This window comes from Enterococcus devriesei (genome assembly GCF_001885905.1).
Taxonomy (GTDB): domain Bacteria; phylum Bacillota; class Bacilli; order Lactobacillales; family Enterococcaceae; genus Enterococcus_A; species Enterococcus_A devriesei.
Map to the genome: position 1 here is coordinate 57,672 of NZ_JXKM01000001.1, position 57,671 is coordinate 115,342.

The following is a 57,671-nucleotide window of genomic DNA, read 5'->3' on the forward strand; positions in this document are numbered from 1 at the left end:
TCGTAAGCGGATCAGTCAATTGTTGCGGGAGAAGACCACAAAGCAAAATCTATTGTTGCTGTCTGATTTAGAGACGGGAATTGTTTATTTTGTAACGGCCTCTCGTCAAAATGTTTTGTTAGTGCAGCAAATCAAAAGTCATGGCATTTATCGTCGTTTAAGTGATTCGGAGAAGGAAAGCTTGGATGATGTTTTGATCGAAGCCAAGCAATTGGTGGAGATGACGCAGCTTTCTTCCCAGATTTTGCAGCAGCTTTCAGGCACCTATAACAATGTCTTGAATAATAATCTGAATGATACGATGCGGATCTTGACAGTGTTGTCGGTACTGTTGACGATTCCTACCATCGTCTCCGGTTTCTTCGGAATGAATATGCCGTTGCCGCTGGAACACGATGCCTTTGGCTGGGTGATCACTATCATTGTCAGTCTGATTTTGTGGTTTGCTTTGTCAGGTATTTTACGGCGCTTGATGAAATAATCAAATTAATAAAGGATCGAAAAGGAGTTGATTTGCTGACTTGCTTTCGATCTTTTTTGTTTAGAGTGTTTTGATAAATGTAAAAAGATAGGCAAGATCAATGATATACAATTATTTAGGAATATTTAGTATGGGAATGCTGCTGTTTAGAAATGTTATCAGTGTAAGTGAGCAACTTCTGCATATCGTCGTTAATTGTGTTCATTATAAATTATCAAAACTAAATATTAGCCATTCCCTAATAGTGGATACAATCACAAATATATGCTATTTTGGAATAGAGATTGGAAAAAATACAAAAGTAAAAATTGAATGTTGACTTGTTAAGCTCAAAGAACAAATGAAAACTAGCAGTCTCAAAGAATTGGTTTAAGTAGAAAAAAGTTTGACAGTAGTCAAAAAATGATGTAAGTTAAGAAATAATTAGAAAGAGCTATATTTTTTTACGGCCATTTGTGAAATTATTCACTTTAAACTAGATTGAAAGGTATTGGAGGAATTGAAATGGTTGAAACATTTGTATTTTCAAGTGAAAGTGTCTTTCTTAATGAGGAAAGTCAAACAACAGCAGCGCAATTTTTAGACTATCTAAAGCGGCGTAAGCAGCGGATCGGTATGGTATTTACTGATCAGCAGTCAATGAATCAAATTTTATTGGCGCATGATTTGGCAGAGTACTTTGATTTTTCGATCAATGGTGAAGCCGGTCGACAAGTGGCACATGGCTTATTAGATTTTTTGAAAGACGAATTGCAGCAAGGCAAGGTCTATTTCATCTCCGATTCATTGCCTCAGTTGCAAGAAGCCGAATCATTAGGCTTTGTGCCAATCTATGTAAATGATGATTGCTACAAAGAGGGCGTTCCGTGTCGTGCTTATGAAGATTATAAACAGCTGCATCTGGCGATAATCGCCGATCGTTTTGAAGAATTAATTTAAATTTTTACTGAAAAAGGTTGAAGCTTGGGCTGTTTTCTTAATTGAAGGGGAACAGTCTTTTTTTGTTGCACTCAAAGTAAAAATTAAATATGAAAAAAGGAAGGCTAATAATTAAAAGGTGAATACTTATAAAAATAGTTTTTCTTCAGTTAAATTAATAACTCACTGATAGGAATATGATAAACTATTGATGATAGATAATGGATATGTAACGTTTCCTGGATTATTAGATGAAAATCATTAGATAGAAGGTGTTGAATGTGGGAAGACATACCGACCCAAACGAAAAATCAAAAGGCAAATATGTCGCCATTGGGCTATTAGCAGTCGCTTTGTCAGGAGCACTATTTTTTGGCGTGCGAACCGTGCTGAATTATGATAGCGAAAAGCAAGAAGTCGTTCAGCCGGAAAAAAAGGCCAAGGCTAAAACAGCTGCTAGTTCAACCAAACCTTCAGAAAAAACAGTCGCAACGAAAAAAACGAGTGAAGCAAAAGCGACAAAAGAAACAAGCAAGGCTACAAAGAACAGCTCCAAGAAAAGTTCTAAGAAAAAGACGGCGACAACGAAAAGCACAAAAAAGGAAAGTCAGACGAAGGAATCTTCCACTACCAAACAAGCAGCGCTGCCTAAGCTGGATAGCACTAAGTTGACGGCAAGTGCCGGCAAAGTGTATTATGGCGTACATTATTTCAAGAGTGGCCGGGACTATTCTAGTAAAAATTCGGAAGCGACCGTTGCCGCGAATGTGATCAAGGTTTTCATTATGGATTACGCGCTGGCGCAAAAGAATGACCAGCAAATTGATGGTAAGAATTTGAGGGAATGGTTGGAGCCGATGATCCAAAAAAATGACGATGACGCGACGAATGTGTTAATCGATCATTATGGCATCGATCAAATGAATGCGTATTTCAAAGAACAAGGGTATCAAGATACGAAGATCGAACGACGAATGCTGGATATCAATGTAAAAAGTGATAAAGACAATTACACCTCCTTGAATGATTGTCTGAAGCTCTTGGAAAAGCTCTATGATCAAAAAGAGCAAGAGCCGCAAAAAACCATGATCGCTATCATGGAAGGGCAAAAGATTCGGACGAAGATCCCCCATAAATTACCGAAGGATCTCAAAGTAGCTAATATTACCGGTGAACAAGATCAGGTCGAAAATGATATTGGGATCGTTTTTGCTAAGGATGATCCGTATGCGATCGTCGTATTAACGAAAGAAGTGCCGGATATCGTCAAAACTAGAGAAGCAATCGCGGAGTATAGTTTGGCTGCCAGCAAGTTAAAATAAAAAACGATCTTCACACAAGTTCGACCGTGTGAAGACCGTTTTTTTCTATACAGGAAGATGCAGGCGTGATACGCTTTTGAATAGAAAATAACTTTAAGGAAGTGGGAAAATGACAAAAGAAGAATTTTTAGCTAGGATCGCTGGTGGCTTGATCGTATCGTGTCAGGCATTGCCGGGAGAGCCTTTATATACTGAAAGTGGTGGAGTAATGCCGTTATTGGCATTGGCGGCAAAAGAAGGCGGTGCTGTTGGACTTCGAGCCAATTCAGTGCGAGACATTCAGCAAATCAAAGCGTTGGTCGATCTGCCTGTGATTGGGATCATTAAGAAGCAGTATCCGCCGGAAGAACCATTTATTACTGCAAGTATGCGGGAAGTCGATGAACTGGCGGCGATCGGTGTCGAAGTGATCGCTCTTGATTGTACTTTGCGCAAACGCCATGATGGCCTGACGATTCAGCAGTTTGTAAAACAAATCAAAGAAAAATATCCGGATCAATTATTGATGGCGGACATCGCGACTATTGAAGAAGGCTTGAACGCTTTTGAAGCGGGCGTTGATTTTGTCGGGACGACGTTAAGTGGGTATACAGCGGAAAGCGCGGCGCGAGAAGGTGCCGGTCCAGATTATGAATTGATGAAACAGCTGGTGGAAAAAGGTGTGGACGTGATCGCTGAGGGTCAGATTCAGACACCTGAACAAGCGCAAAAGGTGCAGGCAATCGGGGTAGCAGGCATCGTCGTTGGCGGTGCAATCACGCGACCAAAGGAAATCACGGGACGGTTTGTAGAAGCGTTGGGGATAATAGAAAAGGACACCTTTGAGCAAGGGGAGTCGACTCAGTGACAGCTATTCGCCAAATCAAACAACTTAAGAAGAATGAACTAGCTGTGATGCTGAACATTTGGGAGCGTTCAGTAACTGCAACCCATATTTTTTTAGCTAAAAAGGAGATTGAAGCATTAAAGCCAGAAGTTTTAAATGCATTGCAAACGATTGATCAATTGTATGGTTATTATGATGATGAAATCCTTGGATTCATGGGTGTCGAAGGTGAAAAAATTGAGTTGCTTTTTGTTGACGCAAAGGTACGAGGACAAGGTGTCGGAAAAAAACTTTTGCTGTATGGAATCAAACAATTGAAAATTAAATATGTGGACGTCAATGAGGAAAATCAACAGGGTTTCGGTTTTTATCAGCATCTTGGATTTGAAATCATGGGTCGTTCAGAATTTGATGAACAAGGAAAGCCATTTCCGATTCTACAGCTAAAAAGGGAGGCCCATGGTGAAAATTAAAGAAATTACGACCAATAAGAAAGCTTATATCGAGCTGCTACTTTTAGCCGATGAACAAGAGGATATGATCGATCGCTATCTTGAGGCGGGCCGCATGTTTGTGTTAGAGGACGATGGGCTTAAAAGTGAAGCGGTGGTGGTAGCATTAAATGAACGTGACTGCGAATTGAAAAGCCTCGCCACTTACCCGTCGGCACAAGGAAAAGGCTACGGCAAAGCGCTGGTCAAGTTTCTCTTGGCGGAATTTTTAGGCGAGTATCAAACGATGTACGTTGGAACAGGGGATGTTCCAAAAACGTTGAATTTTTATAAAAGTTGTGGCTTCCGAGAGTCGCATCGAAAGCAGAATTTTTTTACTGACAATTACGCTGAACCTATTATCGAGGATGGCATTCAGTTGGTAGATATGGTTTATTTACGAAAAGATGCGGAGGACGCTTCAACTGAAGCTTGATCCCAAGTTCTTACAAAAAAGAAAAGTTTCTGATAGGTATCATTCTATTCCCATGCACTTTTTGAAAAAAAGTAGTATCTTAGATAAGTTGAATAGGAGCGTGGAAACAAATGATTGAAATATTATCGAAGATTCTTTCGATTATTGTATTGAATTTGGTGTTAAGTGGCGACAACGCAGTGGTGATCGCATTGGCGACGCGAAAACTACCAAGTGACTCGCAGAAAAAGGCAATCGTGATTGGAACAAGTGGTGCCGTGGTTTTACGAATCATCTTGATGCTGATCGCGGTAGAATTATTGATGATTCCTTATGTAAAAATTGTTGGCAGTATCCTACTTTTTTATATCGCCTATGACTTGTTAAAATCAAATGGCGAAGAAGCCGACATCAAAAGCGAAACGACTTTTTTCTCGGCAGTGCGGACGATTATTATCGCAGATTTAGTGATGAGTTTAGACAATGTGTTGGCGATCGCTGGAGTAGCCGATGGGCATTTTGTTTTAGCGATTTTAGGTTTAGTGATCAGTATTCCAATCGTTATTTTCGGTAGTCAGATGATTTTGAAATTAATGGATCGCTTCCCGTGGTTGATTTGGATCGGAGCGCTATTGATCGCCTACACCGCTGGAACGATGCTGGTAGAAGATGATTTTATTCACCATTTGTTCCGCGGACTAGCTAGTGGGCATATCGTTTCCTTGGCTGCTTGTCTTTTATTGGCGGGAATTTATTTCTTGTTTAATCGAAAAGAATCATAATTGAAAAGATGCGGACGTGACAGAAGCTACTTTTGGAACGCTGTTTATCCAAGAATAGAACCTGTGACGAGGCTTTTGTCACAGGTTCTATTCTTTTGGTTATGAAAAAGACCAGAGTGAGAACGATTCTCTTTAAGAAGCCTTGTGGAGAAAAATTTGCTTCGTTATACTAGTAATTGTAAACCTTTACACAAACTTTGGCGATGTCAAAAAGACATCATGGTGATACTGGGAAAAGAGATCAGGAGGTGGAAAGTATGTTTGGCCGATGACTATGAGCTGCTCAACACTTAGAGGTTCTAAGGGCGTTAACTAAATCTTTTTCCTCCTGGGGTAAAACCAAATAAATTTATCCGGGAGCAGGCCTTTTTGGTGTGCTCTTTTTGGGAGGAAATCGATACAAAAAAGTGGATTCTCAAAAAGGAAGGAATGGATAATGTGGAATTAAAAACAAGTTTACCGGAGATTTTTGACGATTTTGGTGAAGCCAGAAGACAAGGCTTTTTAACAGTGAAGGAAATCAAAGAGAAGGGCCAGCCGGTAGTGGGGGTCTATTGTACCTTTATGCCGGAAGAATTGGTGTTAGCCAGCGGGGCGATCCAAATCAGTCTGTGTTCCACCTCGGATGAAACGATCCCCGATGCTGAAGAAGATTTGCCGCGAAACCTCTGTCCCTTGATCAAGTCTAGTTACGGTTTCGGTAAAACAGATAAATGTCCGTATTTTTATTTTTCTGATTTGGTAGTCGGTGAGACGACTTGTGACGGCAAAAAGAAAATGTATGAATACATGGAGGAATTCAAGGATACGTATTTGATGCACCTGCCCCATAATCGTGACAGCGAAGCCAGCAAACAACTTTGGTACAGTGAGATGGTGCGCTTTAAAGAAAAATTAGAAGACTTTTTAGGAGTAGAGATTACCGAAGAAAAAATTCGTGAGGCAATCCTGCTGAAAAATCGCGAGCGGCAAGCTAAACAGAATTTTTACCGATTAGGCCAACTGAATCCGCCGGCGATCAGTGGACAAGAAATTTTTAAAGTAATGTACGGCTCGCAATATAAATTTGATAAAGAAGAAGTCATCCAAATGCTGGAGGAAACCACTGCGAAGATCAAGGAACATTATGCGGCGGGGCAGTATTTAGACAGAAAGCCGCGAATTTTAGTGACCGGCTCACCAATGGGGGGCGTCACAGAAAAAGTCATTCGAGCGATTGAAGAAAATGGCGGAATCGTCGTGGCTTACGAAAATTGTACCGTCGCTAAAGCGGTGGAACGTTTGGTAGACGAGACGGAAGCAGATGTTTATCAAGCATTAACAGACAAATACATCAATATCGGCTGTGCTTGCATGTCTAACAATCAGCCCAGAAAAGAATTATTGAGTCAGATGATCGATGACTATCAAGTCGATGGTGTGATTGACATGGTTTTACAAAATTGTATTCCGTTTTCAGTGGAATCCTTAAAAATCAAACGTTTCTTGAAGGAAGAAAAGGACACTCCGTATATGTATTTAGAGACGGACTATTCGACTTCAGATATCGAACAAATCAATACCCGTGTGACTGCATTTATTGAAATGCTTGAGGAAGAGGTTGTATGTATATAATCGGTTTAGATTCAGGTTCAACTACGACGAAAGGTGTGCTTTTTTCGGATAGCGAGCTGATTCGTAAATATTTAATTCCCACTGCTGGAAACCCCAAAGGCGCGATGGAACAAGTCGTTGAACAATTAAGTGCTCCCCAACAGGTGAAGAACCCCAAATTAATCACCACCGGTTATGGTAGAAAACTAGTTCCGGCGGATTTGGCTGTGACAGAAATTACTTGTCATGGAAAAGGCGCGGAATATTTAACCCCTGGAGTGAAACAAGTAATCGATATCGGTGGACAAGATTGTAAGACGATCCAGCTAAACGGTAATGGCAATGTCGTCGAATTCAGCATGAATGATCGCTGTGCCGCAGGAACGGGGCGGTTTGTAGAAGTTATGATGCGCACACTTGGCGAAGATATTTCTGACTTAGATAGCTTTGTGGCAGAAGCTACGCCGGTGACAATCAACAGTATGTGCACGGTCTTCGCAGAATCAGAAGTCATCAGTTTGATTTCAAAAGGAGAGAAACGAGAGGATATTGCGTTAGGCGTGCTACATTCCATCGCGAAACGGATCAGCAGTCAATATTCCAAATTGCGACCGAAGCGAGGAGAAGCGGTCTTGTTTACCGGCGGACTTTCAAAGAGTCAAACGTTTTCTGACGTGTTGGCTCAGTATGTGAATGCCCCAGTCCAGACCGATGAGCTATCGCAATATGCCGGTGCGATTGGAGCAGCCCAAATTGGAATGAAAAAATTGAATTAGCCAGTAAAAAGGAGCTAGGACTATAATAATGTCCTAGCTCCTTTAAGTTGTTTCACAGCTACGGTAAAGGCGGGTAAGTATAAAAAGAACAGTGAGACTCGCTGCCACAGTCCCCGCGTTGAGGAAAGTTTGGCACCTACGATGGGTAAATAATAGGCCGCGAATAGCAGCAATGCAATAATCGATAACACTAAACAGCTGAGATAGAAAATCACCACGAGTTTTTCATTTTTATTTGCTGCTCGATAAGCTAACGAAAGTGGGACAAACATCATGGCGACCATTGCAATCCCGGAAAAAGCCGCGTGTAAAAAATAGGCGGGGCTGAAAAAGCTGGCGGATTTGCTGATATGGACCAGCCCTGTCAGCAAACAATCACCAAAGCCGTATAAAGCGATCGCACCGGCTAAGATTTGCGCCAAACGCTTTGACTCAGATCTGAAAAAAAGATAGACACCGATACTGGATAGCATGAATAAACTGCCGGTCACGATGGAACCACGATTGAAGGCTTGTTGGACTGGACTGCCATCCTCACCTAATTGGCTGATAATCATGGTAGCTTGGTCGAAGCCGGGGTAAAAACGCCCTAGAATATAAGGCAATGAAAAATCGCCTACTACTGCTAGAATCAGCAGCCACGGAGAAATTTTTTTGATGAACGTCATAAGAGCTCCTTGTGAAAAGTTTTGTCTCTTTAACTGTACTTTATTTTAAAAAATATTTCGAGGATTAACCAATGAAGCGGGCTTTTAGAATTATTTTGCGAAAAGACTTGATTGACTGCAAAGTCATTGACTAGAAAGTCAAAAGAGAGTATCCTCAAATTATAAAAAGAAATACGAGCAACGGCTCATCGGTTAAGGGGAAAAATAAGTTTGGAGTGAGGACGATGGAAAAAGAAATCGTGGTATTAAATAAGCTGAAAAAAAAGTTTGGTAAGTTTCAAGCGTTAAAGGACGTGACCTTTTCAGTTAATAAAGGGGAAGTTTTAGGCTTTATCGGACCAAATGGCGCCGGCAAGTCAACGACGATCCGAGTCTTGTTAGGTATGCTGAAAAAGTCCGGCGGTGAAGCGACGATTTTTGGCAAAGATGTTTGGAAAGAGGATACGGCGATCCACAAACAAATTGCCTATATTCCCGGTGATGTTTATTTGTGGCCTAATTTGACTGGCGGAGAAATTATTGACTTATTGCTGCGTTTAAACGGGCAAGAGCGGACAACAAAAACCGAAGAGCTGATTCAAAAATTTCAACTAGATCCCAAGAAAAGGGCCCGCACTTATTCAAAAGGCAATCGGCAAAAGATTGCTTTAATCGCTGCCTTATCCCAAGAAGCGGAGTTGTATATTTTCGACGAGCCGACTTCAGGGCTTGATCCTTTGAATGAAAAAACCTTCCAAGAAGAAGTATTGAAATTAAAAGAAGCCGGTAAAAGTATCTTACTGTCCAGTCATATTTTGTCGGAAGTGGAAAAAATGTGTGATCGGATCGCCATTATTCGTGACGGCGTAATCATCGAGACGGGAGATCTCGCTTCGATGCGCCACTTGACTCGGATGGAAATGACGGTAGAAACTGCCTCATCAATGGCAGGTGTCGAGGAGTTAGCGGGCGTCCACAAGGCCACGTTTACGGATGAAGCAAAACGCCAAGCGGCGCTCTCCGTGGACCGGGAACAAATGGAGCAGATCATGCAATTTTTAGCGGACAAGAAAATCGTGAATCTGATCTCGACACCGCCGACTTTAGAAGATTTATTTATGCGCTATTACGAGCAACAAGGAGATGATTCTCATGGGGCATAGTGGGATAAAAACAGGCTATCTGCTACGGACCAATCTGAAGCAAAACCGGCTGAAGCACCTTGTCTGGATCGCGATTTTAGTGGGACTATTTGCTTCGGCGGCAACGAAATTCAATGTCCTTTTCGGTACGCAAACCGACATCAATGCGATCGTTGAAACCTTGAAGACACCAGCGATGGTCTCACTATTTGGCGAATTTTCCGCAACGAAACCCTATACGACCGCGAATGTTTTTGCTTCAGAGATGTTGGTTTTTATGGGGATGTTCATGGTCTTTATGAATATTTCACTAGCAATCGGCAATACGCGCGCGCAGGAAGATTCGGGTTTGGTTGAGATGATTCGTTCACGGACGGTTGGCCGGCTGGCCTCAACCTACGCGACTGCGCTGGAAATTTTATTGATCAATGGCTTGATGGGGATTTTATATGTCGTCAGTCTGTTCGTTGCTAATTTGAATGGAGCGACGATGGAAGGCGATCTATTGATGGGAATTAGCATCGCTTCAATCGGGATTATGTTTGGTTTCATTAGCTTATTACTCGCGCAACTAGCGAATAATGCCCGGAGTGCCAATTTTATGAGCTATGGCTTATACGGGATTTTCTATTTGATGCGGATGATGACGGACGTTAGCGCACCAAAGTGGACTTGGCTATCACCGGTTGGCTGGATTCAAAAGACGGCGATTTATACAGACAACCGATGGTTGCCGATTCTTTTGACCTTAGGGTTAGGCTTGATTTCTTTCGTTGCGGCGATCAAAATCGTTGAGACTCGTGATATTGGCAGTGGTGTACTGACAGAACGAAGTGGAAAAGATCAAGCTGGAAAATTGCTATCTTCGCCCCTTGGTTTGGTATTAACGGTGGAGCGTAACAGTATTATTGGCTGGCTGATTGGCGGTATCGTTTTAGGAGCAGCTTATGGTTCTATTTTTAGTACGATCGGCGATATTATCGGCACCAATCCTACTTATAAAAAAATCTTAGGTGTCACCCAGATCCATGCGGCAAATCGTGAATTGATCTTGAATTTTTTGAATATGCTGGGACTGTTTTTTGTGGCTATTGCGGCGATCAGTGGGATTTTGATTATTTTTCGTTTGAAGTCAGATGACAAAAAAGGCTACTTAGAAATCATCCATTCCAAGAGTATCACGAAGACTCGTTTAGCTTTGAGTTATTTTTCTGTCGGGATCATAACTAGCTGTCTTGTCTTTGTCGCTACGTTAGCGGGAGCTTTCTTTGTTGGAAATGCGTCGATGGAACACCCTTTAGCAATCAAGTATTTTTGGGAAACGCTCGGCGGCTTTTTACCAGCAACGCTGTTTTTTGTCGGAATCGCTAGTTTATTGACTGGCGCCTTGCCTAAATTAACCAATCTTTTATGGGCGTATTTAGCCGGCAGTGTCCTGATCAAAATGTTCGGACCGTTGTTGAATCTATCGGAGGAAACCGCCAATATCTCGCCCCTCGGCTGGGTGGGAAAGGTGCCGACCGAAGCATTGAACCAATCGTTGGCGCTTGTTTTAGTCGCGATCTTTCTTGGTTTGACGATACTGGGGATCATCGGCTACAATAAGCGGGACTTGGAGTGAGACGATGAAAGAAGTAGTAAAAGATCCACAAAAAGAAAAAAATATTTTAACCACCAGCGCTCAATTATTTGCTAAAAATGGTTATCGTGAAACGAAGACGGATGAAATCGCGAATCAGGCAGGGGTTTCGAAGGGTTTATTGTTCCATTACTATGGGAATAAAAGTGGACTCTATGAAGCAACCTATGAATATGCAGCGGATTTTTTCTATCAGCGGATCGATTATTCCGTTTGGACGCAAGCTTCTGATTTACTGGAAATGGTCGTTGAGGCGACAAAGTATAAAATTCAGCTACAGTTGACCTATCCAAATGAATTTGATTTTTTAATGAAGGCTTATACAGAGATGCCAATGTTGCCAGAGCCTTTGCGGCAACGAATGACGGAAAAGCTCAATCAGGATTTTAGTAAAAATATTACGCTGACGGATCAGGTGATCGGCAAATTGCCTTTGCGAAAAGAGGTAGAGGAAAAAGAAGTACTGGAGATCATCTATGCTGTTTTAAATAGCGAGACAACGAAAATTCAACAAGAATTAACGCAGCATCCAGAATGGCAGACGATCGAAGATTTAATGCCAGCGATTGAACGCTTGAAACGAAAATTAAAAATTCTTGAATATGGTTTTATTGAAAAGGATTAGCAAAAAAAGGCTGCGCCAGTTAACTGGTTCAGCCTTTTTAAATGTGTCGTTAAGCAAAAATCGTCATTAGTAAGAATCCTTCTTCAGCCAGCGCGCCGAAAAATAAAATTAAGCTATCAACAAACAATACACTCATATTTGCGCCGAACATGACTGCCAGTTTCTCCAAATGATCTTTGATTTTTTTTTCTTTGAAATAGACAGAAAAAAGATAGAAATTAACTAAGAAAAACAGAATAGTTGAGAGAATCATTGCCATTTTCATAAGTGTACCCCTTCACTTGAATAAAAGTAATCGTTTTTACACGTTCATTATACTCTTGTTCAGAAAGAATAAAAGCGTATCTCAGTAAAATATACTTTTTCTCGGCAAAGCTTTTTAAAATAGTCTAAAGGTAAGAGTCAAATGATTCTTTATGAACAAAACAGACTGACATCTATTCTTCGCTCCGTTATACTAAGAACAAATAAATATTCGAAAGGAGGAAAAGAGATGAATGTTGCAGCAGCGGATTTTGACTATTACGAGCGGACGATTCGAATTATGTACCAAAAATATTATCGAAAGCGGCTCACTTTTTGCGGGGTAGCACTAGTTATTATTTTGGCTTACACTATGATCATTGGCGATACGATTTTGTTAAATAGTCTATTAATGATCCTACTCGCCGCGGCGATGATCTACCTTTATTTGCAACAGCAAAAATTTGTGTCGATCTATCAAGGCTTCCTAGCTGAGAATCAACCGGAATTACGGATTCATCAGATTCAGGAAGAGGAATACAGCTACAATGTGATGGATGACGAACATGTGCGAATCAATAAAAAGAATGTTCGCAATCTGCCGTCTAACAATAAGCAGTACACGCTGATGGTAGGTTTTTCGAAGGCCTTTTTCTCACGGGAGCCTTTGCAGATCGTTTATTACGATATGCTAGACTTGACCTACGAGGAAAAATTCCGATTGAAACGTAATGGATACAGCTCGATGCCGCGCTTTTTACGGCGCTTCACGTTGAGTAACTTGCGAGCCAGCGCCGGCAATGCCGCCAGTTTCATTTTTGGGAATTTGTTTCTCTTGTTTATTTTATATCGCTTGCTTCGCTATTTATGGTCCTTTTTACGAATGTTTTTCTAAACGCTCAAGAAATAATTCTTGGGTGTTTTTTCGTGTTAAACTAAATTGAAAACGGTTTAAAGAAAGGCGGTAGCTTATGATCAAAACGATTGTGGTAGGACCATTGGGGAAAATGGGGCGCTTGATTACTCAAGTCGCGGCTGAAAGCGCTGAATTAGAATTAGTAGCGGGGGTAGGCCCGCAAGGACGAACGTACATCGGTGGGGATCTTGGACAAATGACCTTTGGACGGACATTAGCTGTGCCAATCGTGGATGATTTGGCTGAAGTAATTGATTCCTGTGACGTGATCATTGATTTTTCAACGAAGGAAATGGGCTTAGACGTCTTACGTTTAGCGCAGGCTCACCATAAAGCACTGGTTTGCGGAACGACTGGCTTTACACCGGAGGAAAAAGCCTTGTTCAGAGAGGCTAGTGAGAATATCCCTGTTTTATACGCCGCCAACACTTCAAAATTAGTCAATGTCATGAATAAATTATTGCAGCTAACAACGGCGGTAATTGGTGAAGAGACCGATATCGAGATTGTTGAAATGCATGATCGTTGGAAAAAGGATGCACCTAGTGGGACAGCGAAGGAAATGGGTGAAGTGATCGCTCACGAATTAGGTGGTGAGCTGACAAATCTTGCTGTTTACGGACGTGAAGGAGTTGGGGGACGAACGCCGGGTACGATTGGGTACCATTCTTTGCGGATGGGGGATACTCCAAGCAGTCATACTGTTTTCTTTGGCGGCTTTGGAGAACGCTTGGAGATTAGTCATCATTCCACTGACTGGCGGGGCTTTGCCAAAGGTGCCTGTGATTGTGCCATTTTTTTGGCGCAGCAAGAACCGGGATATTATTCGGTAACGGATGTGTTGCAACTTTAAAAAATATTTCGTTATTAAATTTAGGGATATTGTGGGTTAAAAATGTTTTCAACAAAGATTGTGGAAAATTGAGGCGTTTTTGGAAATAGTTATTTTAAAAAATATTTGAGAAGCTAATGATTGACTTCTCATTTTGGAAATGCTAAATTGAGTGCAATCATTTTAAGGAGGTCAGGACACATGACAAACAACATGGCGAAACAAAATCTTCAAACAGTTCAATCAGCTTGTTGTTGTATGGTGCAAAAAAGCAGCATACTGATTTGTCATGTCTATTAACTGTTCTGAACTCGTTTGAAAAAGAAGAAAACTTCTAATTTTGGCGATTCTAAGAGGTGCAGCTTTAATAGCTTGCACCTCTTTTTTGCGATCTTTTTCAGATTTTGCAAGTTTTTCTTTGTGCTTTGCGAGTTTTTCTTTATGCTTTAGCATATTTAGAAAAATCGTATGTCATCGAAGACAATGCTAAATTCTGCGTGGAATTTAGCTACATCACAAAAGATGACTAGCATAATAAAAAAATTGTATTAAGTACGAAAATAATAGCTTTTTTCAAATTTTGAAAAAGCCTACCCCAGCTGGAGCAAGGTTTGTGTCTCAGCAGAATAAAAAGGATAAACATAAGATTGGAGGAACTACCATGTGTTGTTGCTTAAAAGATAAAGGCTAAAAAAAACAAACAATCAGGAGGAAAAAACATGCATTTATCAACCAAGATGATCCACGGAGGAATTAGTGAAGATCCATTGACGGGAGCCGTTAGTGTGCCGATTTATCAAACCTCGACCTATCGGCAAAAAAAATTAGGACAGCCAGGAGATTTTGAGTATTCTCGTTCAGGTAATCCCACTCGCTTGGCGTTAGAAGAATTGATTGCTGAGCTTGAAGGCGGTGTGCAAGGCTTCGCTTTTGCTTCGGGACTGGCAGCCATTCATGCGACCTTATCCTTATTTCAACCAGGCGATCATTTGATTTTAGGCGACGATGTTTATGGTGGGACTTTCCGTTTACTGGAAAAGGTTTTTGCGCCATTAGGGTTAAGCTACACAATGGTGGATGCGCAGGATTCAGCACAGCTTGAAGCGGCGTTAACGGAGAATACCAAGGCTCTTTATTTAGAATCACCTAGCAATCCTTTATTAAAAATTATCGATCTAGAAAAAAGTGCCGCTTGGGCCAAAAGCCATGAGCTATTGACGATCGTCGACAATACTTTCGCAACGCCTTATTTACAGCAGCCGTTAGCGCTAGGTGCGGATATTGTTTTGCATAGCGGGACCAAATATTTAGGTGGACACAGTGACTTAGTCGCAGGACTGGCGACCACGAATGATGAAGCCTTAGCAGAAAAAATTGGTTTTTATCAAAATTCTATCGGTGGTGTTTTAGGTCCGCAAGACAGTTGGCTATTGCAGCGAGGAATCAAAACGTTAGCCGTACGAATGGAAGCCCATCAAAAGAATGCGACAGCGGTGGCGGAATTTTTGACCAAGCATCCAGCCGTCGCAACCGTCTATTATCCCGGTTTAGCAGATCATCCAGGGCACGCGATTGCTGCCAAGCAAATGAAGGGCTTCGGGGGAATGGTCGCCTTTGAATTGGTAGATGAAAGTAAAGTAGCGAATTTTGTTGAATCCTTGCAGATCATCACGTTAGCGGAAAGTTTAGGTGGCGTTGAAAGTTTGATTGAAGTACCAGCCGTTATGACTCATGCGTCGATTCCTAAGGAGCAACGAACAGCTGCGGGTATCAAAGACGGCTTGATTCGCTTGTCAGTGGGAATCGAAGAATTAACGGACTTACAAAATGATTTGGACCATGCATTGGAGGAAAAATAAAATGAAAAAATCAATTATTGCCGTTGCTAGCTTGTTAGTCGTGGGCGTCCTATTTCTAGCCGGTTGCCAGTCAAAAGACAGCGGAGCCGCCAGCTCAAGCGCTGAAAAGGTCTTACGGGTCGGGACAGAAGGAACCTATTCACCATTTTCTTTTCGTGATGAGAATGACAAATTAACCGGCTATGATGTTGACGTGGCCAAAGCGGTCGCGAAAAAAATAGATTATAAAGTAAAATTTGTTGAAGCGCCATGGGATTCGATGTTAGCCGCCTTTGACGCGAAAAAGACGGATGTGGTATTTAACCAAGTAGCGATCACCCCTGAACGTAAGGAGAAATATTTGTTCAGTACCCCCTATTCAGTCTCGCATCCTGCGTTGATCGTTAATAAGGACAACGACAGTATCAAGGATTTCTCAGATTTGAAGGGCAAGACTGCGGCACAGTCATTGACTAGTAACTATGCGGAAATGGCGGAAGGCTTAGGAGCGGAGATTTCTAGCGTCGACGGCTTCAGTAAAGCGGTGGAATTAGTCAGCGACAAGCGCGCGGATGCTACCTTGAACGATGACGTGACGTATTACGATTATTTGAATCAAAAGCCTGATGCTCCAATCAAAATCGTCAAGGCTTCTAATGAAGCGACCGAAGTTGCAGCGATGTTTCATAAAGGCGATGAAAAATTAGCCGAAAAAGTGGATAAAGCTATCAAAGAATTAGAAGCAGACGGCACCTTGACAAAGCTGTCAGAAAAGTACTTTAAGAAAGATATTTCTAAATAGAGATTGAAGGAGTAATTAATATGGAACGAATGCTAGATATTATTCAAAGCTCAGCGCTGCCGTTGTTTTGGGCATTGCTAAAAATGACGATTCCTTTGACCTTGATCTCTTTTGCTTTAGGGATGGTCTTAGCGTTGATCACCGCTTTAGCTCGGATTTCAAAAAATCGCCTACTCAACGGATTTTTCTTTTTATATGTGTGGATCTTTCGCGGAACGCCGTTACTAGTTCAACTGTTTATCGTTTTCTTTGGACTGCCGTCAGTCGGTATCCAAATGGATGCGTGGGCAGCCGCGATTTTGACCTTTTCATTAAATACCGGCGCTTATGCTTCTGAAAATATTCGTTCCGCTTTATTAGCTATCCCTCAAGGGCAATACGAATCGGCGGCATCATTAGGGATGAGTCGTTGGCAGATTTTGTATCGGATCATCGCACCACAAGCTTTTAAAATCGCCTTGCCACCGTTGTCGAATAACTTTGTTAGTCTCGTTAAGGACACCTCGTTAGCTGCTAGTATCACGATTGTGGAGATTTTCATGACGGCTCAGCGAATCGCCGCACGGACCTATGAGCCATTGCTGCTTTACAGCATGGTGGCAGTCTATTATTTAGTTTTTTGTACCTTCTTGAATTATTTGCAGTCCGTGCTTGAAAAACGGATGGTCTATTAGGAGGAAGTTCAATGTTAACAATTGAAAAATTAAACAAAAGCTTTGATGGCAATCAAGTCTTAAAAGAGATTAATTTGATTTTCCAACCGGGGGAGACAACGGTTATTCTAGGACCATCTGGGTCAGGTAAAAGCACCTTGTTGCGGTCGATCGATTTATTAGAGACACCAGACAGTGGCACGATTGAAATCGATCAGGACAAACTGACCTTTCCGCAAAACCTTGCGTTTCGCCAATTAAAGGACTACCGCGGTCATTTTAGTATCGTTTTTCAGGCGTACAACCTTTTTCCCCACTTGACGGTGATTCAAAACGTCATGGAAGGTCCAATACAGGTGAAGAAAATAGCGAAAGCACAAGCACGGGAGCAAGCAGAGAAGTTGTTGGCTAAGGTTGGATTGTTAGATAAAGCCGCAGAATATCCAAAACAATTATCCGGCGGGCAGATGCAGCGGGTGGCGATCGCAAGAGCATTAGCGATGGAACCGCAGTTCATGTTGTATGATGAGCCAACGAGTGCTTTAGACCCAGAGCTAGCTCAAGAAGTACTGCAGGTGATCAAAGATTTGGCGGAATCCGGTAATGGACAAATCGTAGTGACCCATCACTTAGAGTTTGCTCGTAAAGTCGCGGATCGGATTGTTTTTCTAGAAGATGGACAGGTGACCTTTGATGGCAGCAGTCAGTCTTTCTTCGCCAGTGAGAATCCTCGAATCCAACGCTATTTGCAACAATTTTTATAAAAAAAAAGGCAGCGCCGATTAATCCGGCGCTGCCTTTTAGTATGTTGCTTAGTTTTTATTTAATTCTGCTTTTGTTTTTGGTTCTTGAACTTTAACTAAAATCAATTTAGTAATCTCCATCAATAGAACCGCCGTAGCTGCTAAGGCTAACGCTAAACCAATGTCCTTTAAAGCAAAGGCAGCGGGAATTGCAAAGACTTCACGCAATCCTGGTAACAGTGTCAAGCTGAATAGTCCGCCACAAACCACGATCGCCAATAAGACCATCTTATTGCTAAAGAGCCCTGCTTGGATCGAGGTTTGAGTATTCGAACGAGCCGCAAATGTTTGTAGAGTTCGGCTTAAAATCAAGGTAGTGAAAGCCATCGCGACACCAATTTCAGCAGATTGTTGATTGCCTAGCCATTGAGCGACAATCACGGCTAACGCGATCAAGATCCCCCGGTAGGTCACCGAAATCAACGTTTTACCAGTGAAGATACCACTATCGGGATCACGAGGCTGACGCTGCATGATCGTTGGCTCGGCTTTTTCCATTCCTAATGCGATGGCTGGCAGCGAGTCGTTGACTAAGTTGATAAAGAGTAATTGTAAAGCCGTGAAGGGGTTCGCCCAACCAATCGCTAAGGCGAAGATGATAGCAATGATGGCCCCTAAGTTACCAGCAAACAGATAGGCAACCGCCTTTTTGATATTGTCAAAAACATTTCGTCCGACTTCGACAGCTTTGATGATCGAAGCAAAGTTATCATCGGTTAAAACCATCGCTGCCGCATCTTTGGCAACATCGGTTCCGGTTCCCATCGCAATCCCAATATCCGCCTGTTTCAAAGCTGGCGCATCATTGACACCATCTCCCGTCATGGCAGAAATCTTTCCTTTGTCTTGCCACGCGCGAACGATTCGGATTTTATTCTCTGGCGAAACGCGAGCATAAACCGTAATTTGTTCTAATTGCTCAGTCAGTTCAGTTTCGCTTAATTGATCCAATTCAGCACCTGTCAATGCCATGTCGCCCTTTTCAAAAATACCGATTTCTTGAGCGATCGCCACAGCAGTCGTCTTGTGGTCACCGGTGATCATAACCGTTTGGATACCGGCTGATTTGGCATCAGCAACCGCTTGGAAAACCTCTTCCCGCGGCGGATCGATCATAGCCAATAGGCCGACTAAAACTAGCTCATTTTCATCTTCTAACGTTAACTCATTCGCAGTTACTTCCTTATAAGCAAACGCTAATACTCGCAGTGCTCGTTTAGAAAAATCTTCATTTTGCTTTTGGAAACGAGTCTTCAGTTCTGGAGTGAATTCAACAACCGCACCATCTAATAAAACTTTCGAGCTACGTTCAAAGACGATATCTGGACCGCCTTTAGTAACCATGGTTCGTTTTTGATCAATGGTATGGAGCGTCGACATCAATTTGCGATCAGAATCAAAAGGCAGTTCCGCTTCCCGCGGCGATCTTTTGCGCAATTCACGATAAGATTGATTTTGCTTTTCGCTATAGTCGATCAAAGCAATCTCGGTAGGGTCGCCTAATTTTGTTCCATCTTCACTGATTGTGGCGTCATTAGCCAAAACGCTGATCTCAATCAAACGTTGTTCATCAGCTTCCCAGTTTTTCGGATCTTTTGAAAATTCGCCGCTTTGACCATCCGCTAAGAAATGATCGACTACGGTCATTTTATTTTGAGTCAATGTACCGGTCTTGTCGGTACAGATAATACTGGTGGAGCCCAGTGTTTCAACGGCTGGTAGCTTACGAATGATCGCATGTTGCTTTGCCATTTTTTTGGTACCTAATGAAAGGACGATGGTCACGATTGATTGCAATGCTTCAGGAATCGCTGCAACTGCCACCGCTACGGCAAACATAAAGGCATTAACGATGTCTTGGGTCATATCCGCCGAACCTTCTAAAAAGACCCGCAGTAGTTGAACGCCTAAAATCACAATCGATAAAATCAAGATCGCGATACTTAATTTCTTACTGAACCGATCCAAGCCGCGTTGCAGTGGTGTTTTTTGTTCAGTGGTTGATTCCAATAAGCCGGCGACTTGACCGATCTCAGTTTCAGCCCCAGTCGCAGTCACTAAAAATCTTCCACGACCATATGTGACGATCGTTCCACTGAAAACCATGTTAAGTCGATCACCAACAGGAACGTCAGAAGTCAAGATTGTGATCTCTTTTTCTGCCGGTGTTGATTCACCAGTCAGCATGCCTTCGTCAACTTTCAGCGAACCTTCTTCAAGTAAGCGACCGTCCGCCGGGACATAATCGCCAGCCTCTAAAATGACGATGTCACCAGTTACGATTTCTTTAGCTGGGATACTTTGCTCTTGCCCGCCGCGTAAAACACTGGCGTCTGGGGCAGAAAGCTTTTTCAAAGCGTCTAATGAACCCTCCGCTTTTTTTGTTTGAATCACACTAACGACTGAGTTCAGTAACAAGACGGCGAAAATCACGATGGATTCAACGTGAGCCCCCATCACCATTTGGACAACCGCAACGATCAACAGGACGACGACCATTGCGTCTTTGAAGGTTTCCAAAAATAAACTCAGTGTTGTTTTTTTCTTTGCTTCTTTTAATTGATTTGGGCCATTTTCTTGCAGGCGTTGTTGCGCTTCGGCTTGGCTTAAGCCTTCTGGTGCAGCCTTGAGGTCCTTTATTAATTCCTCTATTTCTTGTTGGTAAACTTGTTTTGTCAATTTATATCCTCCAATTTTTTTGATTTAACCTCGTACGCCTACGATTCTACTAATCTTGCTAATACAAGAAGTAGAACTCGCAGCTAACTCATGGCTTAGGAACTCATTTTTTCAAATGACGAAAAATGAGTTTATTTTCGTACGTCTATCATTCAACTAAACATAACGTTTAATATTTTAGTTTAATAAAGCAAAACTTGATTCGTAATTTATTAAACTGCGAAAAGTTGAACTGACAAAAAGAGACCTAAGGCAAGTGTTTAAACTTGTCTTAGGTCTCACCATTTCATACGATACCAGAAAACCATTGCTGGTTGACTTACTGTTGATATCACAACAACATTGTTGCCGGTTACTCCCCTAAGGAGTTATTAATATGTTTAAATCCTAACGGAAATAACTTTTGATTGCAAGAAAAATGTTTACTAAAAAGAATATTATTATTAAATAAGTTAGTAAAAGCTTGATAATCATCACTTTAGCAAATCATTTAATTTTTATTAAGCAATTATTTTCCGGCGATAATTGTTTTGATGGTACTTTCGTCTAACCCTTTCAATACTTGGATCAGCATTTCTCGTGCGGCATCAAAGTCGGCGATGCTGAACATCGTTTGATGGGTATGGATATAACGTCCGCACACACCGATTACCGTACTTGGAACGCCTTCGTTTGCAGTATGAGCGGCGCCAGCGTCTGTACCGCCTTTTGAAACAAAGTATTGATAAGGAATATTATGGGTTTCCGCCGTGTCTAATAAATATTCCCGCAGACGTGGTAAAAGAATCATACCGGGATCTTGGATTCGTAAGAGGGTGCCTTCGCCTAAATGTCCAAAGGTGCCATTAGTAGTCACTAGATCATCAGCGGCGGAGCAATCTACCGCAAAGAATAAATCAGGCTGGAATTTTGTTACGGCAGGTTTGGCGCCTCGCAGACCGACTTCTTCTTGCACGTTGGCACCAGCGATTAGCGTATAATCTAATGTTTCTTTTTGCAGGGCTTCTAAGGCTTCCAAGACAACGGTGCAGCCGTAGCGATTGTCCCAGGCTTTACTGATAATATTTTTGCCATTGGCGGTTTTTACAGTCTCTGTTTGTGGAACAATCGTATCACCGGGTAAAACGCCAAAGGCTAATGCTTCTTCTTTTGATTCAAAGCCAGCATCGAATAAAATATCTTCCACTTTAACTTGACCTTGTCCACTAGTTCCGCGTAATAGATGAGGCGGTACGGAAGAGGAGATACAAGGATAATTGCCTTTGCCGGTTTTTAAAGTAAAGCGTTGCGCTGAAACAACGTAAGGATTCCAACCACCTAAAGGTACGACTTTGAATAAGCCTCGCGGAGTAATTTCTGTCAGCATAAAGCCGACTTCATCCATATGGGCTGCGACCATCACACGTGGTTTGTCCTCCGATGCATTTTTCAAGCCAAAAATCCCACCAAGCCCGTCTTGTTGGACTTCGTCAACTAATGGAGTCATCGCGCTTCGCATATAAGTCCGAATATCTTCCTCAAAGCCGCTGGTTCCTTGCAGCTGGGTTAATTCTTTGATTCGTTGAAATGTTTTTTCTTCCATCATTCTTCCCCCATATTGTTATAAGACGCTCTCATTATAAGCCTTTGGGACTTGAAAATAAATCAATTCAAAAGTAAGCCGGCTTTCATTATTTTTTTGCGGTGTGTCACCAAAAGTCTTTTCGATCATCATAGCCAGCTCTGCCGCAGGAAAATCATCTTCGAAATAGGCTTGGAAAAATTCACGATTCACTTCTTCGCTTTTTTTGTAGGAAAATTGTTTAATTTTGTAGGGAATCTTTTCAGCCTGCAAAAATGTTTTATATTGCTGATTCAATAACAAATCAGGATTTGTTGCTTCGTAAGGTGAGAAGAGTGTGTCTTCCTCTTGGATCGTACGAAAAAGCAGGCACCAATTCCGACTGATACGCTGCAAAGCAGTCAAGTCACGACTTGTTTTCAAAGCGGGATTCATCGCCGAAAAGACGACGTCAAATCGGGTATTGCTTTGAGTTAAAAAAGCTTCTTGCGACTGTTTGATTAACAAAACATTTTCTGCCGCCTTATTTTTCGCATAGTGCAACATCTGCTCCGAAATATCGACCAGGGTATAATTTTCAACCTGCTGTTGAAAACTAGATAAATAACGGCCAGTACCGCCAGCTAAGTCTAAAAAAGTCTGACAGGGAAAGATTTTTTCGCTGATCAAAAAAGCTGTTAGATCTTCTGCTATGGGAAAACTAGATTCTTGTTGAATTTGTTCATAATCTTCCGCAAAATCATCCCAAAACTCCCTTAACTCATCAAGGTGTTCGTTCATCAAAAAAATCCTTTCGTCTAATCCTTTGCTCTTAAGTATACACAAAGAAAAAAGAAATCGTTACTCCAACGAAATCGCCAAAAAGATTCAGAAAAATGAATGAAAGTCAAAAAATAAGCTTTACTTAATGGATAACGTGTGTAATAATTCGTAGATAATTGAGAACGGTTATCAATTAGATAGGAAAGAGGAGGAGCTTATGGAAAAGACGAGTGTTAGCTATTTGTTTCGTTTGGCGGGAAAATCGAGTTTGTTGTTAGCAGCTTCCGCTTTTTTTAGTATTATTTCCGGCATTATGGATTTTGTTCCTTTAGTGATGCTGTATCGCGTCTTATTATTTTTATTCGGTGAACAGCCTAATATGGATCTGGCGATGCGTTATGCGACCTATGCGGGAATTGCGATCGTTATAAAATTCGTCATGATGTTATTAAGCGGAAGTTTGTCACACATTGGTGCTTTTAATACGTTGTATGAGATTCGCAGTCGTTTAAGTGCTCATATCGCAACGTTGCATTTAGGTTTTTTTACAAAGACAACTTCGGGGAAATTGAAAAAGACGATCATCGAGGACACCGAACGAATTGAAACAATGCTGGCCCACCAAGTCCCAGATTTAGCCAAAGCAATTACGGTTCCGTTATTAATGTTTGGTTATCTTTGTACGCTGAGTGTTCCATTAGCCTTGTGTTTATTGCTACCGATTGTGATCGGTGCAGCTATTTTAATGATCGGTATGCGCAGCAGTAGCCAATACATGAGCTGGTATCATAAATTAGTCGGACAACTGAATTCTTCTATCATGCAATTTATCAATGGGATGAATGTCATGAAGTCATTTAATGTTACAGCAAAAGGCTTCAAACAATATTCTTCGACTGTCGAGGAATACCACGAAATGTGGACGGAATGTACCAAGGCACAGGCTTGGCCTTACGGGATGTTTATGATTTTGATCGAGTCGGGCTTGTTATTTAGTTTTCCGGCAGGTGGTTGGTTGTATTTACGAGGTGCAGTGGATTTGCCGACGTTTTTATTTTTCTTAGTAATGAGCATCGTGTTCCTTTCTTCTTTGAAAAGCTTAAGCGGATTTGCGATGGCGATTTCTCAAATTTTAACAGGAACAGAGAAAATCAAAAGTATTATGGATCTGCCGCAGCAAACCTTCGGATCTACGGTGGATAAGCTGGCTGACGTGGCGATTCGTTTTGATCACGTGCATTTTTCTTATGAAGAGGATGAAGTGCTGCATGATGTTTCGCTAGAGGTGCCAGCCAACAGTTTGACTGCCTTTGTCGGAGTCTCTGGCTCAGGAAAATCTACCACAGCTCAGCTAGTGCCACGTTTTTGGGATATTCAACAAGGAAAAATTTTGTTGAATAATCAACCGGTTGAAAATTTTAGCGAAGCTGCTTTGATGCAAGCCATGAGTTTTGTTTTTCAAGATGCCTTTATGCTAAGCGATACGATCCGTATGAATATCGCGGTAGGCAAGGACCAAGCGACAGAAGCCGAAATTCACGCGGCAGCTAAGGCCGCTCAAATTCACGAATTTATCATGAGTCTGCCAGCGGGCTACGACACGGTGATGGGTGAATCCGGTGTCAAAATGTCTGGCGGCGAAAAACAACGAATTTGTATTGCTCGTGCGATCTTGAAAGATGCGCCGATGGTGATTTTTGATGAGGCGACGAGCTTTACGGATATTGAAAATGAACGCAAGATTCAATTGGCACTAAATGAATTGCTGCAAAATAAAACGACGATCATGATCGCACATCGTTTGAATACGATCAAACATGCGGATCAGATTTGTGTCTTTGATCAAGGGCGGATCGTTGAGCGGGGAACCCATGAGGAGCTGGTGCGGAGAAACGGTACTTACAGCAAATTATGGAAAATCTATGCAGAAGAGTAAGGAACGTTTTGTGGGAAATGAAGAAGGAGGAAGCTTATGACGAGTGTGATTCGAAATATCCAAGCAGTGGTTGGGACGAAGATCAAACTGCTTTATTTACCGATTTTACTAGCAATTTTAGATGCGTTTTTAAATATGATTTTTTATTCCGTCATGATTATGAGTATCGTTACCTTGATCCGAAATGAATTTACGGAGCGCTTCTTTTTTATCGGACTGGCAATTTTAGCCGTGGTTTTTGTGATTCGTTCTTTGTTAGCCCGTTACAGTTTCCGTTCGTTGCAGCTGAATGGCTCAGTGATCGCGACGGACCTGCGTCTTCGGTTAGCGGAACATGTTCGCGGACTGAATTCTGGTTACTTTAATCAAAATAGTGTCGGGAAATTAACGAGCTATTTTTCAACGGATATTGCGGATTTTGAACAGGTGTTGACGCACCACTTAACCGATTTCGTTAAGGCCTTGTTTAGTGTTGCGGTGTGTATGTTGGCGGCGTTAGTGATTGATTTTCGGTTTGCCGGCGTGATGGTGGTAATGATTTTAGTGGCGTTACCTTTAATGATCAAAGGCGGCTCTGTTGGCCACAAGATCGCACCAGAGCATCGAGTGAAAATGAACGCAGTCATCTCACGTGTGGTGGAATACATCAACGGCATCAAAACCTTTCGACTTTATCAATTGACGGGGACAAAATTTGAGCGTTTGGATCGCTCGTTCCATGAATTCAAAAAGTCATCGATCCGGGTAGAGCTTTCTATGATGCCCTATGTGATGGTCTTTTCAACGATTGTCTCCTTAATGATCCCGGTAGCGTTGATTTGGGGCACGAACCTGCTGATGCAAGGAAATTCTTCACCGGAGCAATATATCGCGGTGTTGATGCTAAGTGTCTCTACGTCGAGCCAGCTGATGACGATTGGGATGCTTTATCCTGAATTGAAATATTTATCCAAATCAGCAGACAATCTGCGCCAAATTTTTGCCACGCAGCCGCTGCCTTACAGTCAAGAACGTTTTAACGGCGGAGATCATGAAATTGCTTTTGAAGATGTTTCCTTTAGCTACGAAAACGATGTGCCGGTCTTGAAGAATCTTTCATTTACCGTGGCAGATGGAAAAACAACAGCGTTAGTTGGCCCCTCTGGTTCAGGAAAATCAACGGTGATCAGCTTGATCTCTCGTTTCTGGGATGTGACTCAAGGGCAGATCAAAATGGGTGGTAAAATGATCCGCGAGATTCGTCCAGATGGATTGACGGAAGAGATTACTTGTGTGTTCCAAGATGTGTATTTATTTAACGATACGATCTTAAATAATATTCGTTTAGCCAAGCCCAACGCATCGATGGAAGAAGTCGTCAAGGCTAGTCGCTTAGCCAACTGCCATGAGTTCATTATGCAAATGGAAAATGGCTACGACACCGTAGTGGGAGAAGGGGGCTCAACCCTTTCTGGCGGTGAGAAACAGCGGGTTTCGATTGCTCGCGCTTTATTAAAGGATGCACCGGTCGTTTTACTGGATGAATCGACTTCAAGCTTAGACGCGGACAATGAAAAAGAAATCAATCAAGCGTTGGATAAGTTGATGGAACATAAAACGGTCGTGGTAATCGCCCATCGTTTGAACACGATCATCAACGCGGATCAAATCATTGTTTTAGCTGATGGCGAGATCCGTGAAAAAGGTACTCATCAAGAATTGTGCCAGCAAAAGGGTTGGTACGCACAAATGATTGAAGAACAGCGTGTAGCGAAAACGTGGGTAATTGGCGATTCACCTCTAGCCCTTGAAAAAGCAAAATAAAAAGAGCAAACAGGTGCCCTTCACGAGAGGTCTAACGGACTTTCGTGAAGGGCACCTGTTTGCTCATTTTCAATTTAATTGCTGCTGCTCTTTTTTGGCGATCATCGGTAGAATCGTTCCTAGTAAAATCAAGATGATCGGTGTGGCGATATTCGAGATCAATTGGAAGAGCCATGAACTTGGATCGGCTGCGTAATTGATCTTAGGCAGCATGCCTAAAATACAAGCCAAGATAGTGAAGGCGAAACACCAGAAACCGACAGCGAACCCCAGCTTCGGATTTTTAATAAATTTGTATTCTGAATGAAATTTTTTGATTTGGAGATTCAGCATCATATAAGCAAAGAAGACCCAGATATAACGCATCGGCATGACGATCGAGTTTAGATTGGTCAGCCACTGCACGAGGATACTCATGCTTTTGATGCCGGCGATCGGTAAAATAATAATAATGCTGACTAAAATTCCTGTTAGTAAATAGCCGTTAACTAGTGTTCCCTTTCTGTTTCTTTTTCGCAGCCATTGCGGAACAAATTCTGGATCCGCGTCGGATAACAATATTTTTAACGGTGCATCGATGGAAAAGGCCAGAGCGGAGGATTGCACCACGGTTTGAGCTAAACCATAAACGATCATTAAGAAATTGCCCACGCCTAGATGATTGCCTAAAATTTGAAAGGCACTATAAGCTCCGTTTGCCATTAGATCCTCGGGAATATTGTTGCTGTTAAAGAGCATTCCCATTGCGACTGAGCCTAGCACAGCGCTGATGCCGATCATCGTAGCCATAAAGATCATGGCTTTAGGAAAATTTTTAGTTGGATGATCAATGGCGTTTACATAAGGTGAGATTTTTTCGGCACCGCCCACTGCGAAGACGAGCATCGAGATGGTAGCGAAATAACCAAGATCAAATTTGGGAATGTAGGTCTTTAGATTTCCCATGTCGGGTGTGGCCATTTTGAATGAAGGGTCCATCGTAGGAACAGCGACGGCTAAAATAATAAATAGGATCGACATGATCAACATACCGGAGCCAGCAACACTTCCAATGACTTTCAGAGTAGTTAACCCTTTGGTAGACAAAAAGAGAAAAAGCAAGAAGATAACTAGTGAGATAAGTGCGACGATTTGAACGCTCATGTTCGTAGCGACAGCGCCGTTGCCTCTGAAAACCCAGCCAAGAGCGATCAAAACAGATTGTGGTTTTTGCGCGAGATAGGTAATATGAACGACCCAATACGTCCAAGCTGCATAATAGGCGACTTTGCGTTTGCCAGTAGTTTCCTTGACCCACGAACTGACTCCGCCAGAGCTGTTTTTAAAAGTAGAACCTAGCTGACCGACGATCAAGGCATAAGGAATAAAATACAACAACATGATCAATATCCAAGAGACCACGACAGAGATTCCTTGCTGGGCGTAGTTGTTAACGACATTCCCAAAACCCCAAACCATACTAAAAGCGATCATTGAAACGGTGAACCAGCGGATCTTTTTGTCGGACATTTGTTACTCCCCCTTTTAAAGTTGAAGTCTCTCTTGCGAAAGCGGTTACATTTCCTGCTAATAAGTATAAATTAATTTAATAGCAAAAAAGCAACGTGATAGATTTCTCATAAATATTTTCTGACGTTTTCATTTAAATCACTTTTCAATGCAGAATTGTTTTAAAATAGTTATGAGGTGAGAAAAGTGGAAATTAAAAAAAGTGTGAAAGAGGAGTTAGTTCCTTTTCTAGATGACGTTTTTAAGCAGCAGCATGACGCAGAATTTTCTGATGGCTTAGCAGAATCAACAGAGCAGCCATTAGTTTTGGCTGCTTGGGTGGAGGATCAATTAGCTGGTGGGATCGTTGGCAGGTATCAATATGACACGCTGTACATTTCTTTATTAGGCGTGGATGCCCGCTTTCAAAAGCTGGGAATTGGATCGGAGTTGATGCGGGCCATCGAAAAGCAAGCAGTCGAAAAAGGATTGAAGACGATTACTTTGACTACCAAGGCGTATCAAGCGTTGGACTTTTATTTGAAGCAGGGCTATGAGGTCTTTGGTGAGATAGCAGATGTGCCGATGGTAGGAACGACAAAGTATTATTTAGCAAAAAGAATCAGCAAGTGAGTCAGAATCAACTCCCTTGCTGATTAAAAGTAAAAGTATTGGACTACCATGATGATGATTAAGACGAGAATCCCCGGCAAATAATTTGAGACGCGGATTTTCGTCAGCTTCATGACGTTCAATCCGATCGCTAAAATCATTAAACCGCCGATCGCACTGATCTCATTCATCAGGCTGTCTAATAATTCTGGGGGCAAATAACGAACGATGAAACTGGCGAAGATGGTGATCGCGCCTTGATAAATCAAAACTGGAAAAGCTGAAAAAAGTACGCCGATCCCTAATGAAGCTGTCAGCATGATAGACATGAAGCCATCCATCACCGCTTTAGTAAATAAAGTCTGATGATTGCCGCTCACGCCGCTTTCGATCGCCCCAATGATCCCCATCGAACCGATTACGTAGATCAACGTCGCGGTTACAAATCCTTCCGCAAAATTATTATTGCCACGGGCAAAGCGATTTTCCAAAAATAATCCTAAGCGTGTCATGGAGTCCTCGATCTTTAAAAACTCGCCAATCATCCCGCCTAAACAAATACTGATGATGATAATAATAAAGGAGCTGGCTTGCAGCGACATTTGAATCGCCAAAGCAATGACTCCTAAAGAAATCCCTTTTGTCACGGTATCTTTTGTTTGCTCCGTGATATTTCGCAAAACAATCCCTGAAAAACTTCCGGCGATGATCGCCAAACAGTTCACCGCTGACCCTAACAGCAACATAAGCTCACCCACTTCTATGAATTTGATTAAAAATAAATGAAATGTTATTTAGAATTCATCTTACCACGAGTTGAATTTTTTTTGAATAGTATTAAAAAAAGACTGTCCCCAACCTTCCTAATAGCGGCAGGCAGACAGTCTAAAAAATTAATTCATTTCTTTTTCACGTTCCCGTTTGGCTAACGTTGGCATCACAAAACCTAAGCCGATCAACACAACGATTCCGACAATGTTAATAATCAATTCATGCCAGAACAAGCTGGAGCCATAAGCGGCGTCTTGTGGTAAAATCCCGAACAAGGTTGCGATAACCGTTACTGCGAGACACCAGCCGCCGACAAAGACCGCCATCCGATCATTTTTGATAAAGACATACTCGGATTGAAATTTCCGACTGTCTAAGCGAATCCGAATGAAGGCGTAAAAAATCCAGCAAGTCACACCTGGTGAAATAATGCCGTTAAGATTCAATAACCAGTTAAAGATATCATTCATCTCTGGCAAGAAAACACCTAATAATAAAATGAAGGCACTTAAAGCGGTAGTTAAAATGTAGCCGTTGATCGGTAAACCTTCCGCGTTTAGTTTGGTTAATTTCTTCGGCATAAATTGTTTCCCGGTATCAGAGATCAGCATCCGGGTCATGGCATCTAATAAGACCGCCAACAGCGCGCACATATAAATGATTTGGGTCACGGCGAAAACATACATCAAACTATTCCCAAGATGGAAAAATTCACCGAGTCGTTGGAAAGCATAATACGACCCGTTCATTTTCAAATTATTTGGTAGGTGATGGGCATTGAAAAAGACGCCTAGTGAGAATGAACCAAAGACCGTCAAGAAGATTGTCATCACGGTCAGCATGATCATTGCTTTAGGAAAATCTTTTTGCGGCTTACGCATCCGAGTGACAAAGGGCGCGACGAGTTCCGCACCATTGATGGCATAGATTAACAAGCCAATCGTGGTTAAATAATGCAGATTGAATTTGGGTACGATGGCACCTAGATTCATTGGCTGTGTTTCGATATGACCGTTTGGCATAAACAAGGAAGCGAAGGTCATAAAGACAAACAGCAAGGCCATGATGAACATCGCGCCGCCACCTAAAGTACTCAAGACTTCCAATGATTTTTTAAAATGCCGTTGCAAGAAAATAAAGGCTAAGAAAACACAGAAGGTTAATAAGGCAAACATTGAGTTAGACATTTTATCTTCCATTGAATCATTGCCGTTGACTAGCCAGCCGAAGCCGACGACAACCGCGTTAGCTGTATCGACGACATAAGGGATCGATGCCGCCCAATAGGTCCAAGCGGTAAAATAACCTAGTCGATCGCCGCTGGTTCCTCGTACCCACGAGGTCAAGCCGCCGCCTTCATGATTGAACACCGAACCTAGTTGACCAACCATCAAAGAATAAGGAATCACATATAATAGCAGTAAAATTATCCAAGAAGTAATAACACCTAAGCCTTGGTTGGCAAAGTTATAAATAATATCATCAAAACCAATGACAGTAACAAACGACATCATGGCTAAGACTGGCCATGAGATAAAACTTTTCTTTTCCTCGATCATGTAAATTGCTCCTTCAGTAAAATAATAGAAATCAGATTAGTTTAACGAGCAGATGACGGAGGCTTGTTTCGATAAGCCACGAAGATCCCCTTCCTTTTTTACAAATACGATCTATCATCCCATAAAAAAATAAATAGTGCCAATAAAAATGAATACTTTGCTAAATTTCAAAAATTTTTGCCAAAGCTCAACAGGAATCAACAGTCTTTTGGTTAGTTTACCACAGCTTTTCTTCACTTTAGCAAGTCAGCTAGTCAGAGGCTCTTTCTGTTCATTCTAATTTTTTTTGGCTATACTAATAGTGAAGTCTTAGAAAACGAGGAGGAATTTTTTATGAATCATCTTTTTGCAGAAGGCGACACACCAAAACCAGAAGAACAAAATCCAATGCTCTTAAAATTATTGAAGCAACGGACAATTTTGATTTATGGTGAGATTACACAAGAGTTAGCCAAAACGGTGACTGAACAACTGCTTTATTTATCATCTGCTAGTGAAGAACCAATTACAATGTTTATTAATAGCCAAGGTGGCCATGTGGAGTCAGGCGATACGATCCACGATGTCATTAAATTTATCAAACCAAAAGTAAAAGTGATCGGAACCGGCTGGGTAGCAAGTGCTGGGATCACGATTTATTTGGCGGCGGATAAAAAAGACCGTTACAGCTTGCCGAATACCCGCTACATGATTCATCAACCGGCTGGCGGCGTGCAAGGGCAATCAACCGAAATTCAAATCGAAGCCAAAGAAATTCTACGGATGCGCAAACGGGTGAACAAATTAATCGCCAAAGCAACCGGTCAAACTTTGGAAAAAATTGAAAAAGATACCGACCGCAACTTCTGGCTTTCAGCTGAAGAAGCGAAGGACTACGGCATCGTCAACAAGATCGTAGAATCAGAATCTGCAGTTAAATAAGAACAAACAAGCGGTCGTGACAGAAGTGTTCAGCTTCAAGAAGTAAGCAAAAAAATTGAAAATAGTTTCTCATATTTTTGAGATGATCCGGCTTAGTTCCGAAGAAGCTACTACTGGTACGTCGTTTATTTGTAAAAAGAACTTGTGACAAGATTTTTGTCACAAGTTCTTTTTCTTTTCTCTAAAATAATTCGGTTGAAATAAGAAAAATATAATAGACAAGGAAAAGTGAATCTGCTAATGTTAGAGGAAAAATAAAATTTGATGTGAATATTTTAAGGAGGAACGGGATTGGGAGCTAAAATAAAGGAATTGTTAGTATTGCCTTCTTTGAGAGAAGCCGAGGTATTGACGGGGCACAACAATTTAAATCAGACGGTAACGTCGCTGTCTTTTTTAGAGATTGCCGATATGGAATACTGTGAAGAACATTTCGAATTGAATGAATACCATACAGGCGAGTTGGCACTGACTTCCTTTTTTAGCATCAGAGAGGACATTGACAAGCAGTGTGCAACGATTTGTCAATTACAGCGAATGGGCGGTATTGGGATCATTTTATATAATGTTGGAACGGTTTTGCCGCGAGTTGCCCCAAAGTTTTAGAAACGGCTCAAGCGTTGGATTTTATTATTATCCAAATGCCAAAACAGTATCGTTGTATTCGATATAGTGAAGTGATTATTGAGTTGATGGCGGAAATTTTGAAAAAACGACCGGCTGATAATATCGTCAATGAAGTAGTTGAGAAAGCTTCTTTACTGCCGGAGCACTTACGGACGGTGGATATTACACTGAAGCTACTGTCGGATCTTTTACGAACGAATATTGTTTTGATGAATGCTGACAACGAAGTGACCAATCAAATCAAGTGGCCGAGAAATTCTACGACTGATTTAGAACGTCTATTACGGCGAGTCGCGGTAGAGGACGGCCAACAAGTGCTTAAAAATGATTTCTCTATTTTTTATAAGGAACTTTATCAAAAAGGAAATGGCTCGCTGTCCCTCTATTTACTAAAGGAACATGAATTATTAACAGAAGCTGAATGTGAACAAACGGTGGAACTGCTGCGAGTTGCTTTGAATTTATGGGGCAAGAAGCACGGTGAAGTCAATGAAGCGGCGCTAGTTCACGCGATTTTAAATGATGAAAGCGAAAAGATGTATCGCTTGGCAAATCAATTGAAGATCGATGTAAAGGGAATCGAGTTAATGTGGCTCCTACAATTAAACGATCTTAAAGAAGAAAAGAAATTAAAAGAAGACATTCTCAGCTATGCTTCAAAGTTTTATAAAACCTGTGTCACCCAATTATTGGATGACCAGTTGATCGTGCTCCTAGGAAATTATCGCCACAATGACTCTGAGCTGGTACTGGGAGAAACGTTCATCCAAAACAGTCCCTACAAAGAGAGTATCGATAGTATCGTTTTGTGTCCTCGTTTACGCAATACCACCGATGTGCGGACGACTTATCAATTAGTCAATGAAGTTGCGCTGCAACTGCCGAAGTTATTTCACGAGAAAAAGAATTTCTCTATTAGTGAGATTCGGCAAGTCGCTTACGCCAATAAATTGATTCAATCTGGTGAAGCGGAAGTCGAAGAGACGCTAGCACTGTTAAGTCCTATTATGGATAGCAAAGAGCAGCTAATGACATTATGCAGCTTTCTATTAGATGCCGGAGCCGATTTTCAAATTTGCAGCGAACAACTGTTTATCCATAAAAATACAGTAAAATATCGGATCAAAAAAATCAGCGAAGCGCTCGGCTACAATGTAATGCGCTTTTCTGAAAGTTACGAATGCTATGTCGCCTGTTTGACCTACCGTTTAATCAGCCTCTAAAACTTCCGAGATCCGGGAGTTTTTTTAGTTTATAAAGAAAGTATAAAATTTTCAAATGAATAAATTGCTTTACAGCAGGTATATCCATGTCCGACTTCTTGAAACCTTGCTTATTAGCTGTCGGTTTTACAATTAAAAAGTTAAGCTATCACTAGAGCAGAGACATAAAAAACGGCTTTAACGACAAGCCGTTTACAATAATGCTAATAATTCATCAATCTCCGTTTGTTTCGTTGCCCAACTGGTAGCGAAACGAATCACCGTATGCTGTTCATCGTATTTTTCCCAGAAGCTGAAGGCGACTTGCCGTTTTAGTTCTTCCATTTGTTTGTTTTCCAAAATAACAAATTGCTGATTCGTTGGCGAATCAAGATAAAAACGATAATTTTTTGCTAATAACCCTTGCTTTAAACGCATTGCCATGTCGATAGCGTGCTGACTGATCTGAAAATACAGCTGATTGGTAAACAGCGTATCGAATTGCAATCCTAATAAACGGCCTTTGGCTAACAGTGCGCCTTGTTGTTTCATGTGGGCGATGAAATAGTCGGGAGTATTCTTTTTGGTAAAGACGATTGCTTCTCCTAACAGCGCGCCGACTTTTGTTCCACCGATGTAAAAAACATCGCAGTATTCGGCGATCTGTGGCAAGCTTAAATCCGATTCAGGGCTGACTAAGCCGTAGCCTAAGCGAGCGCCGTCTAAAAATAAAGGGATTTTGTATTGCTGACAAACTGCCGAAATCATTTTTAATTCTTCCTGTGAATAGAGCGTGCCGTATTCAGTAGGATGAGAGAGATAGACCATCCCAGGAAAAACCATGAACTCGCGATTGTCATCTGCCCAAAATTGTTCAAGGTACTCGCGGATTTGTTCCGCAGAAATTTTCCCGTTGGTTTGCGGCAAGCTTAAAACTTTATGGCCGGAAAATTCGATGGCGCCGGTCTCGTGGGTGGTGATGTGTCCAGTTTCGGGGGCGATAACGCCTTCGTATTTTTTTAATAGTGAAGCAATCACTAAGGCGTTGGTTAAAGTACCACCGGAAATAAAATAAATTTCAGCTTCAGGGCAAAGCGTCGCTTGCCGAATTTTATCAATCGCGGAGGCAGAATATTTATCCCGCCCATAACCGCTTAATTTTTCTTGATTGGTTTCTACCAAACGGGCCAAAATTTTTTCATGAGCCCCTTCTAAATAATCACTCTCAAAGTTCAACATAGGCAAACTCCTTTTTTCTATCAGTATAACGAATTTTTAAAGAAGACACAGTTTTATTTGTATGACTCAGGTCGGTAAAAAAATCAACGAGCAGACAAGCTGCCCGTTGATTTTTATAGTTCTAAAGTTTCTCCAACAGCTAAAACCTTGCCGACATTTTCCGGCAAAAGCTTAACGAAGGCTTCAGGGTCTTGTTTAATGACGGGAAAGGTATTGTAATGGATCGGCACGACTTGTTTGGCTTTCAGTCGTTTTGCGGCGCTAGCAGCCTCATTCGGACCCATCGTAAAATTATCGCCAATCGGCAAGAAAGCCACATCAATATCAAAGGCGTTACCGAAAAGTGCCATGTCACCGAAATTCGAGGTATCACCGGCGTGATAAATTGTTTTTCCTTCAGCTTGGATAATGAAACCTGCGGGCTCGCCCATATAAACCATTTGTCCATCGACTTCATAGCCGGAGCTGTGTTGAGCGTGGACCATTTTTACGCGACCAAAGTGGAAATCATATTTTCCGCCAATGTTCATACCGTGAGTCTTTTCTACACCGTTCTTTTCCGCAAAAGAACAAACTTCGACAATACTGATCACGGTAGCATCATTTCGTTTAGCAATGGGCACCATGTCGCCAATGTGATCACTATGACCATGAGTGACTAAGATCCAATCTGTCGTGACTTCATCTGCTTTCAGGTCGGTTAATGAATTGCCGGTAATAAATGGATCAAATAATAATTTCTGACCATCTTTCATGACGATCGAAAGAATGGAATGACCATGATACGTGATTTTCATTTGAAATTCCTCCTTGTTCGTACGTTTTTTAGAAAGAGGTTGTGACAGATTCGGTCAGCTTTGAAAAATATCGGCTTATTTCCGAAGAAGCTACTTCTGTCACAACTTTATTTATAAAAGAGAACTTCATTTTTTTGAAGTCCGTCCATCTACTGTTCATTATAACGAAGATTTTTTGTAAGCAGTAACAAGAAGCCTTTTGCTTTTTAGCGAAAACGTTTAAACTAGAAGAAAAGTGTTGGAGGAGAAAAAATGAAGATTACGGTTGATCCGAAGTTGAAGCAATTAGGGATCTCGCTGGCTTGCACAGTGATCGAATTCACGAATCAAGACTATCAAGCTGCTATTTGGCAAGAGCTGTTGAATCCTTTAATAGAAAAAATCGAGGTTGAGGATACGCTTGAAATGATTAAGGATGATCCACGAATCGTCGCGACTAAAAAAGCCTATCGTACATTAGGAAAAGATCCGGCCCGATTTCGTCCGTCTTCAGATAGTTTGTGGCGGCGGGTCGTTCAACAAAAGGGTCTTTATCAAATCAATGACCTCGTTGACTTGAATAATTATTTTTCATTGAACTGGAAGCTGCCTTTTGGCTCGTATGATTTAAGCAAAGTGGATGAACCGATTCAGTTAACAGTCGGAAAAGCCGGCGAACGCTACAGCGGCATCGGAAATAAATCGGTTAACATTGAGAATCTTGTGGTGTTAGAAGATTCCGCGGGACCATTTGGCAGTCCAACTTCTGATGCCACTCGGGGAATGATTGGTGAGGAGACGACCCATGCATTGATCGTAGGCTATCAATTTGCAGATGATACGGGAGTGGATCAAGCCACTGTCAAAAAAGTGTTAGAAGCTTATTTGCAGGACTGCCGCGTGGTAGCACAAGCGATCATTTAAAAAAGACGAGTCAGCTGACTCGTCTTTAGACTTTAAATTTAGCAATGCCTATAATTCGTTTGCTGGCCAATTTTTACAGACATCGACCCATTTTTTGTAGCGGGTATACGTTTCTAATTCAGGTATCGTTAGCTCAATCGCACTGTTGGGACTACCGCAGGCGGGAAAGACTCGTTCAAAACGCTGCAACGATTCGTCAAGGTAAACGTCAACGTCAGCTTTGATCGCAAAAGGACAAACGCCGCCGACAGGATGACCGATCGTCTCTTCGACTTGATCGGCTTTTACCATCGTGGCACGTTCATTAAAGGTCGCCTTGTACTTGCCATTATCAATTTTTGCATCACCGGCAATCACGATTAAAATTGTCTTGTCACTCTTTTTCAGGGTGAAGGACATCGTTTTCGCGATTAATTCCGGCGGACAATCCAAGGCTTTGGCAGCCAGCTCGACGGTTGCACTAGAAACGGGAAATTCGTGGATCCGATCAGTCATTTCATATTGTGAGAAAAAGGCTTTTGTGGCTTCTATAGACATTGAGCTCTCCTCCATTCGTTAATTAGAATGATACACGCTTTTCGGAAACAGGTAAATAAGATTTCACAACAAGGAAGGAAGCAATATGAAAGAGGATAAGAAAAAATTATTAGCCAAAGTCGCTTATATGTATTATGAACAAGAGCTGACGCAGGCTCAAATCGCTAAAGAATTATCCATCTATCGCACGACAGTCAGCCGGATGATCAGCCAAGCGAAAAAGCAAGGTATCGTTGAGATCAAGATCAATCATTTTGATTCAGCGTTGTTTGAATTGGAAGAACAGTTGAAGCAAACGTTTAAATTAAAAGCCGTGGAGCTAGTTTCTAATGAGCGGGATGCTAGCGAAGAGGATCAAGAGGAACGATTGGCAGAAGCGGCTGGTGCTTGGCTGCGGCGCCAATTGACGGATGAGTTGGTGGTTGGTCTTTCTTGGGGGGCTAGTGTTGGCAACGCGATTAATAAAATTGAACCGAAACAATTAAGCGAAGTCGTGGTTGTACCTGTGGCGGGGGGACCGAGCCATATTAATTCTCGTTATCACGTTAATACCCTCGTCTATGAGTTAGCGCGGAAAGTAAATGGTCAAAGCTTATTTATCAATGCCTCTGTGATCCAAGAAACGAAAGAATTGGCGGAAGGAATCTTTAACTCAAAATATTTCTATGAATTAAAGGATTGCTGGCGGCGACTAGATATGGCGATCGTTGGAATCGGCGGACCGTTGAGCTATCAAAAAAGTCAGTGGCGTGATTTATTGACGGCAGTGGATTTTGAAGAGTTGAAATTGCGAGAAGCGATTGGTGATTGCTGTTGTCGGTTTTATGACAGTTATGGCAAGGCGTTGGATGGTTCGTTGAATCAGCGGACGATTGGACTGCAATTAGAAGAACTGGCAAAGGTGCCCCAATCAGTCGGAATCGCTCGTGGGCGTTCCAAAGCTCGCTCGATCGTTCCTTTGCTGCAAAAGGGCTATCTCAATACCTTGATCACGGATCAAGAAACAGCCGAAGAAATTTTACGGATTAGTCAGCGAATGTAGTTTTCTTATTTGAAATGCACATCTGTGCGAAAAATCAAAAAGATTCAGAGGTGAAAGGCTTGAACTAACGCTTTTCACTTTTTTTGCTTGGAGAATACAGAAATAATTAGGGCAGGATGCTATGCTTAGCTTATAGAAAATAGTAAAGGGGATTTTTTCAATGGAATTTATGTTAGATACAGCGAACCTCGCTGAAATTAAAAAATTTGCGGATTTTTTACCGATCGCCGGAGTCACTTCAAATCCGTCGATCGTAAAAAAAGAAGAAAAAATTGATTTCTTCCAGCACATGAAAGAAATTCGCGGTATTATTGGCGAACACCGGTCGTTGCATATACAAGTCGTAGCCCAAGATTATGATGGAATCATCAAAGACGCGGAAAAGATTTTAGCCAATATTGATCAAAAAGTCTTTATCAAAATTCCAGTCAACGAACCGGGATTAAAAGCAATCAAAGAATTAAAACGTCGCGGAGTCAATGTGACCGCAACAGCCATCTATACGAAATTCCAAGCCTATCTGGCGATTGCAGCGGGGGCGGATTATATCGCGCCGTATTTCAATCGAATGGAAAATTTGAATATCGATCCGCGAGAAGCGATTTTTGAAATGGCAGAAGAAATCGCCCGGACAAAGAGTGAAACCAAAATTTTGGCAGCCAGCTTTAAAAATGTCGGACAAGTCAACGCGGCTTTAGAAAACGGCAGCCAAGCAGCGACGATGGGGGTTGATATAATTCAACAAGCCCTAGCGATGCCTTCGATTGCTCAAGCAGTTACCGATTTTACCGCCGATTGGGAAGCAAGCTTCGGCGAAGGAACCACCGTCTCCGATTTATAAAACCTAAAAACAGACAGAGAAATCTGTCTGTTTTTTTGCCAGTCCCACTTTTTGCAGTGTGTTTGATCAATGAGCTATACATTTTCTTAGTAAATCATTGTTCGAGAAGTTTAGTGGGATGGTATGCGAAGAAAAATGAGTTCCTTAAATATGAAATAGCTGCCAGTCCTACTTTTCACAGTCAATAGGATTGGCGTATAAAATAAAATATAAAACTAAATCATTGTTCGAAATGTCTAGTGGGATGGTACGTGTATAAAAAAATAAATCTACCTACCTAGCTATTTAGAAACTGAGCATTTTTTCCAACATCTCGCCCAACTGATGTTACCCTTAACTTGAGGTGAGTGGATGGAAGAACTGCAAAACGAATGGGCTCGCTGGAAATATTTTGTGATGGCTCGCTCTCAGGAAGACTATTTGCTGATTCGTCAGCTTTTTTCGGGTAATCGCTGGAGTGAAGAAAAAGCACAGCTTTTTTATCAGCAGATTGAGCATGTCAAAACGCTACCGGTCAACGTTAAAGCGCAAAGAAATGCCTACGAGCATGTCTGGGGGTATTTCAAAAAAATCGCCAGTAAGGAAGAAAGAGCAGAGTTTTTTCGTTGCTTGGATACACTGAGTGAGCGGGAAGATTCCGCGCTGCCTTATTTAAAAAAGTTGGCTGAGAAGTATCAGATTGCCTATTTATTGGATTCTCATCTGTTCGACTAAAGCAAATTGTTACCGATTTTTTTGAAGGACTTTTATAATGATCAAACATGGAGGGATGTAAGAATGGAAACACGAGCAATTGTCATTGAAAATTATGGTCATGCGGACCAATTGAAAGCAAGCAAGGTTGAATTACCAGAGCTAGGTGAACATCAAGTTTTAGTAAAAGTACACGCCACATCAGTCAATCCGATTGATTGGAAATTACGGGAAGGCTACTTGGCACAAATGATGCCGTGGGAATTTCCAATTACGTTAGGTTGGGATGTCGCCGGTGAAATCACGGAGATTGGTTCTGAGGTGAAGGATTGGCAAGTGGGGCAAAAAGTTTTCGCGCGCCCTGAGACAACGCGATTTGGTACGTATGCGGATTACACGATCGTGGACGATCATTTATTAGCAAGAAAGCCTGACAATGTTTCTTTTGAGGAAGCGGCGGCAGTTCCCTTAGCTGGCTTAACAGCCTATCAGGCGTTGTTCACTCATGGTCAATTAAAAGCGGGGGAAAAAGTTTTGATCCACGCGGGAGCTGGCGGTGTTGGGATTTATGCGATCCAACTAGCTAAAAATGCAGGTGCGACAGTTATCACAACCGCTAGTGAGAAAAATCATGCCTTGTTAAAAGAACTTGGTGCTGATCAAGTGATTGATTATCATACGACCGATTTTTCAGAAGTATTGGAAAACGTTGATTTGGTTTTCGATACGATGGGCGGAGATGTTCAAGTAAACAGTTTTAAAATTTTAAATGAACAAGGCCGTTTGATTTCAATCGTAGGTCAACCAGATGAAGAGCTGGCTAAAACGGTGGCGGTAGCGGAAAGTATCTGGCTGCAACCCAATGGTGAACAGTTGCAAGAAATCGCCGACTTAATGGCGGCTGGCAAAGTGAAAAGTGTGATTGGACACACTTATCCATTAACTGCAGCGGGCGTCAAAGAAGCTCACGAATTAAGTGCTACGCATCACGCTAAAGGTAAAATCGTATTGACAAATGAATAAGCAACCGACTGCATCGAATGTTGATGCAGTCTTTTTTTTACAGCGAATTCGACTTTATTGACGATTTTTTTCGCGGACCAGCGAGTTCACTTAAGCTTTTCTGCCGATTTGACAGTCTGAGTATTTCTCGGTATCGTTAAACTTAATGAAAGCGTTTTATCTAAGCCGAAAATAATTTTCTAGGAGGAGTAGCATGAATGAAATCACAAGCAGTATTGCTTTTTTGAAGCAGCAAAAGTGGGTAGATTTGAGTCACAGTATTTATGGCGGGATTCCCTATTTTCAATCTTTTCAACCAATGCAGGAAAAAACACTAGTGACTGTAAAAGCTGCCGGTTTTTTTGCGAAGGAATACCGTTTAGTGACCCAATACGGAACGCACATTGATGCACCAATCCATTTTGTTGAGGATCGAATTTCCGTTGATCAATTGGCAATCAAAGATTTTTTACTGCCGCTGATTGTGATTCATAAAGAAGCAGCTGTGGCGAAAAATCCAGATTATTCTTTGACGGTAGCAGATCTCGAAAATTTCGAAGCTGAACATGGAAAAATTCCAGCGGAAAGTTTTGTGGCATTTGCTAGTGGCTGGTGGAAGCGTTGGGAAGAACCTGAAAAATTTTATAATGTTGATCGTGAAGGGCAAGCCCACACGCCAGGCTGGTCATTAGAAGCGTTGAAATTTTTACATGAAGAACGCCAAGTCACTGCAATCGGTCATGAAACGTTGGATACTGATTCTGCGGTAGATTGCACTAAAAATGGCGGTTTGCTTGGGAAATTATATTGGCTTTCGCAAGATAAATTTCAAGTGGAAGTATTGAGCCGTTTGACCGAACTGCCAGCAGTCGGCGGTGCAATCTCGCTTGGTGTTCCCAAAGTGAAGGATGCGCCGGGCTTTAATGTGCGGGCGTTTGCAATCGTTCCAAATGATTAGTCGTTGAAAAAAGCAAGGCTTCGCTTAAAAAACGAAGCCTTGCTTTTTTAGAAAATCGATTGTGTTGCTACGGCGCGCTTGGGCAAAATGGCGCCGGACTTTTTCTGACCAGCTAGTTGCCTGCATATTTGTACTGCGCTCTAGGTAATAGGTTGTTGTCACTTCATCGTAGTCAGCAAGCATCGCTGGTGTGAAGGGTTGATAAGTATTTGTATTAAGTATGGCTGTTTTTGGCAGCCGTGGTTTGACTTCGTTCTTTTCGGCAGGATAGCCGACGAAAAGACCAAAAACCGGATAAGTGAATTTTGGCAGATCGAGCAAGTCTTTCATTTTAAATAAATCATTCCGGATGCCACCAACATAACAAATGCCTAGCTCAACAGACTCAGCATAGACTGCCATCGATTGCGCAGCCAAAGCCGTATCAACAATAGCGACCACCAAGGATTCCATCGTGGACAAATGTTCAGTGGAAAGATTTTGCTGCTGTAACACCTGTGCGTGTTTATTTAAATCCGCAACAAAAATATAAAACTGCCCATTCGTTCCATTGTCAACCGGGAACTTTGCAATTGTTTCGATCGCTTTTCTTTTTATGTTATCCGTGACCTGAATCAATGAGCAAGCTTGAAGAAAATTCGAGCTGCTAGCACTTTGAGCGGCTAAAACTAATTGCTCTTGCAATTCCGCCGATAGTTTTTGATCGGTAAATGAACGAACAGATGTATGTTGGATCATTGTTTCAAAAAGCTCCATCAAAATTCCTCCTTTTAATGTCAGAATAAAGCTGGTGCGGAAAGAAGTAAAGCAGAAAAGGAGTAGAACTGACAGCTAGCACGATTTTAAGGAACTCATTTTTTTAAAGAGCAAAAAAATGAATGTATCTTCGTCCGCATACGATTCTACTAACCTTGCTAAAGCAAGGAGTAGAACTCGCAGCTAACTCAACTTTAAGGAACTCATTTTTTTAAGAGCAAAAAATGAATGAATCTTCGTCCGCATACGATTCTACTGACCTTGCTAAAGCAAGGAGTAGAACTCGCAGCTAACTCAACTTTAAGGACGTCATTTTTTTAAAGAGCAAAAAAATGAATGAATCTTCGTCCGCATACGATTCTATTAACCTTACTAAAGCAAGGAGTAGAACTCGCAAAACACGAACGTTTGATAGAAAAAGTTTGTTTATATTAATAAAATTCTAATTGTTTTGCCATCGCTATGCTATAATTAAAAACAATTATCTGAAAGGGGTCCTGCAAATGCGTGGTGTAGTTACGGTTATTGGAAAAGATAAGGTCGGTATCGTTGCCGGTGTCAGCCAAAAATTAGCAGAACAAAAAATTAATATTCTTGATGTGTCTCAAACGATCATGGGGGATTATTTTACCATGATGATGTTAGTGGATCTAACGAATGCGGAGCAAGATTTTGAAGGAGCGCGTGAGCAGCTTCATGAGTTAGGAAAAAATTTAGGCGTGAAAATCAGTATTCAAAATCAAGAAATTTTTGACACGATGCATAAATTATAAGGAGGGCTCTTTGTGGAAACCAATCAAATACTGGAAACGATTCGAATGATCGAAGAAGAAAATTTAGACATCCGGACGATTACCATGGGGATCTCATTATTAGATTGTATTGATAGTGATAGCGATCGCGCCTGTGAAAAAATTTATCAGAAAATCACCACGAAGGCGAAAGACTTAGTCAAAGTTGGTGAGGCGATTGAAGGAGAATACGGGATTCCCATTATTAATAAACGGATTTCGGTGACGCCCATCGCGATTATTGCGGCGGCGACGCCAGACACGGATTATGTAAAATTTGCGAAAACATTGGACAAAGCGGCTAAAGCGGTGGGTGTAAACTTTTTAGGTGGCTTTTCTGCACTGGTTGAAAAAGGTTATCAGCATGGTGATGCGATCTTAATGAATTCCATTCCGCAAGCATTGGCGGAGACTGATTTTGTTTGTGGATCGGTCAACATCGGTTCGACTAAAGCGGGAATCAATATGGATGCCGTCGCTCACATGGGAAAAATTGTAAAAGAAACGGCAGCGGCCTCTGATCTTGGTTGTGCCAAATTAGTCGTGTTTGCTAACGCGGTGGAGGACAATCCATTCATGGCTGGCGCCTTCCACGGTGTTGGTGAGGCGGACTGCGTGATCAATGTTGGTGTCAGTGGTCCCGGCGTAGTGAAACGGGCATTGGAAAAAGTTAAGGGCGAATCTTTCGATGTTGTGGCTGAAGTCGTGAAACAAACGGCCTTCAAAATTACTCGAATGGGGCAAATGGTTGGACGGATCGCTTCAGAACGTTTAGGAGTTCCATTTGGGATCGTGGATCTTTCGTTGGCGCCAACGCCGGCAGTTGGTGATTCTGTTGCTCATGTCTTAGAAGAAATGGGCTTGGAGAGTGTTGGTACTCACGGAACAACGGCGGCGTTAGCGCTGTTGAACGATGCCGTGAAAAAGGGCGGCGTGATGGCTTGTAATCATGTGGGTGGTTTGTCGGGCGCATTTATTCCGGTTTCGGAAGATGCTGGAATGATCGACGCGGTGAACAATGGCTACTTAACGATTGAAAAATTGGAGGCAATGACTGCGATTTGTTCCGTTGGTTTGGATATGATCGCGATTCCGGGCGATACACCGGCCAGCAGTATTGCGGCGATGATCGCGGATGAAGCGGCGATCGGTGTAATCAATCATAAGACCACAGCGGTTCGAATCATCCCAGCAAAAGACAAAAAAATTGGCGAGATGGTCGAATTCGGTGGTCTACTTGGCAGAGCGCCGGTGATGGCGGTCAATGCTGCGGGGTCAAATGATTTTGTTGCTCGTGGTGGACGCATTCCAGCTCCCATCCATTCGTTTAAAAATTAATCCTTTAATTATTAGAAAGTCTTCCCACAGGTGAAGGCTTTTTTAGATTCTCTAAGCGACGTTTTTAGACTGATTTTAATTAAATAAATCATCCTAGCATAAAATTCTTACTGTATCTTTTGAATTATTAGCCAGTATAGATTAAAATTAAGTGTCAATATAATTAGGTTTTTTATTATAATTACTTGGAATAAAAGGAGGCGCTTAGATGAATCGGTGGAAAAGCGGCTATTCTAGATTAGAAAAGAACCAAAAGAAAAAATTATGGGTTTGGTTGTCCGTGATCTTCGTCTTCTTCACCTTATATATTGGTTACACTAGCTGGTATTTATACCGTGATGGCAAGATGGAGGACGTTTATTGGGAGCGCTATTTAAATGAAAATCCGACTTTATCAAAAAGTGAGAACCAGCTTGCGGAAAATGCCATTAGAGTGAAGACGGGTGTCTATATCGAAAATATCAATAAAATAGATATCCGCTCATCTAGCTATACGATTACATTTCAAGTTTGGTTTCGTTGGGATGGCGACCCAAACCTTGATATGCTAAATAATTATGAAATTTATCACGGACTGATAGACTCCCAAGAGACCTTGAAAGACATTAAGGACGGTAACACGAATTATCAGCTGGCACGGGTAACTTCGACGATAGCCAAAACGTTTTGGACGACACGCTTTCCGATGGGGTCGCATCAATTGCGTTTCTATTTGGAACCTAAGGATGATATCAGCAATATTGTTTTTTTAGCTGACAAAGAGAATTCTTCGATCAATGAAAATATCAACATCTCCGGATTTGAATTAAAACGGTTTGATACGAATATTTTTGTAAAGGAATATGAGAATGATAAATTAAATCCGGAGACAGAAGGCAGAGGTTCCTACTCGGTGACAGAATTTTTGACTGCTATCGAGTTGAATCGAGAGACGATTGGATTGTATATCAAATGTTTTATTGCGCTAGTGGGTACGTTGAGTTGGGTACTGATCGTGCTGTTTATTTGTACGTATCATAATGTTGATCCGTTAAGTATGATCCCTGGGGCGTTATTCGGGACCGTTAGTAATATTATCGTGGGGGCGAATTTGATTCCCGATGCGCTTCACGCAGGGTTATTGGAGTTTGTTAATATTTTTGGGATCTTGATCATTCTGTTTGCCTCTTTCGCGATCATTACCATCAATCGACAGCGATCCTATTACCATGATGATCGCTTTGCTTCCTTCTTAGGAAAGCACGTTTTTTGGCTATTGGCCTTCTTTACGGTGTTAGGAAATATCTTACTTCCTCTGTGCGCCTATCGTTTTTAAATATAAACCGCTGCAAAAGCTATTTTGTGGCGGTTTTTTAGTTGCTTCCTCACTAGCCTGAAAACGTTTTGTGTTAGAATAAAAAGGATCAACTGTTAGAAGCAGATACAGGAGTAGATAGATGAAAAATAAAACTTATATGAAGGCTAGCTTACGTGAGATTTTTTATTCGAAGGGTCGTTTTATCGCGATTGTTCTGATTATTTTATTAGGCACATTATTGTACGTTGGGATCAAAGCGACGGGTCCAATCTTGAATCATTCGGCCAGTCGTTATGTGGATCGTCAGGAATTATCCAACTTGCAAATTATTTCTACCGGCGGTTTGACTGACACAGATGAGAAATTAGCTGCGGACATTCCTCATGCCGAAGCAGAGAGCGGCTATCAATTTTTCTATGCCGATAGTGAAAAGAATCAAGTGGTTAAATTGTATTCTTATAACCAAGACGACCGGCAAAATCAATTGATCGTTAAATCCGGTCACTTGCCACGAGCGGAAAATGAAATTGTATTAGATGAAAAAGCCCAAGCAGAAGGGTATCGCCTGAAGCAAACATATCAGATTGATCAACCGGATCAATTGACGCGTAAAAAATTTAAAATCGTCGGCTTCGTCCAATCGCCAATCTATACGAGTACCGATGAACGCGGTCTTTCAAATGTCGGCAACGGCGGCGTGGATTTTTTTGCTTATTTGCCAGAAAAGAATTTTTCGTCAGAAGTAAAAAGTGTGATTTATCTCCGATTTGATAATGTCAAAGGCTTAGAGACTTTTGGTAAAGACTATGAAGAGAAGATGGATGAAAATATCAATCAGGTCGAAAAGCTTTTTGCTGATCGCTCAAAGGAGCGAGGGGCAGAGATTCGCGAGTCCGCAGAGAAAGAGCTGCAGCCGAAAAAAAGTGAGATCAATGAGAACTTAGCGAAACTGGAAGCTGGTCAAAAGGAGTTGGATCAAGGGAAGGCGCAACTACAGCAGCAAGCAGCTAGTTTACCAACCGGTAATCCACAATTAGAAGAGGCCCAACAGAGTCTGGAAACTCAGCAAAAAGAACTGACCGCCAACCGGGAGAAATTAATTTCTGCCCAGCAACAAATCAAGGACAGCGAAGAAACCATCGCAGAGCTGAAGGAGCCCAGCTATACTTACGATCAACGGGCTGAAAATCCCGGCTTTCAGGAGTATGGCGACTTGTCTGAACGAATCGCGGCGATTGCCAATGTCTTTCCCGTGTTTTTCTTTTTCATCGCAGCTTTGATCACGTTTACGACAATGACGCGAATGGTAGAAGAAAATCGGCGAGAGATCGGGACGCTCAAAGCTTTAGGGTATTCCCGCTTTGAAATTGCTATCAAATATATTATTTATGCAGTATCTGCCGCAACATTAGGAATCGTACTTGGTAGCGTGATTGGAATCAATACTCTACCACGGCTGGTTTTTGAACTTTCTAGTGATCGCTATAATTTTCCCGGAGTTGAAGCGTTCTATTTGGCTCGGCCGATTATCCAAGCAGCGATCGCCTTTTTATTCGCCAGCCTTGGTGCCGCATTACTAGTATTGCTGCGGGAGCTGCATGAAAAGCCTGCGGAGTTGTTACAACCAAAAGCTCCGAAACCCGGCAAACGGATTTTCTTAGAACGGATCACACCGATCTGGTCGCGTTTGAGCTTTAATCAAAAGGTCAGCTACCGCAATCTCTTACGATACAAATCACGCATGATTATGGCGGTGATCGGAATTGCTGGCTGTGCGGCGTTAATGGTGGCAGGCGTCGGTCTGAGAGATTCACTCAGCTCAGTCGGCGCGAAGCAATTTGGTCCCATCATTGATTATCAAGGGATTGTGACCTTAGACGATCAGCCAGATACATCCGCGGTGAAAAAAATCTTCGCGGAGACGCCGCAAATCACTGATCAACTTGCCATGTTGAATCAAACGATTGAATTGAAAGCAAAAGGGCAGGCCAATCAAAAATTAACGATGATGGTTCCGTCGGATCGTCAAGCCTTTAAAAAATATGTGCACCTGAAGGATCAAGGCAAACGTTTCAGTTTAACGGATGATGGCGCGGTTATCACCGAAAAAATTGCAGAGATGTTCCAGTTGAAAAAAGGCTCGACGCTGACAGTCTATGACGAAGACCAAGGCTCCTTCAAAGTGACCATCAGCCATATCACCGAAAATTATTTAGGAAATTTTTTGTACCTGTCGAAGGACTATTATCAAAAAGCTCGCGGTGAAGATTTTGTCGCTAACAGCTATCTACTGAAAAGCCAAGACATGAGTCAAACTGCTGAAAAAAAATTGGCGCAACAATTACTAAGCTCAGAACAAGTCACCAACACCTCTTTCATGTCAACGCAAATCGATGCGCAAGAACATTCGATGGATAATCTTGACGGGATCGTCTGGATCTTTGTCGTCTTGTCTGGCTTGTTGGCTTTTATCGTTTTATACAATCTGACCAATATCAATGTCTCAGAACGTTTACGGGAATTGTCTACGATCAAAGTTTTAGGCTTTTATGACCGGGAAGTAACATCGTATATTTTTCGCGAGAACGTTGTCTTTACCTTGTTAGGAATTATCTGCGGTTATGGGCTGGGGATCGGCTTGACGAAATTTATTTTGGATCAGGCCTCGATGGAATCGATTATTTTTCCATTGGTGATTCGTTCAGGAGCGTACTTGATTTCCGGCGGGTTAACGATTCTATTTACAGTGATCGTCATGGCGGCGACTCATTTCCGGCTACGTCATATCAATATGATCGACGCGTTAAAGTCGAATGAATAATCTTCCATGAAAAATCGTTGACAAATTTTTTTATCGGGTCTATTCTAATAATCAATAGTTGAAAGCAACGAGAAGGACATGATTTTATTCCCACTTCACGACAAGAGATAGAGGCCTTGGCTGGAAGCTTCTAGTGAACGAATAAAATTACTCCCTTTAAGTGACCGAAAAAGCCGGTCCGTCCAATGCCCGTTACGCATTATGAGAGCCAAAAGGTGAAAACTTTTTGGGAACTTGGGTGGTAACACGTTTATTCACGTCCCTATTTTATAGGGACGTTTTTTTTTATTGAAAACCCTTTTCAGCATTTGTTAAAATTGAATAGAGTTAAGGGAATCAATGAATAAAAATTTTACTAAAAAATAGATTGGAGTTGAGTTGTATGTCAAAAGAAGTCGAAGTCGTTTTACCTAATGGAAATAAACAAGAGGTGGCTAAAGATACTACCTTGTTTGAGATAAAAGATTCCTCTGCCAAACAAGCGGTCGTTGGCAGTATCGACGGAGAAGTTGTTGACCTATCAACTCCGATCGATCACAATACAGAAATTTTATTTTATGATCGTTCTTCTAAGGAAGGGATGACAGCGATTCGTCACACGGTCAGTTTGTTATTAGAAGAAGCCATCAAAGAACTGTTCCCTGAAGCGCTGTTTGCCCATGCGCAAGGCTCGGGCCAAGGTATGTGGGTTGATCTGCGAGTGAATCAGCCTCTAAGTGTTTTAATATTGAAAGATTTGGAACGCCACATGAAAAAGCAAATCAAAAAAGGTGCTCGAATCGAAAGCGCACGTCTAACTGTTTCAGAAGCAAAAGAGGTCTTTAAAGAGAACGAGCTGAAGCTGTTTGCCTTGAATCAGCTTGACAATGAGCTGCCGGTCTTTATCTATACATTAGGCAATGTATCGGAGTTTTTCTTCGAGCCAGCGGCATTAGACTTATCAGCGGCGAAACATTTTACCTTATCGAAAGTTTCCGGAGCCTATTGGCAGGGAGATGCGAAAAATGAAATGTTACAACGAGTAAACTGTGCAGTTTTCTCAGAAGAGAGTCAGCTAGCGGCTCATTTAGAATTTTTGGCGGAGTCTGAAAAACGTAGTCATCAAAAATTAGGGAAAGAATTAGACTTGTTCATGTTTTCCGATGAAGCACCGGGAATGCCTTTTTATTTAGAAAATGGTCTGATCATCCGCAATGAGTTGCAAAAATTTTTACGAGAATTACAGGCTAAATATGAATATAAAGAAGTCCAAACCCCCTTGATCATGAATCAACGTTTATGGGAGCAGTCGGGGCACTGGGATCATTATAAGGACAACATGTATTTCACAAAAGTTGGTGACGAGGATTATGCTTTGAAACCGATGAATTGCCCCGGACATTGTCTGATCTTTAAGGATCGCAAGCGTTCGTATCGGGATCTGCCGATTCGCATGGCTGAATTCGGCCAAGTCCATCGTCATGAATTCAGCGGCGCTTTGAATGGCTTACTGCGGGTCCGGACTTTTTGTCAAGATGATGCCCATATCTTTGTCCGTCGTGATCAAATCGAGCAAGAAATTGCTTTGGCGTTAAAGGTTATTGATGAAGTATACAAAATTTTCGGCTTCGAATACTCGGTGGAATTATCTACTCGCCCCGATGATTTTATGGGGGAAATTGAATTATGGGATGAAGCAGAAGCATCATTAGGAAAAGTTTTGACTGATTTGGGCTATAAATACAATATCAATGAAGGCGATGGTGCGTTCTACGGTCCGAAGATTGATATCCATATCAAAGACGCGTTGAACCGCAGTCATCAATGTGCGACTGTTCAATTAGATTTCCAAATGCCGGGCAAATTTGATCTAAGCTATATCGATGAACAAAACCAAGCCGCTCGTCCGGTGATGATTCACCGCGCGGTCTTTGGTTCACTAGATCGTTTCTTAGGGATTTTGATTGAACATTACGCTGGGGCCTTTCCGGTTTGGTTAGCACCGAAACAAGTAGAATTAATCAGTGTCGCACAGGCTCATGAAGCCGGGGTGGAACAATTATTCCGTGAATTTAATGAAGCCGGGATTCGGGTGGAAAAAGATGTCCGTAATGAAAAATTAGGGAAGAAGATCCGGGAAGCGGAGTTACGAAAAGTTCCTTATATTTTAGTTATTGGAGATAAAGAATTATCGGAAGAAACATTCTCGTTACGCAAACACGGCAGTCAAGAAGTAGTTGAAATGCCTAAAGCTGAGCTGATCCAAATGATTCAGAAACAAGTCCAAACAAAAGTGCATCAATATTAAAGATTAAAGCAAAAAAATAAATCAAAAAGAGCTGAGATTGTCTCAGCTCTTTTTGATTCCTTTAGTCAGCCACTGTGTTTTGAATTGGAAGTCTTGTAATAATTGCTCTTTGTTCCAATGATTGGCCAACATATCGGTTAGCGAATCGATGACCAGCTTCATAGAAAAGTATAAAAAGCTGATTTGTTCATCAACGGAAGGCATGTCAAAATGATTCTTTTCTAAAAGCTCTTGCCATTCGATGATGCCGTGGTTTGTGGTCGGACGATAAGAGAAAAGGTAGCTGTTTTGCGTCAATAGCACGAGCTGCTGATAGCGGGGACTTTCATGAGAAAGGTCCACATACATTACTAAAAAGTCTTCAATCCCTTTGAAAAAATCAGCTTGCTGGCGCATCATGTAGGCAATGATCTCCCCATGAATCTGCCCGGCATAATAATGGATCAAATAGTCATAGGCATCATTCAAATCTTCAAAGTATTTATAAAAAATGCCTCGCGACATTTGCAACGCGTCGACGATCTCGCTGACCTTGACTTGACTGACCGGTTTTTCATAAAAAATCGTCAACAGCAGATCACGGATTTCTCCTTGTCGTTCCTCCGGTAAATTTAAAAAAGTTTTTTTCGGCATAGAAACACCTCTACCTCTATTTTTCTTTTCTTAGAGTATAGCATAAAACAAAATCGGTGACACATTGTCACCGATGATGTATGATTGTCCCATTGGAAGGGATGAGAGAGATGTTTTTAGCTTGGAAAGAAATTCGCTATGCGAAATTAAGATACGGATTAGTTGTCGGTATTATGATCTTGGTTGCCTATGTGGTCTTTATGTTATCTGGCTTAGCCAACGGTTTGGCTGATGGCAATCGTAAGGCGGTGGATGATTGGCAAGCCACAAAAATAATTTTGTCGGAGGACAGTAATAAAATTGCCAACGCCTCGCAACTACAAATGCAAGACCTGGATCGAGTGACGGCTAAAGAAAAAGCCGGGATTGGTGTTTACGCCACTGCGGTAGAGAAAAAAGGCGGAACAGAAAAGACGAATGTTTCGATTTTTGGGACCGCCAAGGATGCATTTGTTGTACCCAAAATCATTAAAGGACGGTTGTATCAAAATGATAAAGAAGCAATCGTTTCGGAAAATCTTTTAGCAGAAGGCTACAAATTAAATCAAGAAATAAAAATCAGTGATCAAACTTTGAAGATCGTCGGCGTGACCAAGGCGACTACTTATACGATCGCTCCGGTGCTGTATTTAACGCCGACAGCATTTAAAACATTGAAATATGGCGCACAGCCAAGCGGTAACCAGCCAATCAATTTGATTGCCACCAAAGGAAAAACGACGATTGATCAAAAGAAGAATCAGACAAAGTTAACGAGTATGACGCCTGAGACGTTTATTGAAAATATTCCAGGCTATTCGCCAGAAAAATTGACCTTGAATACAATGATTTATTTCTTATTTGTCGTCGTGGCTGCGATCATCGGAATCTTTATGTACGTCATCACGCTGCAAAAAACCTCAATCTTCGGTGTGATGAAAGCGCAAGGCGTGGCGACAAGCTATTTAGTTCGTTCGATCTTAGCGCAAGCCTTTCTAGTTGGCATCATTGGAGTAGCCGTAGCGGTCGGACTGAGTGTTTTGACGAGCTCCGTCTTACCAAGTGCAATGCCTTTTGCAGTTCACTGGGAAGAGTGGGCATTGTATAGTGTGATTTTAGTATTCGTTGCCATGATCGGTGGCTTGTTCTCGATCCGAACGGTTACCAAAGTCGATCCGGTCACTGCGATTGGAGGAGAATAAAATGAATAACGTATTAATAATGGAACATGTTGTGAAGAAATTTGGTCAAGGACATACCGAAGTGACAGCTTTAAAAAATGTGGACTTTACGGTTGCGGAAGGCGAGTTTGTCAGCGTGATTGGGCCTTCTGGTTCAGGTAAAAGTACGTTTCTAACAATCGCTGGGGGACTGCAAACACCCACCGAAGGAAAAATTATGATCAACGGTGCGGACTTTGGCCAAATGCAGGAAAAGGAACGCTCAAAGGCGCGCTTTAAAGAAATTGGCTTTATTTTACAAAGTTCTAATTTGATTCCTTTTCTAAAGGTCAAGGAACAATTTCAATTAGTCGAAAAGATCGAAAAAGAAAAAAAGACGGCTCAAGTGGAAGACTTGTTGAAGTCGTTAGATATTTGGGAGCTACGGGAACAATATCCGAAAGCCTTGTCCGGTGGTGAACGTCAACGGGTCGCCATCGCCCGGTCGTTATTCAATGATCCTAAATTGATTTTGGCGGATGAACCGACAGCCAGCCTAGATTCTGATCATGCCTATGATGTCGTCAAGCTTTTAGCGAAAGAATCCCATGAACGCAACAAAGCAATCGTGATGGTGACCCATGATGAACGAATGACTAAATGGAGTGATAAGGTCTACCAAATGAAAGATGGTCAACTTGTCGCGAAAGATTAGTTGCACAACACCCTGCTTCCTGTGTATAGTAGTAAAGTTGAGATAGAAAGCAGGGAATATATGGATATTTATTTAAAAAAAGCCGCGCTGCATATTGTTGATCGCGAGTCTGGCGACCCAATCTTTAGTCAAAGCGAACTTGATTTGACGAAGGAATATGTGCGGGATTACTTAACCAAAAAAATTCAAAAACTATCTTCCGCGCAAACCAAGACAGGTACGTTGACGGAGGATTCAACCTTTGCCTTATTGAGCCAACAGGCGGAGCATGACTTTTTGTCCGCTAGTGAACGGTTAGTCTCTCGCTGGTATGAAGCTTATAAAGAAAGTGAAGAGGCGCCTAGCGCCGATGCGTTTGTCGCGTTGTATGAAGAAGATACGCAAATGTATTTAGCCTTTCTAAAGGTCAATTATCATGAAGGATATACTCACATTGTCGATTCAGACGAGAGCGGTCTGAAGAATGAATTGATCATTCATCGGGCGCTACTTTCTGGGAAGACTCAAAAGGCCGATGAAGGAATCGTCGTTAATTTAAGTAACTTAAGCTATGAATTGATCGAGAAAAAATATCCTTTTTCAGGGGAGAAGCGGTTGTATTTTTCTACTCAAGTGATTGAGAGCCAACCGGCACCGTCGTTGGAAGAAAATGTTAGAGTGATCAAAAAGGTCGCTGAAAAGATCGGTGCGAAGTTTGAAAACCAAAAACATGATGTCATCGCCGATGTAAAAGAAGCGGTCTACGATATCGTGGAAGAAAGCGGACAGATCGACGCCAAGGTCGTTGCACAAAAAGTTTTTAAAGACAATGTCTCGGCTCAAATGGCGTTCCAAGAAGAAGTTGTGGAAAAAGGCTACGTCGATCAAGCGCCACTTCTGCGAGAAGTCCGGGAGATCACCGAAAAAAAATACGGCAAGCAAAAATTGAAGTTATCGAACGGCATCGAATTGATCGTTCCTTTAGATGTCTATCGCAATCCTGAATTAATCGAATTCATCAACAATCCTGATGGAACCATCTCAGTCACCATCAAAAATGTCGATGAAGTCATCAACCGCCTGTAATTGGCGGTTTTTGTTTGGTCTTTTTGTCCATGATTGAGGGAGGCGGACAAATCGGCTAAAATAAAGAAAATGACCGGAGGAAACGGAATGGAAGCATATCAAGAATTTTTTCGCATTGGACAATATACTGACGCAGAAGCGATGACGGGCTGCACCGTGATCTTATGCCAGGACGGTGTGACAGGAGGAGTCTCAGTCAGAGGCGGCTCACCAAACACCCGAGATACAGATGCATTAAAGTCGGAAAATAATCGGAAATTTGTGCACGGTGTCACCCTTTCTGGCGGCAGTGCATTTGGTTTGGCGGCGAATGCCGGCGTAGTGGATTTTCTAGAAGAAAATAAAATTGGACGAGACATGGGAATCACCTATGTGCCCAATGTTGTGGGAGCCAGTCTGTTTGATCTGCGAATCGGTCGTTCAGATATTCGACCAGATTATCAGGCTGGACGGAAAGCTTGTGAAGCAGCCTTTGGCGGACAACTTTTTCAAGCAGGAAATTATGGCGCTGGAACGGGCTGCAGTGTGGGAACCGTTAACGGACCGCAACAAGCAATGAAAGGCGGCATTGGACGGTATACGATACGCCATGGAAATTTATGGGTGACCGCCGTCATCGCCGTTAATGCAGTCGGTGATGTTTTTGAGGAAGAAGCTGGAAAAATTATCGCTGGCGCACGGAAGGCCGGTGAAAGTAAGATCGGTTTTTCTGAAGAACTCTTCTTGGAGTATTATCAAAACGAATCTGGTCTTTTCGAAGGGAATACTGTGATTGGCTGTGTCATGACCAATGCGACTTTTCCAAAAGCCAAAATGAATAAACTAGCGGATATTAGTCATAATGGTATTGCTCGCGCGATTCGCCCATCTCATACAACTTATGATGGCGACACGCTGTTTGTCTTAGGAGCCAATCAAATTGAAGCTAGCTTTGAAGCTGTTTCGATTTTAACGGTGGAAGCCGTACGTCAAGCAATTATCAAAGGAACAAAAGCAGCCGAGACTTATGGGGATTATTTAGCTTATCAGGATCTATAATGGAATAATGCCAAAAAGCGCCGCAGCCCATCATCATTAGGGCTGCGGCGCTTAAAAAAAGACTAGCCAAGTAGCAGCTAGTCAGTGGGGAACGATTATTGAACGCGTGGTTCTGATTCCATGTTGTCGCTGATTTTATCTGTTTGATTGCTGACAGCATTCTTCGCACGGTTGGTTTGTTTTGATGCGAATTTTCCAGTTGTTTGTGCGGCGCTGCTTACTTTGTCCTGAACTGTTTCGCTGTCTTCTTCGTATTCTTCACGAGTTTTGATATCGACTACGTTCACATTGACTTCAATCACATCTAAGTGAGTCATTTTGTCCACTTGTTCAGAGATCAATTTTTTCATTTGTTCGTAAATATCGTCAATATCTTTGCCGTATTCAGCAACGATATCCATGTCGACTGCAACTTGTTTCTTACCAACTTCAGTGCTGATACCAGAAGTTACATCGTCGCTATTCACTAATTTGTCTTTGATGTTTGAGAAGAAGCCGCCATCAACTGTTAATAAACCATCTACATTCTCTAAAGCGATTCCGATGATTTTTTGGATTACTTTGTCATCGTAAGTTAATTCGCCTCTTACATCTTTTGTTGTATCTGCCCCTGTGTTCATTCCTGTTTTGATTGTTGTGTTTTCCATCATTTATTCCTCCTAAGTATTGTTAATGTACGAACCTTCCAAGATTCAATCAATTTGTTGTTTACTTTTTTAGATAGTCATCTAAAATATGGTTGTTTCGCAAATAAATGCCGATAGCTACACCGATAACTGTGATTAAAATTAATAAAATTGTTTTAAAGAAGCCGACCGTAAAGAATAGTACAGCTAAGATAAAACCTAAGACACCACAGATTAAAGGCAGTTTGTCTCGTGATAAATATTCTTGCATCGCTGCTCCTCCTATTCTACACGCGGCCGATTGACCGTCGTCGCTGGACTTGTTTCAGGCTCAAGCGCCTGGAATTTCACCTTGATATCTACTTTTTCTTCAGGTCCAAGTAGCTGGCGAATATGTGTTTCGACGCCTTGAGCCCAAGAATCCGTTCGACCAATCAATGATGAAGTCTTTTTCAACTGTCCACGCACATTGACTTTGATCTTGTTTTTTGTGGCAGTCACGTTGACCTTAGGCGTGTCCATGAAGTCTTCCCGTTTTAAACTCGTGCGGACGTAACCTTCGATCGCTCGTTTATCCAATAACAATTTTCCTTTTTGCTCATGCAAAATAAATTTGGTGATTCTTTTCGGATAGAAGATAATGATCAGAATGGCAATCAGTGACAAAATTGCTAAAGCAGCTGCTACCCAGAAAAGATAAATCTGTGCATATGTGTTTGATAGCACAAATTCTTGCAGAGCACTCAAATCGAATGGATTTGAGGCGACAAAATAATAAATCGCCATGACTGGTACAAAAATCGAAAGCAAAATCAAAAAGAAAATGATTAGGATGGCTTTCAACCCCTTGTTCATGTCGCACCCCCTTACTTCAAATTTTCTAAATTGTTTACAATAAAATAATAAAATGTTATCCCTTTCCTGTAAAAAAATATGATTCCCGTTTTTACCATAGAGACTCTTTTTACGTTGTTTATAGGAATTAAATAAGGCTGATAGGCGATTTTTTCTATAACGCTTCAATTTTTTTAAGAAGTCGGAAAAAAAAGACGGGTCGGATTTTTTGACAAAAAGAAAGAGGCGTTGTATAGCCTCTTTGAAGGATGATTTAATTGGGCAGCTAGCGCTCTTTCCATTTGCGATAACGACGATAAAAACTTTCTAAAATCAAGAAGAGAATGGAAAGGGCCGCGATGGCGTAGCCGAAGATTCCTAAGTCTGAAATTAAGGTGTCGCCTTGAGGAGAAGTTTGGACGAGCAGAGAAGAGCCGATCACTAGTGCAGAGAGGATCAAGCCGATTACCAGTCGATTGACCATTGCTTCTGCTCGCTCCAGTAAATTCCGCTGATTTTTTAGTTCAAGATTTAATTTGCCCTTGCCTTTTGCAAAAGTGTCTAAGGCATTTAAGGTATGACTTGGAAGTTTGGGTAAAGCTTTTAAAGTCGTTAAATAATCAAGTCCAGTCTCTTGCAGTTCATTTTTCAAAT

General features: G+C 41.8%; 57 protein-coding genes (2 of these 57 cut by a window edge). 39 read left to right on the top strand and 18 right to left on the bottom strand.

The annotated features are described in order from the left end of the window. The 9 genes from RV00_RS00230 to RV00_RS00275 form a co-directional block, all read left to right on the top strand. On the top strand, nucleotides 1-481 hold the 3' portion of the coding sequence (locus RV00_RS00230; RefSeq protein WP_071860599.1) for a magnesium transporter CorA family protein. The gene continues 425 nt to the left of window position 1, outside the view; only the last 481 of its 906 coding nucleotides appear in the window; the start codon falls outside the window, past its left edge; its stop codon occupies nucleotides 479-481. Between the two features lie 504 nt (nucleotides 482-985). Beyond that, on the top strand, nucleotides 986-1,420 hold the full coding sequence (locus RV00_RS00240) for a hypothetical protein (RefSeq protein ID WP_071860601.1): 435 nt from the start codon (nucleotides 986-988) through the stop codon (nucleotides 1,418-1,420). A gap of 260 nt (nucleotides 1,421-1,680) precedes the next feature. Next, nucleotides 1,681-2,721, top strand: a complete 1,041-nt coding sequence (locus tag RV00_RS00245) for a serine hydrolase (protein WP_071860602.1) — start codon at nucleotides 1,681-1,683, stop codon at nucleotides 2,719-2,721. A gap of 109 nt (nucleotides 2,722-2,830) precedes the next feature. Continuing rightward, a complete protein-coding gene (locus tag RV00_RS00250; RefSeq protein WP_071860603.1) occupies nucleotides 2,831-3,568 on the top strand; it encodes an N-acetylmannosamine-6-phosphate 2-epimerase in 738 nt (245 codons plus the stop codon). Further along, complete coding sequence (locus tag RV00_RS00255) at nucleotides 3,565-4,020, top strand: GNAT family N-acetyltransferase (RefSeq protein WP_249024039.1); 456 nt, start codon at nucleotides 3,565-3,567, stop codon at nucleotides 4,018-4,020. The genes RV00_RS00250 and RV00_RS00255 overlap by 4 nt, the downstream gene beginning before the upstream one ends. Next, on the top strand, nucleotides 4,010-4,474 hold the full coding sequence (locus RV00_RS00260) for a GNAT family N-acetyltransferase (protein WP_071860604.1): 465 nt from the start codon (nucleotides 4,010-4,012) through the stop codon (nucleotides 4,472-4,474). The genes RV00_RS00255 and RV00_RS00260 overlap by 11 nt, the downstream gene beginning before the upstream one ends. A 110-nt stretch (nucleotides 4,475-4,584) precedes the next feature. After that, nucleotides 4,585-5,235, top strand: coding sequence for a TerC family protein (locus RV00_RS00265; RefSeq protein WP_071860605.1), 651 nt, complete (start codon nucleotides 4,585-4,587; stop codon nucleotides 5,233-5,235). 438 nt (nucleotides 5,236-5,673) lie between these two features. Continuing rightward, nucleotides 5,674-6,849, top strand: coding sequence for a double-cubane-cluster-containing anaerobic reductase (locus RV00_RS00270; protein ID WP_071861030.1), 1,176 nt, complete (start codon nucleotides 5,674-5,676; stop codon nucleotides 6,847-6,849). Then, nucleotides 6,840-7,604 (top strand): acyl-CoA dehydratase activase, encoded by a 765-nt coding sequence (locus tag RV00_RS00275; RefSeq protein ID WP_071860606.1) that lies wholly within the window; start codon nucleotides 6,840-6,842, stop codon nucleotides 7,602-7,604. Before RV00_RS00270 ends, RV00_RS00275 begins: the two co-directional genes overlap by 10 nt. A gap of 20 nt (nucleotides 7,605-7,624) precedes the next feature. Here the strand turns inward: RV00_RS00275 and RV00_RS00280 are convergent, their stop codons facing one another. Further along, nucleotides 7,625-8,272 (bottom strand): DUF998 domain-containing protein, encoded by a 648-nt coding sequence (locus RV00_RS00280; protein ID WP_071860607.1) that lies wholly within the window; start codon nucleotides 8,270-8,272, stop codon nucleotides 7,625-7,627. A gap of 224 nt (nucleotides 8,273-8,496) precedes the next feature. Between RV00_RS00280 and RV00_RS00285 the strand changes: the two genes are divergently transcribed. Genes RV00_RS00285 through RV00_RS00295 form a run of 3 tightly spaced genes read left to right on the top strand, consistent with a single transcriptional unit; the run spans nucleotide 8,497 to nucleotide 11,657 of the window. Next, nucleotides 8,497-9,414 carry an ABC transporter ATP-binding protein gene (locus RV00_RS00285; protein WP_071860608.1) on the top strand — a complete coding sequence of 306 codons (918 nt, stop codon included), beginning with the start codon at nucleotides 8,497-8,499 and terminating at the stop codon, nucleotides 9,412-9,414. Further along, nucleotides 9,404-11,014: an ABC transporter permease gene (locus RV00_RS00290; protein ID WP_071860609.1), complete on the top strand. Its 1,611-nt coding sequence runs from the start codon at nucleotides 9,404-9,406 to the stop codon at nucleotides 11,012-11,014. The genes RV00_RS00285 and RV00_RS00290 overlap by 11 nt, the downstream gene beginning before the upstream one ends. A gap of 4 nt (nucleotides 11,015-11,018) precedes the next feature. Further along, a complete protein-coding gene (locus RV00_RS00295) occupies nucleotides 11,019-11,657 on the top strand; it encodes a TetR/AcrR family transcriptional regulator (protein WP_071860610.1) in 639 nt (212 codons plus the stop codon). Between the two features lie 49 nt (nucleotides 11,658-11,706). Here the strand turns inward: RV00_RS00295 and RV00_RS00300 are convergent, their stop codons facing one another. Beyond that, nucleotides 11,707-11,922 carry a hypothetical protein gene (locus RV00_RS00300; protein WP_071860611.1) on the bottom strand — a complete coding sequence of 72 codons (216 nt, stop codon included), beginning with the start codon at nucleotides 11,920-11,922 and terminating at the stop codon, nucleotides 11,707-11,709. Between the two features lie 228 nt (nucleotides 11,923-12,150). Between RV00_RS00300 and RV00_RS00305 the strand changes: the two genes are divergently transcribed. Then, nucleotides 12,151-12,795: a hypothetical protein gene (locus tag RV00_RS00305; protein ID WP_071860612.1), complete on the top strand. Its 645-nt coding sequence runs from the start codon at nucleotides 12,151-12,153 to the stop codon at nucleotides 12,793-12,795. A gap of 76 nt (nucleotides 12,796-12,871) precedes the next feature. Beyond that, nucleotides 12,872-13,669, top strand: a complete 798-nt coding sequence (gene dapB, locus RV00_RS00310; RefSeq protein ID WP_071860613.1) for a 4-hydroxy-tetrahydrodipicolinate reductase — start codon at nucleotides 12,872-12,874, stop codon at nucleotides 13,667-13,669. A gap of 222 nt (nucleotides 13,670-13,891) precedes the next feature. On the opposite strand, the gene RV00_RS00315 is transcribed toward dapB, so the two are convergent. Continuing rightward, nucleotides 13,892-14,101 carry a hypothetical protein gene (locus tag RV00_RS00315; RefSeq protein WP_071860614.1) on the bottom strand — a complete coding sequence of 70 codons (210 nt, stop codon included), beginning with the start codon at nucleotides 14,099-14,101 and terminating at the stop codon, nucleotides 13,892-13,894. Between the two features lie 266 nt (nucleotides 14,102-14,367). Here RV00_RS00315 and RV00_RS00320 point away from each other — a divergent pair, with 266 nt between their 5' ends. Genes RV00_RS00320 through RV00_RS00335 form a run of 4 tightly spaced genes read left to right on the top strand, consistent with a single transcriptional unit; the run spans nucleotide 14,368 to nucleotide 17,705 of the window. Beyond that, nucleotides 14,368-15,507, top strand: a complete 1,140-nt coding sequence (locus tag RV00_RS00320) for a cystathionine gamma-synthase (RefSeq protein ID WP_071860615.1) — start codon at nucleotides 14,368-14,370, stop codon at nucleotides 15,505-15,507. A 1-nt stretch (nucleotide 15,508) separates the two neighbouring features. Further along, on the top strand, nucleotides 15,509-16,288 hold the full coding sequence (locus RV00_RS00325; protein WP_071860616.1) for an amino acid ABC transporter substrate-binding protein: 780 nt from the start codon (nucleotides 15,509-15,511) through the stop codon (nucleotides 16,286-16,288). A gap of 20 nt (nucleotides 16,289-16,308) precedes the next feature. Next, nucleotides 16,309-16,962 carry an amino acid ABC transporter permease gene (locus RV00_RS00330; protein ID WP_071860617.1) on the top strand — a complete coding sequence of 218 codons (654 nt, stop codon included), beginning with the start codon at nucleotides 16,309-16,311 and terminating at the stop codon, nucleotides 16,960-16,962. 11 nt (nucleotides 16,963-16,973) lie between these two features. Further along, on the top strand, nucleotides 16,974-17,705 hold the full coding sequence (locus RV00_RS00335) for an amino acid ABC transporter ATP-binding protein (RefSeq protein ID WP_071860618.1): 732 nt from the start codon (nucleotides 16,974-16,976) through the stop codon (nucleotides 17,703-17,705). Nucleotides 17,706-17,753: 48 nt separating this feature from the next. On the opposite strand, the gene RV00_RS00340 is transcribed toward RV00_RS00335, so the two are convergent. The 3 genes from RV00_RS00340 to RV00_RS00350 all read right to left on the bottom strand — a co-directional run bounded on the left by RV00_RS00340 (nucleotide 17,754) and on the right by RV00_RS00350 (nucleotide 22,764). Then, on the bottom strand, nucleotides 17,754-20,423 hold the full coding sequence (locus RV00_RS00340) for a cation-translocating P-type ATPase (RefSeq protein ID WP_071860619.1): 2,670 nt from the start codon (nucleotides 20,421-20,423) through the stop codon (nucleotides 17,754-17,756). A 508-nt stretch (nucleotides 20,424-20,931) separates the two neighbouring features. Further along, nucleotides 20,932-22,005 (bottom strand): glutamyl aminopeptidase, encoded by a 1,074-nt coding sequence (gene pepA, locus RV00_RS00345; protein ID WP_071860620.1) that lies wholly within the window; start codon nucleotides 22,003-22,005, stop codon nucleotides 20,932-20,934. A gap of 18 nt (nucleotides 22,006-22,023) precedes the next feature. Beyond that, nucleotides 22,024-22,764, bottom strand: coding sequence for a class I SAM-dependent methyltransferase (locus RV00_RS00350; protein WP_071860621.1), 741 nt, complete (start codon nucleotides 22,762-22,764; stop codon nucleotides 22,024-22,026). A 199-nt stretch (nucleotides 22,765-22,963) separates the two neighbouring features. Here RV00_RS00350 and RV00_RS00355 point away from each other — a divergent pair, with 199 nt between their 5' ends. Next, nucleotides 22,964-24,682, top strand: coding sequence for an ABC transporter ATP-binding protein (locus tag RV00_RS00355; RefSeq protein ID WP_071860622.1), 1,719 nt, complete (start codon nucleotides 22,964-22,966; stop codon nucleotides 24,680-24,682). A 36-nt stretch (nucleotides 24,683-24,718) separates the two neighbouring features. Then, nucleotides 24,719-26,485 (top strand): ABC transporter ATP-binding protein, encoded by a 1,767-nt coding sequence (locus RV00_RS00360; protein ID WP_071860623.1) that lies wholly within the window; start codon nucleotides 24,719-24,721, stop codon nucleotides 26,483-26,485. Nucleotides 26,486-26,554: 69 nt separating this feature from the next. Here RV00_RS00360 and RV00_RS00365 read toward each other — a convergent pair whose 3' ends face one another. Continuing rightward, a complete protein-coding gene (locus tag RV00_RS00365) occupies nucleotides 26,555-27,994 on the bottom strand; it encodes an APC family permease (protein ID WP_071860624.1) in 1,440 nt (479 codons plus the stop codon). 186 nt (nucleotides 27,995-28,180) lie between these two features. Here RV00_RS00365 and RV00_RS00370 point away from each other — a divergent pair, with 186 nt between their 5' ends. Beyond that, nucleotides 28,181-28,606: a GNAT family N-acetyltransferase gene (locus RV00_RS00370; protein ID WP_071860625.1), complete on the top strand. Its 426-nt coding sequence runs from the start codon at nucleotides 28,181-28,183 to the stop codon at nucleotides 28,604-28,606. A gap of 23 nt (nucleotides 28,607-28,629) precedes the next feature. On the opposite strand, the gene RV00_RS00375 is transcribed toward RV00_RS00370, so the two are convergent. Together RV00_RS00375 and RV00_RS00380 are read right to left on the bottom strand one after the other, a co-directional pair. Beyond that, a complete protein-coding gene (locus RV00_RS00375) occupies nucleotides 28,630-29,331 on the bottom strand; it encodes a DUF554 domain-containing protein (protein ID WP_071860626.1) in 702 nt (233 codons plus the stop codon). A 147-nt stretch (nucleotides 29,332-29,478) separates the two neighbouring features. Further along, on the bottom strand, nucleotides 29,479-30,915 hold the full coding sequence (locus RV00_RS00380) for an amino acid permease (protein ID WP_071860627.1): 1,437 nt from the start codon (nucleotides 30,913-30,915) through the stop codon (nucleotides 29,479-29,481). A 333-nt stretch (nucleotides 30,916-31,248) separates the two neighbouring features. Between RV00_RS00380 and RV00_RS00385 the strand changes: the two genes are divergently transcribed. From RV00_RS00385 to RV00_RS00390, 3 genes are all read left to right on the top strand, one after another. Next, entirely contained in the window at nucleotides 31,249-31,836 is a 588-nt protein-coding gene (locus RV00_RS00385) for an ATP-dependent Clp protease proteolytic subunit (RefSeq protein WP_071860628.1), read from the top strand. A 291-nt stretch (nucleotides 31,837-32,127) separates the two neighbouring features. Continuing rightward, nucleotides 32,128-32,442, top strand: a complete 315-nt coding sequence (locus RV00_RS16620; protein ID WP_249024040.1) for a PucR family transcriptional regulator ligand-binding domain-containing protein — start codon at nucleotides 32,128-32,130, stop codon at nucleotides 32,440-32,442. 14 nt (nucleotides 32,443-32,456) lie between these two features. After that, complete coding sequence (locus RV00_RS00390; RefSeq protein ID WP_249024041.1) at nucleotides 32,457-33,686, top strand: PucR family transcriptional regulator; 1,230 nt, start codon at nucleotides 32,457-32,459, stop codon at nucleotides 33,684-33,686. Between the two features lie 192 nt (nucleotides 33,687-33,878). Here RV00_RS00390 and RV00_RS00395 read toward each other — a convergent pair whose 3' ends face one another. Then, complete coding sequence (locus tag RV00_RS00395; RefSeq protein ID WP_071860629.1) at nucleotides 33,879-34,904, bottom strand: threonine aldolase family protein; 1,026 nt, start codon at nucleotides 34,902-34,904, stop codon at nucleotides 33,879-33,881. A gap of 113 nt (nucleotides 34,905-35,017) precedes the next feature. After that, on the bottom strand, nucleotides 35,018-35,701 hold the full coding sequence (locus tag RV00_RS00400) for a metal-dependent hydrolase (protein ID WP_071860630.1): 684 nt from the start codon (nucleotides 35,699-35,701) through the stop codon (nucleotides 35,018-35,020). 252 nt (nucleotides 35,702-35,953) lie between these two features. Between RV00_RS00400 and RV00_RS00405 the strand changes: the two genes are divergently transcribed. Continuing rightward, complete coding sequence (locus RV00_RS00405; RefSeq protein ID WP_071860631.1) at nucleotides 35,954-36,604, top strand: B3/B4 domain-containing protein; 651 nt, start codon at nucleotides 35,954-35,956, stop codon at nucleotides 36,602-36,604. 48 nt (nucleotides 36,605-36,652) lie between these two features. Here the strand turns inward: RV00_RS00405 and RV00_RS00410 are convergent, their stop codons facing one another. Next, the gene (locus RV00_RS00410) at nucleotides 36,653-37,141 is read right to left on the bottom strand and encodes a YbaK/EbsC family protein (RefSeq protein WP_071860632.1); all 489 of its coding nucleotides are present in this window, start codon (nucleotides 37,139-37,141) and stop codon (nucleotides 36,653-36,655) included. An 85-nt stretch (nucleotides 37,142-37,226) separates the two neighbouring features. Here RV00_RS00410 and RV00_RS00415 point away from each other — a divergent pair, with 85 nt between their 5' ends. The 5 genes from RV00_RS00415 to RV00_RS00435 all read left to right on the top strand — a co-directional run bounded on the left by RV00_RS00415 (nucleotide 37,227) and on the right by RV00_RS00435 (nucleotide 41,677). After that, on the top strand, nucleotides 37,227-38,183 hold the full coding sequence (locus RV00_RS00415) for a sugar-binding transcriptional regulator (RefSeq protein WP_071860633.1): 957 nt from the start codon (nucleotides 37,227-37,229) through the stop codon (nucleotides 38,181-38,183). Between the two features lie 160 nt (nucleotides 38,184-38,343). Then, nucleotides 38,344-39,024 carry a fructose-6-phosphate aldolase gene (locus RV00_RS00420; protein ID WP_071860634.1) on the top strand — a complete coding sequence of 227 codons (681 nt, stop codon included), beginning with the start codon at nucleotides 38,344-38,346 and terminating at the stop codon, nucleotides 39,022-39,024. A gap of 351 nt (nucleotides 39,025-39,375) precedes the next feature. Then, nucleotides 39,376-39,738 carry a YbgA family protein gene (locus RV00_RS00425; RefSeq protein ID WP_071860635.1) on the top strand — a complete coding sequence of 121 codons (363 nt, stop codon included), beginning with the start codon at nucleotides 39,376-39,378 and terminating at the stop codon, nucleotides 39,736-39,738. A gap of 63 nt (nucleotides 39,739-39,801) precedes the next feature. Then, nucleotides 39,802-40,740 carry an NADP-dependent oxidoreductase gene (locus RV00_RS00430; protein ID WP_071860636.1) on the top strand — a complete coding sequence of 313 codons (939 nt, stop codon included), beginning with the start codon at nucleotides 39,802-39,804 and terminating at the stop codon, nucleotides 40,738-40,740. A 193-nt stretch (nucleotides 40,741-40,933) separates the two neighbouring features. Next, nucleotides 40,934-41,677 carry a cyclase family protein gene (locus tag RV00_RS00435; protein WP_071860637.1) on the top strand — a complete coding sequence of 248 codons (744 nt, stop codon included), beginning with the start codon at nucleotides 40,934-40,936 and terminating at the stop codon, nucleotides 41,675-41,677. Nucleotides 41,678-41,701: 24 nt separating this feature from the next. Here the strand turns inward: RV00_RS00435 and RV00_RS00440 are convergent, their stop codons facing one another. After that, nucleotides 41,702-42,433: an NADPH-dependent oxidoreductase gene (locus tag RV00_RS00440; RefSeq protein WP_071860638.1), complete on the bottom strand. Its 732-nt coding sequence runs from the start codon at nucleotides 42,431-42,433 to the stop codon at nucleotides 41,702-41,704. 503 nt (nucleotides 42,434-42,936) lie between these two features. Here RV00_RS00440 and RV00_RS00445 point away from each other — a divergent pair. The 5 genes from RV00_RS00445 to thrS all read left to right on the top strand — a co-directional run bounded on the left by RV00_RS00445 (nucleotide 42,937) and on the right by thrS (nucleotide 50,967). Then, nucleotides 42,937-43,206: an ACT domain-containing protein gene (locus tag RV00_RS00445; protein ID WP_071860639.1), complete on the top strand. Its 270-nt coding sequence runs from the start codon at nucleotides 42,937-42,939 to the stop codon at nucleotides 43,204-43,206. A 12-nt stretch (nucleotides 43,207-43,218) separates the two neighbouring features. Further along, entirely contained in the window at nucleotides 43,219-44,562 is a 1,344-nt protein-coding gene (locus RV00_RS00450; RefSeq protein WP_071860640.1) for a PFL family protein, read from the top strand. A 208-nt stretch (nucleotides 44,563-44,770) separates the two neighbouring features. Beyond that, a complete protein-coding gene (locus tag RV00_RS00455) occupies nucleotides 44,771-45,877 on the top strand; it encodes a ligand-gated ion channel (RefSeq protein ID WP_071860641.1) in 1,107 nt (368 codons plus the stop codon). Between the two features lie 121 nt (nucleotides 45,878-45,998). Continuing rightward, entirely contained in the window at nucleotides 45,999-48,680 is a 2,682-nt protein-coding gene (locus RV00_RS00460; protein WP_071860642.1) for an ABC transporter permease, read from the top strand. Nucleotides 48,681-49,062: 382 nt separating this feature from the next. Then, complete coding sequence (thrS, locus tag RV00_RS00465; RefSeq protein WP_071860643.1) at nucleotides 49,063-50,967, top strand: threonine--tRNA ligase; 1,905 nt, start codon at nucleotides 49,063-49,065, stop codon at nucleotides 50,965-50,967. A 42-nt stretch (nucleotides 50,968-51,009) separates the two neighbouring features. Here thrS and RV00_RS00470 read toward each other — a convergent pair whose 3' ends face one another. Beyond that, complete coding sequence (locus RV00_RS00470; protein WP_071860644.1) at nucleotides 51,010-51,600, bottom strand: TetR/AcrR family transcriptional regulator; 591 nt, start codon at nucleotides 51,598-51,600, stop codon at nucleotides 51,010-51,012. 110 nt (nucleotides 51,601-51,710) lie between these two features. On the opposite strand from RV00_RS00470, the gene RV00_RS00475 reads away from it, so the two are divergent. From RV00_RS00475 to RV00_RS00490, 4 genes are all read left to right on the top strand, one after another. Continuing rightward, complete coding sequence (locus tag RV00_RS00475) at nucleotides 51,711-52,781, top strand: ABC transporter permease (RefSeq protein ID WP_071860645.1); 1,071 nt, start codon at nucleotides 51,711-51,713, stop codon at nucleotides 52,779-52,781. 1 nt (nucleotide 52,782) lies between these two features. Continuing rightward, the gene (locus RV00_RS00480; RefSeq protein WP_071860646.1) at nucleotides 52,783-53,454 is read left to right on the top strand and encodes an ABC transporter ATP-binding protein; all 672 of its coding nucleotides are present in this window, start codon (nucleotides 52,783-52,785) and stop codon (nucleotides 53,452-53,454) included. Nucleotides 53,455-53,514: 60 nt separating this feature from the next. Beyond that, nucleotides 53,515-54,519, top strand: coding sequence for a nucleoid-associated protein (locus RV00_RS00485; RefSeq protein WP_071860647.1), 1,005 nt, complete (start codon nucleotides 53,515-53,517; stop codon nucleotides 54,517-54,519). A gap of 87 nt (nucleotides 54,520-54,606) precedes the next feature. Continuing rightward, nucleotides 54,607-55,557 carry a P1 family peptidase gene (locus RV00_RS00490; protein ID WP_071860648.1) on the top strand — a complete coding sequence of 317 codons (951 nt, stop codon included), beginning with the start codon at nucleotides 54,607-54,609 and terminating at the stop codon, nucleotides 55,555-55,557. 95 nt (nucleotides 55,558-55,652) lie between these two features. On the opposite strand, the gene RV00_RS00495 is transcribed toward RV00_RS00490, so the two are convergent. The 4 genes from RV00_RS00495 to RV00_RS00510 form a co-directional block, all read right to left on the bottom strand. After that, nucleotides 55,653-56,204, bottom strand: coding sequence for an Asp23/Gls24 family envelope stress response protein (locus RV00_RS00495; RefSeq protein WP_071860649.1), 552 nt, complete (start codon nucleotides 56,202-56,204; stop codon nucleotides 55,653-55,655). Nucleotides 56,205-56,265: 61 nt separating this feature from the next. Then, nucleotides 56,266-56,454, bottom strand: a complete 189-nt coding sequence (locus RV00_RS00500; RefSeq protein WP_071860650.1) for a DUF2273 domain-containing protein — start codon at nucleotides 56,452-56,454, stop codon at nucleotides 56,266-56,268. A gap of 11 nt (nucleotides 56,455-56,465) precedes the next feature. Then, entirely contained in the window at nucleotides 56,466-57,038 is a 573-nt protein-coding gene (amaP, locus tag RV00_RS00505) for an alkaline shock response membrane anchor protein AmaP (RefSeq protein ID WP_071860651.1), read from the bottom strand. 265 nt (nucleotides 57,039-57,303) lie between these two features. Next, nucleotides 57,304-57,671: the 3' end of an ABC1 kinase family protein gene (locus tag RV00_RS00510; protein ID WP_071860652.1), read on the bottom strand. 1,375 nt of this gene lie beyond the right edge of the window; 368 of the gene's 1,743 nt are visible here — the last part of the coding sequence; the start codon falls outside the window, past its right edge — the gene reads right to left on this strand; the stop codon is at nucleotides 57,304-57,306.

Bases quoted from the DNA above. Each gene is read 5' to 3' on its own strand.
- RV00_RS00240 (WP_071860601.1), top strand. From the start codon at position 986: ATGGTTGAAACATTTGTATTTTCAAGTGAAAGTGTCTTTCTTAATGAG.
- RV00_RS00250 (WP_071860603.1), top strand. From the start codon at position 2,831: ATGACAAAAGAAGAATTTTTAGCTAGGATCGCTGGTGGCTTGATCGTA.
- RV00_RS00265 (WP_071860605.1), top strand. From the start codon at position 4,585: ATGATTGAAATATTATCGAAGATTCTTTCGATTATTGTATTGAATTTG.
- RV00_RS00275 (WP_071860606.1), top strand. From the start codon at position 6,840: ATGTATATAATCGGTTTAGATTCAGGTTCAACTACGACGAAAGGTGTG.
- RV00_RS00280 (WP_071860607.1), bottom strand. From the start codon at position 8,272: ATGACGTTCATCAAAAAAATTTCTCCGTGGCTGCTGATTCTAGCAGTA.
- RV00_RS00285 (WP_071860608.1), top strand. From the start codon at position 8,497: ATGGAAAAAGAAATCGTGGTATTAAATAAGCTGAAAAAAAAGTTTGGT.
- RV00_RS00290 (WP_071860609.1), top strand. From the start codon at position 9,404: ATGGGGCATAGTGGGATAAAAACAGGCTATCTGCTACGGACCAATCTG.
- RV00_RS00295 (WP_071860610.1), top strand. From the start codon at position 11,019: ATGAAAGAAGTAGTAAAAGATCCACAAAAAGAAAAAAATATTTTAACC.
- RV00_RS00300 (WP_071860611.1), bottom strand. From the start codon at position 11,922: ATGAAAATGGCAATGATTCTCTCAACTATTCTGTTTTTCTTAGTTAAT.
- RV00_RS00305 (WP_071860612.1), top strand. From the start codon at position 12,151: ATGAATGTTGCAGCAGCGGATTTTGACTATTACGAGCGGACGATTCGA.
- dapB (WP_071860613.1), top strand. From the start codon at position 12,872: ATGATCAAAACGATTGTGGTAGGACCATTGGGGAAAATGGGGCGCTTG.
- RV00_RS00315 (WP_071860614.1), bottom strand. From the start codon at position 14,101: ATGCTAAAGCATAAAGAAAAACTCGCAAAGCACAAAGAAAAACTTGCA.
- RV00_RS00320 (WP_071860615.1), top strand. From the start codon at position 14,368: ATGCATTTATCAACCAAGATGATCCACGGAGGAATTAGTGAAGATCCA.
- RV00_RS00325 (WP_071860616.1), top strand. From the start codon at position 15,509: ATGAAAAAATCAATTATTGCCGTTGCTAGCTTGTTAGTCGTGGGCGTC.
- RV00_RS00330 (WP_071860617.1), top strand. From the start codon at position 16,309: ATGGAACGAATGCTAGATATTATTCAAAGCTCAGCGCTGCCGTTGTTT.
- RV00_RS00335 (WP_071860618.1), top strand. From the start codon at position 16,974: ATGTTAACAATTGAAAAATTAAACAAAAGCTTTGATGGCAATCAAGTC.
- pepA (WP_071860620.1), bottom strand. From the start codon at position 22,005: ATGGAAGAAAAAACATTTCAACGAATCAAAGAATTAACCCAGCTGCAA.
- RV00_RS00350 (WP_071860621.1), bottom strand. From the start codon at position 22,764: ATGAACGAACACCTTGATGAGTTAAGGGAGTTTTGGGATGATTTTGCG.
- RV00_RS00355 (WP_071860622.1), top strand. From the start codon at position 22,964: ATGGAAAAGACGAGTGTTAGCTATTTGTTTCGTTTGGCGGGAAAATCG.
- RV00_RS00360 (WP_071860623.1), top strand. From the start codon at position 24,719: ATGACGAGTGTGATTCGAAATATCCAAGCAGTGGTTGGGACGAAGATC.
- RV00_RS00365 (WP_071860624.1), bottom strand. From the start codon at position 27,994: ATGTCCGACAAAAAGATCCGCTGGTTCACCGTTTCAATGATCGCTTTT.
- RV00_RS00375 (WP_071860626.1), bottom strand. From the start codon at position 29,331: ATGTTGCTGTTAGGGTCAGCGGTGAACTGTTTGGCGATCATCGCCGGA.
- RV00_RS00380 (WP_071860627.1), bottom strand. From the start codon at position 30,915: ATGATCGAGGAAAAGAAAAGTTTTATCTCATGGCCAGTCTTAGCCATG.
- RV00_RS00385 (WP_071860628.1), top strand. From the start codon at position 31,249: ATGAATCATCTTTTTGCAGAAGGCGACACACCAAAACCAGAAGAACAA.
- RV00_RS00395 (WP_071860629.1), bottom strand. From the start codon at position 34,904: ATGTTGAACTTTGAGAGTGATTATTTAGAAGGGGCTCATGAAAAAATT.
- RV00_RS00400 (WP_071860630.1), bottom strand. From the start codon at position 35,701: ATGAAAATCACGTATCATGGTCATTCCATTCTTTCGATCGTCATGAAA.
- RV00_RS00405 (WP_071860631.1), top strand. From the start codon at position 35,954: ATGAAGATTACGGTTGATCCGAAGTTGAAGCAATTAGGGATCTCGCTG.
- RV00_RS00410 (WP_071860632.1), bottom strand. From the start codon at position 37,141: ATGTCTATAGAAGCCACAAAAGCCTTTTTCTCACAATATGAAATGACT.
- RV00_RS00415 (WP_071860633.1), top strand. From the start codon at position 37,227: ATGAAAGAGGATAAGAAAAAATTATTAGCCAAAGTCGCTTATATGTAT.
- RV00_RS00420 (WP_071860634.1), top strand. From the start codon at position 38,344: ATGGAATTTATGTTAGATACAGCGAACCTCGCTGAAATTAAAAAATTT.
- RV00_RS00425 (WP_071860635.1), top strand. From the start codon at position 39,376: ATGGAAGAACTGCAAAACGAATGGGCTCGCTGGAAATATTTTGTGATG.
- RV00_RS00430 (WP_071860636.1), top strand. From the start codon at position 39,802: ATGGAAACACGAGCAATTGTCATTGAAAATTATGGTCATGCGGACCAA.
- RV00_RS00435 (WP_071860637.1), top strand. From the start codon at position 40,934: ATGAATGAAATCACAAGCAGTATTGCTTTTTTGAAGCAGCAAAAGTGG.
- RV00_RS00440 (WP_071860638.1), bottom strand. From the start codon at position 42,433: ATGGAGCTTTTTGAAACAATGATCCAACATACATCTGTTCGTTCATTT.
- RV00_RS00445 (WP_071860639.1), top strand. From the start codon at position 42,937: ATGCGTGGTGTAGTTACGGTTATTGGAAAAGATAAGGTCGGTATCGTT.
- RV00_RS00455 (WP_071860641.1), top strand. From the start codon at position 44,771: ATGAATCGGTGGAAAAGCGGCTATTCTAGATTAGAAAAGAACCAAAAG.
- RV00_RS00460 (WP_071860642.1), top strand. From the start codon at position 45,999: ATGAAAAATAAAACTTATATGAAGGCTAGCTTACGTGAGATTTTTTAT.
- thrS (WP_071860643.1), top strand. From the start codon at position 49,063: ATGTCAAAAGAAGTCGAAGTCGTTTTACCTAATGGAAATAAACAAGAG.
- RV00_RS00470 (WP_071860644.1), bottom strand. From the start codon at position 51,600: ATGCCGAAAAAAACTTTTTTAAATTTACCGGAGGAACGACAAGGAGAA.
- RV00_RS00475 (WP_071860645.1), top strand. From the start codon at position 51,711: ATGTTTTTAGCTTGGAAAGAAATTCGCTATGCGAAATTAAGATACGGA.
- RV00_RS00480 (WP_071860646.1), top strand. From the start codon at position 52,783: ATGAATAACGTATTAATAATGGAACATGTTGTGAAGAAATTTGGTCAA.
- RV00_RS00485 (WP_071860647.1), top strand. From the start codon at position 53,515: ATGGATATTTATTTAAAAAAAGCCGCGCTGCATATTGTTGATCGCGAG.
- RV00_RS00490 (WP_071860648.1), top strand. From the start codon at position 54,607: ATGGAAGCATATCAAGAATTTTTTCGCATTGGACAATATACTGACGCA.
- RV00_RS00495 (WP_071860649.1), bottom strand. From the start codon at position 56,204: ATGGAAAACACAACAATCAAAACAGGAATGAACACAGGGGCAGATACA.
- RV00_RS00500 (WP_071860650.1), bottom strand. From the start codon at position 56,454: ATGCAAGAATATTTATCACGAGACAAACTGCCTTTAATCTGTGGTGTC.
- amaP (WP_071860651.1), bottom strand. From the start codon at position 57,038: ATGAACAAGGGGTTGAAAGCCATCCTAATCATTTTCTTTTTGATTTTG.